A 57,671-nucleotide genomic window follows, 5' to 3' on the forward strand; every position below is an offset into this window, starting at 1 on the left:
AAGGCAATACGGTTCTGATCATTGAGCACAACTTAGACTTGATAAAAGTAGCGGATCACATCATCGACATCGGGCCGGAAGGTGGCGATGCGGGTGGAACCGTGGTAGCGCAGGGTACGCCGGAAGAAGTTGCCAAAGTGAAGAAAGGGCATACGCCGCGGTTCATAAAAGAAGAATTGGCGGGTAGTATTTACCGGGAGAAAGAGGCTGCGAAATAGCAGATTCGTTTGCGAAGAAAAGTGCCCTTTGGAAGGGTAGAGGGTGGGTTTTTATATTTTTTGATCCGGGACTTTTGATCAGAAATGCGATGTCCTCCCCCAACCCCCTCCAAAGGGGGACTTTCGCAATGCTTTATTTTCAGCAATTCAACCATTCAACCATTTAGCAATTCAAAACGCTATCCTTTCAGCCTTAAAAACTCAACAGCCGTTCCGGAGTAATTCAGAGCGGCTGGTTCGTTTAAAAACGGTAGGGTTTTAGGCTTAAAAAGTCAATTGACCGCGTTAAAAACCTTCCTGAAAATAAGGGTTAATAAAAGATAAAATGTCTTTTCGGAAAGCAACAAAAAAAGCCTTCAGGTTGTCTGTTAGAAAACTTGTTAATTAAGCCGTATCTTAGAAACACGTATGAAAAAAATATTTACCCTCCTGAGTTTATTCATAGCCGGCAATGCGCTGGCACAAAACCAATACCTGGTCACTTTTAAGGATAAAGGTCCGGAAGCGGCTTATTTACGGCAGCACCCAGCCCAGATCCTGAGCGAAAAAGCCTTGGCGCGCCGGGCAAAGAGTCAGGTGAAATTAACGGCCGAAGACCTGCCGGTTAGTCATCAGTATCTGAGCCAGCTAAAGCAAAACGGTATCAAAATTCAGCAAAAAAGTAAGTGGCTGAATATGGCACTGATCGAAACTGATTGGAGCGAAACGGCTTTGCAGCGTAAATTTCCGGCTATAAGATCGGTAAAGAAAGTAGCTGCGCCGGTTAAAGGCGAAAAGAATAAATTTCCGGAAGTTAAACCGGCAAACAACCAGAACAGCCGGTTAAGTTATGGGGCTGCGGCCGACCAGATCGACCAGCTGAACCTGGATTGTCTGCACGATAAAGGCTGCCAGGGAAAAGGCGTGCTGGTGGCAATTTTCGATTCGGGTTTTCCGGGGGTGAATACGGGCACCGTGTATGACTCTTTGCGCCTGCAGAACCGCATTTTAGCTACCCGCAATTTTGTAAATAGAGCCAATACGGTTTATGGCACGCACGATCATGGCACAGCTGTATTCTCGATCATTGCAGCTAACAGCCCCGGCGATTATGTGGGCGGCGCGGCGCAGGCTACTTTTGCGTTGGCGCTTACCGAAAACACGGCTTCGGAAACGCACCAGGAAGAACTGAACTGGGCGGCCGCCGCCGAATGGGCCGATTCGCTGGGTGTTGATATTATTCAGACTTCGCTGGGTTACAAGAATTTCGATCCGGGCCAGGGCGATTATACCAATGCGATGATCGACGGTGATACGCCCATTATTACCAAAGCGGCCGATAAAGCGGCGCAGAAAGGCATGCTGGTAATTATTGCGGCAGGCAACGACGGCAATAATCCGGTAACAGGCACTATCACTTCGCGCGTAAACCCGCCCTGCGACGGCGATTCGGTACTTTGCGTGGGAAGTGTAACCAACCAGAACCAGTACAGCAGCTTTTCTTCGGTGGGGCCAACGGCCAAAAACCGCATCAAGCCCGATGTAGTGGCCCGCGGTAGCGCTACGGCTTTTGTAAATCCGGCCGACATGGTCAGTTATACGAATGGAACTTCGCTGGCTGCGCCTTTAATTACGGCTTTGGCGGCCTGTGTAATGCAAGCCAACCCGAACGCGAGCAACATGCAGGTTTACCAGGCCATCATCCAGAGCGCCGACAAATATGTGAACCCAGATAATTTTTACGGTTACGGTTTGCCGGATGCCTGCAAAGCCGATTCCCTGCTGCGTACAATTGCCGGTTTTTCTGAAAATGTTGCTCGGACGCCTTTTAAAGTGTACCCAACCGTTTTTCAGGATCAGATCACGATCGAGGCGCCGGTGACAATGGAAGTTTTAGAAATTTCGCTTTATTCGGTAACGGGGCAAAAAGTACAAATCAGGCAAACGCAGCACGCCGGAAAGCAGGTTTTGCGCGTTGAAAGCAGTTTGCCTGCAGGTTTGTATTTGTTGCAGCTAAACCAGAAGAACAGCCACCGGTTTCAGTATAAAGTTGTGAAACAGTAAATAGGCTAAACAAAAAGTAAAAAAGCCGTTCCGGGATTTCCGGAGCGGCTTTTTGTATTACAAACGGTATGGTTTTAAGCTGAAAAACTACATTGTGAACAACTACATTCTGCTTACGCTGGAATTGATGGTCCGGGCTCTGTCGAGATGCGCGCGCAGGGTAGGTAGGGTTTTGCTGGTCCAGGCTTTCAGGTCGGGGTCGGTGGCTTTTTGGGTGGCCTGTTCAAACATGGCTACGTCGGTTTCGTGGTCCAGCACCATTTCTGCCATATAATCGCGGTCGAAATCTTTGCCGCTCAGTTTGGAAAGGCGGTCGTAGGTTTTCTGGTGATCCGGTAACATGCTGGCCGGCCTTACCCAGCCTTTTTTAGAAGCCAGGGTTTTCAGTTCGTCGTTGGCTTTGCTATGGTCGGAAGACATCATCTGGCCGAATTTTTTCACTTCGGCATTGGTGGCTTTCTGCGCGGCTATTTTTCCCAATTCTACTTCCAGCATGCCACCACTGGCGGCCATGGCTACAAATTCAGCATCAGAATTGTAAAGCGGAACGCCGGGTTTGCCGGTTACAATACTGGTGGTGTCCTGCGGCATCTCCATACCCACGTTTTCGTCGGCCATTCCGTCGTTCATTTCATTGTCGGTAGTTGTGGTGGTGGTAGTTTCTTCGGTGGTTTCGCGTTTGCTTTCGCAAGCCGAAAGCAGGCAAACAAAGAGGGCCAATACTACATTCAGGGTAATTTTTCTCATAGTGAATAAGGGTTAAAATGGCTAATAAATAAAAGAAACAGAGCTGTTTATACGGCGGGTTTGGGTTGAAGTTGAACCGGGGAGGATCTGCACGTGGCAGCTTTAAAAATAAAAGCTTCGCCAACCGGAAAAATATAATTATTTTGCTTAAACTTTTACGAGCCGGCAGCATCAAAGCACAAAATTCTTTTCTCCACCCGCATCTTAACCTTAACCAAATCATGAAAAATCTGCGCGTACCTAAATTGAGTTTACTGGCGCTGGCCGGTTTGCTGGCGTTTGCTTCCTGCAAAAAAGACGACGATATGAAACCGGAAGAAGCCATGGTTTCGGCGGAAGATCATGCGCGCCTGGAAACGGAAATGGAATCTGTGCAGGATTTTGTGGATGCCGAAGCGGCCGACCCGGATCTGAGAACAGGCAACCCGAGCAAAAGCGGCAATTTAGCCAACTGTGCTACCCGCACCTGGAATGCGGCTACCAATACGCTTACCATCGATTTTGGCTCAACCAACTGCCTGTGTAAAGATGGCAAATACCGTCGCGGACAAATTGTTGCGGTGTTTAGCGGTACCTGGCGCAAGGCGGGTTCTACGGTGGTGATCAGCCTGAACAACTATTTTGTGAACGATAACCAGCACCTGGGCACCAAAGTTATTACGAGTCTGGGCAACGAAGATGGTACGGTTAACTATAAATATACGGTGCACGTGCAGAACGCCAGCATTGTGTTTACTGATGGCACCACCCGTAACTGGAATGCACACCGTCAGTTAGAACGCATTGCCGGCCAGGGCACTTTAACGCTTCAGGACGATGAATACCTGGTAACCGGAACCTCTTCGGGCACAAACCGGCGGGGCAAAAATTACTCCAGCACCATTGGAACGCCGCTTAAAAAAGTATTCCGGCTGGGGTGCGCCCGTACGTTTATTGCCGGCACGGTAACCATTACCAACAGCCGCAAAAACAGCCTGGAACTCAACTACGACCCCACCGGCACCGAAGCCTGCGATAAAACGGCATCGGTAACCTACAACGGCAAAACCCGCCTGATCACGTTGCGCTAAGCTTTTCAGGCGTTACCGAAATCATAAAAAAAATCCGCTGTCGGTTTACGGCAGCGGATTTTTTTATGAATGATAGAATGATTGATTTAGTGAATGAGAGAATTAGTGCATTAGTGCATTAGTGCATGAAAAGATAAAAACAGTATAAAAGCGCGCGGTAAAATTTCATGATTAATTAAATATTGATCCTACAACCACATTCAATCGTTCACTAATTCATTCAATCAACAATCAGCAATCAGCAATTCAATTACTCGCCGGTAAAAGCGGGTTTGCGTTTTTCGTTGAAAGCAGTTACGCCTTCTTTATAATCTTTGGAGTTGCCGGCAATCTTCTGGCAGTGCGCTTCGTAATCGAGCATTTCGTCTAAAGAAGAATTAAAGCTTTTGTTCAGCATTTTCTTCATTAAACCAATGGCTTTGGTTGGCGCCACAGCGTAGCGCTGGGCCAGTTCGTTTACAGCAGCATCTAATTCTTCCGGGGCAACAACTTTGTTAACCATGCCTAAAGCAAGTGCTTCTTCGGCTTTTACTTTGCTGCCCAGCGTGCTCAGTTCAAAGGCTTTCATGGAACCTACAATGCGCGGCAAAAAGTAAGACGAACCGGAATCGAGCACCAGTCCTACGTTCACAAAAACTTCAATTAAACTGGCTTCGGTAGAGGCTACAATAAGATCAGATGCTAAAGCCAGAGAGCAGCCAGCGCCGGCGGCAACCCCGTTCAGTTTGCAGATAATAGGCTTTGGTAAATTGCGCATGGCCCGGATGATCGGATTGTAGCGTTTTTCCAGGCTTTCGGAAAGGTCACGTTTGTCAGCACTGGCAATGGCTTTCAGATCCTGACCGGAGCAGAAGGCTTTGCCGGCGCCGGTTAAAATTACCACGCGCACATTGGCATCGCGGGTTACCTGCTTTAAAGCATCCTGCAGCTCGTAGCTTTGCTTGTCGTTAAAGGCGTTGAATACATCAGGGCGGTTCAGCGTGATGGTGGCAATTCCGTTTTCGACGGTATATAAGAGGCATTCGTACATGGTTTCAGATTTAAGAGTTCAGCTTCAAAAATAGAAGTTTAAGCCCGGTTGCACAAATCGACTTTTGCGGGCCTAAACCATAGCGTTTTGCCGTAAAAAAATAACCCGGCCAGGAAAGCTCCGGGCCGGGTTAAGAGAAAAAGATGAATGTTTAAGCTTAGTTGCAGTTGTATGATATAGTAGTGATATCCGGAGAAGAACCGGTATAGTTCACTGTAATTTTGGTTGGAAAACCTTCGGCATTGTATTCATAAGAATAGGTATAGATGCTTGGGGTACCTGTGCCGCTTGGATCTGTATAAACTTCTCTGGTTACATTATGCTCCGAAATAAATTCATCGTCGAAAGCTACGCCCAGTAAAAGTTGTGGACTCTTTTTGTCGTCGAAGGTGTAATCAGCGGTGGATGCATGCTCTACTGTGCCGTCTCCGTCCCTGTCGTAATAAGACATTTCGCGGGCAGTGTTAGCAGAAGGGTAAGAGTAAGTGGAATATTCCTCAATCACTGAAAGAGAAGCGTCTCCGTAATAATTTTTTTTGATCAAGCGCTTATTGGAATCGTATTCATAAGTAATAATATCATCCAGCACTACACTTGTGCCATTATTGTAAAAACTTTCACGTTTGGTCAGGCGGCCATCATTGTTATAGGTGTAAAGGCTATACTCTTCCATCTTGGTGCCTTCCCACTCTATGCTTTTAGAAATGTAACCGGCCGCATTGTATTCATAAGTGTCGTAATAAGTATCGAGCACGCCATTATCTTTGTAAGATTGTTTAATAAGCCGGCGCTGGCTGTCGTATTCGAAAATAGTTTCATCTCCGTCGTCTTCCATTGCATTGGTAATGCGGCACTTCTGATTAGAAGGGTTTCCCGGATTGTTTGGGTTGTTCGGGGTGGCCGTTTTGTCGTCGTCTTTGCCGCAGGAGAAAAGCACGAGGGCGCTAAGGGCAAGCGCAAGGAAGTTTTTAGTAGTAAATCTGGTCATTTGGCGTAGTTAAAATTATATCCGGTGGCAAAACTACCATTCCGTAACAACTTTGCCAATACCCAGAAACCGGTATTTGGCGAACGCCGGAAAATCTAAGGTAAAAGATTAACAAGGGGTTTGGGTTCGGGTTATATGTCCGGAAGCCTGGCATTTTTTTGGGAAGATTTCCTAAAACTGATAACCGGCCGAGACCTGGATATTGCGGTTCCGTAAAACGGCAGCGCTGTTTTTGGTGAAGTTGTTGTTGATATTCTGCAAGCCCAGATTAAAGCGCAGCCCGATAAAAGTTTTGTCTAAGGGCCGGAATCTGAGCCCGACCAGTAAGCCGTAATCGGTGGTCTGAAAATTATCGGTAATGTCTTTTTTATCCTGTCCCATTTTTGCCGTAGCCATGAACAGCAAGGCCCCGTAACCACCTCCCTGGAAAGTGACTTTGCCGTGGTACAGGTTCAGGAAAACCGGAACGCTCAGGTAATTTAAGCTGAAATCGAGGTTGCTGGCTGTTACGCCCTGTTTCGAAAACATTACTTCGCCACCGTAGCCAAAGGCTTCGCGGGGCCGTATTTCGCCAAAAAAACCGCCATGCAGGCCCAGGAAAGCGCTGGAATTAGCCAGGTTAGAAACAGAAGCCACGTTTACGCCGCCTTTTACGCCTGCTTTTTGCACAGGAACCCAGGTTTCTGCTATCGCTTTTGAAGTTTGCGCAATTGTATGTTGCAGGCTGAAAGACGCCAGGAAAAGGAGGGTGAAAAGTGCTTTCACGGGAAGAAGAGTTTTATTTGGATTCTGCTGCAAAGACGTGTTAAAACGTTTAAACGCTGCTTCGGAAATCAGATTATTTGAAAAAAGCCGAAAGCACTTGAACAATTTTTCAGCTTTTCAGCATAGCGTTTTAAAAAGTATAGCCGGCTGTAACCTGCAAAGTGCTGTTCCGAAGTCTTTCACGGGTATCGGGGACGCTTTTATTTAAATTTTGCAGGCCCTGGTAATACCGTAAGCCGCAAACGGTATTGCCCCAGAAGTGATAAGCCAGCCCCAGGCATAAACCGCTTTCATACGGGGCAAAATGTTCGGTAATGTCTTCGGTTATTTTACCGTTCCGGGCCTTTGCTTTTAAAAGTACCGCGCCGTAAGCGCCGGCCTATACCATAAAGTTATTGTCGTGCAGGCTGATCAATAGCGGGAGGGCGAGGTAGTTCAAACCGTATTCAATATCCTTAAGGGCGCTGCTTATGCCATTACCATAATCAGTATGCTGCAGGGTTGCGCCGTGCTGCGAATAATTCAGTTCGGCCGCAATTCCCCAGGAGCTGCTGAAGCGGTATTCGCCGGTAAAACCTGCCAGGAGGCCGATTTTAATATCGCGGTTGAAATTGTTTAGAGAAGAGATGTTAACCCCGCATTTTACGCCGGCCGTAGAAAATGCCTTGAATTTTGGAGCTTGGAGCGAATCTGTTGCCTGCGAAAAAGCAGAGGTTCCGCTAAAAAACGCTATGCAAATAAGACTGAAAAGTGCTTTCAAAAAGAGGTAGTTTAAAAGAAATTTATGAACAAAACAGAAACCTCATCCGGCATGTAAAGTTAATAAAAACCGAAAATATTTTGCAGTTTTTCCGGCTTCTAGCATAGCGTTTTGTGTGCTTCGGGCGTTACAGGTTTAAGCGCAACGATAATTCGAGTTTGTGGTTAACCACTTTACTGCCGGAGCCCGCTACGTTTTGCAAACCCTGGTAATAGCGTAACCCGACCCCTACGGTTCCTAAAGCCCTTTTCACGCCAACGGCCAAGCCCAGATCCATGTTGTTGATGTTGCCGGTGCTATTATAATAACCATCCTGCGCGTTTTGAGCGCTGAGTAAAGGGGCTGCGTAGGCGCCGGCTTGCAAGGCCACTTCACTCACGTACAGATTGAATAGCACCGGAAAAACGATGTAATCCATTTTAATGGGCGTACCCTGAAACGTTCCGCCTTGTCTGGCATAATTGAGCTCCACGCTAAAGCCGTATTTTTTGCTGAAAGGCATATCGGTGAAAAAGCCGGCGTGGTAACCCAGGTACAGATCGTTGCCCGAAATGCTGGAAAGGTTACCGCCCGCCCGAAAGCCGAAGATCTGTTTAGTTGGTTCTTCGGCAGTTGGTTCAGGGCTTTGCGCGAAGGCGATAGCGCCCACATAAAACGTCAGGAAAAGGAAGGTGAAAAGTGCTTTCAAAAATGTAAGATCTGGTTTATAACAAAAATCCCGGCGAAGGTAGAGAACCTGTCCGGGATTTACAATTTATGTTGTGTAATTTGCTGACAGTAGTTTTTCAGGCTTTAAGGATAGCGTTTTTTACTGGCAGTTGTAGGTCCAGTAATAATAGGAAGGGAAATTATTCCCTTGACTGACAAAAGTTACTTTCACCGGGAAATCATCTTCATTATATTCATAGGAATATGTGTAATTATATTTTCTGCCGGTATTATGATTGGTTTCATAATGAGCGATTACATTATTCTTTGAAAGTGACGTTATCCCCTGATAGAAATTTAGTAGCATATAAGGATTTTTCTTATTGTCAAATTGCTTTACAGTAGTACTGATAAGTCGCATATTACCAGTCATATCACAAGAATACACTTCTTCTTTAATCTGACCAGCTGCCGGATAGGAGTACTGGGTAACACTACAAGCAACAGGGTGGTTTGGCCCTAATAAGCTTTTCTTTACAAGTTGCTTTGCAGTATTATATTCATATAACCAATATGAATGGTTAACTACCGTGCCGTTGGCAGATAGTGTGAATTCATTAATAATTTCGGGCAATTTATCAGTATTATAAGTATATGTATTTAACCTGGTTTGAACATTATCAAGATCATAACTTCTAAATTCAGAAATATTCCCATCAGAATTATAACTTAACTTTTGATAGTAGCCTTGAATAGGAGAACCCGGATTAATGGAACATTGTAATTTATGCGAATGATTTTTCCGGTAGAGTCACTAACATACGTATTATAAAAGCCTCCACCCTGATTTTGCCCGGTTAACTGGCATGTTCTCCTTACCGGATTTTGCACTTGCTCAGGTTCCGGATCTTCTTTTTTGCTTTCTTTCCCACAACTAACAGCCAGCAAAACTGCCAAACTCAACAGTACGGTATTCAGTTTTTTTAGAAAATCCATAGCGTTTCATTTTAAGGTTAAAGGAAATAACAACAAAAAATCCCGGTTAAGCTACTAAACTCAGCCGGGATTTGCAAAATTTGTTATAAGAAAAAAGCCGAAAGAACTTCGCGGTTTTTTCATGCTTTAAGGATAGCGTTTCTATTGGCAGTCGTAGGTCCAGGTGTTAGTTGAGCCTGAACTTCTATTTTCCACAGTAGTCTGTTGAACCGGATAGCCTTGGGAGTTATAGACGTAAGTAAATGCTACTTCCGACATGGTGCCGGTTCTGTATTCAAAATTCTTTTTAAGTACATTATTAGCCGAAACCAGTCTTGGATAATAGTAATAACCTAATGCTAAATACGGATGTTTATTATTGTCATACTGGGTTGTAACGGTTTGAGCTAAATAGAAACTGCCGGAGGCATCTCTTTGGTATTGCTTTTCCACAACCAGGTTTGGGCTTGAGTAGGAATACACCTTGTAGAAATTAAGTACTGTATCCGGAACAGAAAAGTAATTGATTTTTATAACCTGCTTGGACGCATTATATTTATATTCACGAAACCCATTAACAACCGGATCGCCATTCATTACCAGATAATTTTTTATTTTATCCGGCAAATTATCGGCATTATAGGAATATAAATTACCGCTTTCGTATTCATTTTTATCTTTGATTGTTTTTTCTTCCGCAATATTCCCTGCAGTATTATAGGATATTTCAACATGATAGCTGGTATTGGGTGCAGGTAGCAAATAATTGATCCGGGAAATTTTGCCGTCGCTGTTATAAACAAACGTATTCTTTGAACCATTTGCATTCACCTGTTCTATTACACGACAGTTTTTTTGTGGTAAGGTTTCAGGTGTTGGATCTTCTTTTTTCTTTTCATCGCCACCACAACCAAAAGCCAGCAAAACCGCCAAACCTAAAATCAACCCATTTACTTTTTTCATCGAAATCTATAACGTTTTATAACAAAAATCCCGGACAAGCTACAAAACCTGACTGGGATTTACAATTTATGTTGTGTAAAAAGCTAAAAGCAGTTTTTCCGGCTTAAAAGATAGCGTTTTCTATTGGCAGTCATATTCATACTTAAAAACACTAACTCCTTGTCCTGTGTTGTATATGCTTTCAATAGGGTAACCAGATGCATTATAAGTATGAGTCATGGTATTAATACTTGCAGAAGTAACCACACCTGCAGAGTATTCTGTTCTGGCAATAGAAACTACGTTATGATTTAATACATCACCAAAAATTCCATTATAGTTATAATTAGGTCTTTTTTGATTATCATAGGTAGTTTCATTTTCAGAACTTAAATCCCAGGAATTAGTTTGTGTATTATAAATAAATCCGGTGATTCTGACTTTATTACCTGTCAGATAAGTATAATTACTCTTAGTATCATAGGCATTCACCTGACCAAAAGTCTGTGTTGAATCTCGGATACGCCTTTTTTGAGAATCATAAACAATATTCAAAATATTTGAAATAGAAAAAGAGTCAGTAGGATTTAAGCGATACTTGCTAATAACTTTAGTCACTAGCGAATCGGCATTATATTTAAATGTATTAATGGCACTTGTATCAGTTCCTGATCTTAAAATGATATGTCGTGAAACTTTACCTAAATTATTGTACTCATAAGTTTCTGTTAAGCTTCCGGCAACATATGTAGCAACCAAATGTCCCTGACTATTATAGGTATGGTTGAATTCTGTACTGCCATTATAAGTCATTTTTTTCACTCTGCAACTTTTAAAAATTTGTTCGTCAGGATTTTGGGTATTATCAGGTTCCGGCTCATCGCCACCACAACCAAAAGCCAATAAAACCACCAGCCCTAAAACCGAAGCATTTACTTTTTTCAAAAAATCCATAGCGTTTTAAAACAAAAATCCCGACCAAGCTACAAAACCTGACCGGGATTTACAATTTATGTTGTGAAAAAAAAATCTAGAGTCTAATATCTAACGTCTGAAAAATTAAAACTCCGCGCTCTTCGGGAAACGTGGGAAAGGAATTACGTCTCTGATATTTCCCATACCGGTTACGAACAGCATTAAACGCTCGAAGCCCAGGCCGAAACCGGCGTGCGGCGCGGTACCGAATTTGCGTAGCTCCAGATACCACCAAACCTGCTCTTCGTGAATGCCCATTTCGCGTACGCGGGTCATCAGTTTTTCGTAGCTTTCTTCGCGTTCCGAACCACCAATTATTTCGCCGATGCCCGGGAATAAAACGTCCATGGCACGCACGGTTTTGCCATCGTCGTTCAGCTTCATATAGAATGCCTTGATGTCCTTCGGGTAGTTGATCAGGATAACCGGTTTGTTGAAGTGCTTTTCTACCAGGTAACGTTCGTGTTCAGATTGTAAATCTGTGCCCCACTCTACCGGATATTCGAATTTCGCTTTTTTGGCGTTTTTCAGAATTTCAACGGCATCGGTGTAGGTTACGCGCTCAAATTTATTGTTTACCACAAAGTTCAGGCGGTTCAGCAGTTCCTTGTCGTACATATCGTTCAGGAATTGCAGGTCGTCGGCGCAGTTTTCCAGGGCGTAGCTTACCAGGTATTGCAGGAAATCTTCTGCCAGATCCATGTTGTCGGTCAGCTCGTTGAAAGCAACTTCCGGCTCGATCATCCAGAACTCGGCCAGGTGGCGCGAGGTGTTCGAATTTTCCGCGCGGAACGTTGGTCCGAAGGTGTAAATTTGCCCCAAAGCCATGGCGGCAACTTCGCCTTCCAGCTGCCCGGAAACGGTTAGGTTGGTGTTCTTGCCAAAGAAATCCTGGCTGTAATCTACTTCGCCGGTTTCGGTTTTGGGCGGGTTGATCGGGTCTAAGGTCGTTACGCGGAACATCTGGCCGGCACCTTCGGCATCGGAACCGGTAATGATCGGCGTGTGCACGTTAAAGAAACCGCGGTCGTTGAAGAATTTATGCACCGCAAAGGTCATGGCGTGGCGCATTCTCAGAACGGCACCAAAGGTATTCGTACGCGGACGTAAGTGGGCAATTTCGCGCAGGAATTCCAGCGAGTGGCCTTTTTTCTGCAGCGGGTAGGTTTCTACATCGGCGGTGCCTAAAACCTCGACTTTTTCGGCCTGGATCTCTACCGTTTGGCCTTTGCCCTGGCTTTCTACCAGTTTTCCGGTTACGGCAATACAAGCGCCGGTAGTAACTTCCTTCAGGCTTTCCTCCGGAAATTTCTCGGCATCGGCCACCACCTGGATATTATTTATCGTAGAACCGTCGTTAACGGCTATAAAGCTTACAAATTTATTGCCGCGCTTGGTGCGTACCCAGCCTTTCACCAGCACATCCTGGCCTACCAGGTCGGTAGCGGTTAACAGTTTTTTTACGTTCGTCCGTGACATATCTCGTCTAAATTAGAAATTCAAAATTAGAAATTAGAAATTCAGAAAGAAAATCAATCCGGGCAATATTTGTGAAGTTGCCAATAATAAAAGTAAAGCTTGTTCCGGAAACCTTTCCCGGCTTTGAATTTTAAACCTGAACGCGCATTTTTAATTTCTAATTTTTAATTTCTGATTAGTTGCGCCCTGCGCAATCTATTATTTAACCTTTTATTTCAAACAAGAGTAAAAAAAGCTAAATTTGAACAGCTAAGCCGCTTTTCTGGCCCAATAATTATGCAGCGACTCGACCTTAAACAATTACTTTCGCAGAAACTTTCTCCGCAGCAGATCCAGTTTATTAAGCTGTTACAGATCCCTACGGCCGAATTGGAAACCCGCATCAAGGAAGAAATGGAGATGAATCCGGCGCTGGAAGAAGGCGAAGACGATGAACCGGAACGCTCCGACGACGAAGACCTTTTGAACGACGACGATGCCGACTTCGACGAAAACGAAGGCCTGGACGATGATTTTGAAGGCGAAATAACTTCCGAAGCCACCGATGACCTCCGTCAGGAAGAAGAAGTACGCGCCGAAGAAAACAATGATCTTGACTTAGACGATTACCTGCAGGACGACGACATTGCCGGCTACAAAATGCAGGGCGATACCGGGGGCGACACCGAAGATGACCGCGAAATGCCTTTGGCCGGTTCTTCTACCTTGATCGATGCCTTAATTGATCAGCTCGGTTTTTTAGACCTCGATGAAAAACAGCAAGCCATCGGCATGCAACTCATCGGCTCGATCGATACGGATGGCTACATTCGCCGCGATCTTTCCGCTATTTCCAACGATCTGGCTTTCTCACAAAACATCGAAGCCTCCGAAGCCGAGATTGAGCAGGTATTGCATTTAATTCAGCAGTTCGACCCGGCCGGTATTGCCGCCCGCGATCTGCAGGAATGTTTGCTTTTGCAACTCGAGCGCCGCGAGCAGGACGACGCCACCGAAATTGCCGAAAACATTATCCGGGATTTTTACGAAGAATTCACCAAGAAGCATTATTCGAAGATCGAAGCCAAGCTGAACATCGACGAAGATGATCTGAAGGAAGCCATAAACGTAATTGTAAAGCTTAACCCTAAACCGGGTGGTTCCGGCGCAACTTCCGGCCGCGCGCAATACATCATCCCGGATTTCATCCTAACGAACGATAACGGCAACTTAAACCTGAGCCTGAATTCGCGCAACGCGCCCGATCTGCGGATCAGCCGTTCCTACGCCGAAATGTTCGATGCGTATGAAAAGAGCTCCAAAACCGATAAGAAACTCAAGGAAACGGTAACCTTTGTAAAGCAAAAACTCGACGCCGCCAAATGGTTCATCGATGCCATCAAGCAGCGCCAGAATACGCTTTTGCGCACCATGGAAGCCATTATTAAATACCAGCGCGAGTTCTTCCTGGAAGGCGACGAAAGCAAACTCCGCCCGATGATCCTGAAAGACATTGCCGAAGAAATCGGTATGGATATTTCCACGGTTTCGCGCGTGGCTAACTCTAAATCCATCCAGACCGAATTCGGCATTTACCCGCTCAAATATTTCTTCTCCGAAGGCATCGCCACCGATTCCGGCGAAGACGCCAGCTCGCGTGAGGTGAAGCATATTCTGAAAGAGATCATCGACAAGGAAAGCAAGAAAAAACCTTTATCGGATGAGAAGATCGAGCAAATGCTGAACGAGAAAGGCTACAATATTGCCCGCCGCACGGTGGCGAAGTATCGGGAACAGTTGAATATTCCGGTAGCGCGGTTGCGGAAAGAGTTGTAATCCAAGCCCTCCCCTAAAGCCGGGGAGGGAGGGTTTGCATTTGAAAAACCATTTTTATTCCCTTCCGGAAACCAGGGTAATTCAAAGTCCTATTATCCGGCCAGCTGTTTTTCAATGGCCGGCGATACAATCGAAAGTAAATTGTCGATCAGGGCCGGGTTTTCGATGGTTTTGTCGTGCATAAGAACGATGAGCCCAATAGATTCCCCGCTATAATCTTTAAGGGCAGCCCCCATGTAACTGGTTGCGCCTAAAACCACCAGGTCAAAATCCTCCGGGAATTCTTCCTGCACGCCAAAAGGGTAGTAACAAACCTGTTGCTGATAAACCCCGTAGCAAGGCGTATTTTTCAGATCATAGGTCATATTAGCCAGCTGTTGCCCCCCGTTCAAAAAGCAGACGGTCTGTACTTTATCGTTTTCAGGGGGCACAAACCGGCCAATCAGCAGGTATTTTACGCCCGTAACTTTTGAAAGGTACTGGCCAATGGTGCAAATAGGGTCGCCTTCCGGCAAGTTTGCCATAAATTCGAACGCATCGTGGATCACTTTCGATTCTTCGAAACTCCAATCCTTATTTTCTCTTTGCGCAAATTCGTACCGCATGATGCTTGTAAACTAAAAGCAGGCAGTTGTTTTCAGCACAGCGGCATTTACAACTCTGCATTAATGTTGTTGATTATTAATGGTTTACGGGGTTTTGCCAAACCAGGAATAACCAAAACCCTGCAAGATTGGCTGCCGAAAAAATTTCCTTGCCAGACGATTAAATTACCGGGGTTAACAGCAAAAAACAGAAGGCAAACCACTGGAAAAAGTTTTCACTAAATCTATACCTCAGAACCCTGCGTATTAGCATTCCAAAAGAGAACCTTTATACCAATCAAAATTTACCATGAAAAACCTGAACGCAATAGGCCTTGATAAGAGCAAATCGGAAGAACTTGCCGGTAAACTAAACGACCTGTTGGCCAATTATTCTACTTTTTACCAGAATGTGCGCGGCTACCACTGGAACATAAAAGGCGAAAAATTCTTTGAGCTGCACGCCAAATTCGAAGAGCTTTACAACGACCTGTTTCTGAAAATAGACGAACTGGCCGAACGGATTTTAACGCTGGGCTTTTCGCCGAATTATAAGTTCTCCGATTATATGCAGACCTCCCAGATCAAAGAAAGTGCGCAAAGCCGGGATGGGTTGAAAGCTGTGGAAGATATCCTGAATTCGTTTAAAACCATAATCCTGCTGCAGCGCGAGATCCTGAGCCTGGCCCAGGAAACCGAAGACGAAGGAACGCTTGCCCTGATGAGCGACTACATTCGCGAACAGGAAAAATCGGTCTGGATGTATACGGCGTTTCTGAACAGGTAAATCTTGCAACCTCTCAGCTTTTTCAAAAGTCCTTCTCTAACCGGGAAGGACTTTTCTGATTAAAAACGCTGGCTTTTAGGAATGAAAAACTATAAATAACCTTTTCGGGCTTCAGATTTTCAGGAACCGGCGGCATTGCCTATTTTTGAGAAATAATTTAGCTACAGCAAGTTTCGTGAATTCAGCACTGGCCCGGTTCCTTTCGGTTTTCTTTCATCCGCTGCTGGTGCCTACCTACCTTTTCGGCCTGATCCTGTACTTTTTGCCCGAATCGCTGATTACTTTTCCGATGGATAAGCGCTGGGTGTTGCTGGCGGCGGTTTTCTTTCTTACGTTTATTATTCCGGCTATAGGGGCGTATTTTATGGTGCGGGCCGGCGTGGTAGAAAGCCTGCATATGCAGGAACGCTCGCAACGCCGCCTGCCGTTTCTGTTTACTACGCTTTGCTACGCAAGTACCACCTATATTTTCGGCCGCGAGACTCTTTTCGGCGATCTGTTTTACTACATCATGCTGCTGATCACGGTATCGGTTTTTGCGGCTTACGTGGTTTCGCTTTTCTGGAAGATCAGCGCACATGGTCTGGGTATGGGCGGAGCGCTCGGGATCCTGGTTTTTCTGTATTCATTAATGCCCGATACGGCGCTTTTTTACCTCATCATCGTTTTTATGCTGCTCACCAGCGCGGTATTGTCGGCAAGGCTGGCTTTAAATGCCCATTCACCCGCGCAGGTTTACGCCGGCTTACTTACCGGTTTTACTATTGGCGCCGGGCTGATCTTTTTCCTTTAAGCACTTTTCAGCCTGAAAAACATAGCGTTTGAACACGATTTTAAGGATTGAAAGGAAGGACAGGATTTTTGTCTGAAACGTAGTTCGGCGAAGCCAATTATGATTTATGTGATTTCTTTGATTTGCAGGATTTCTTTCTCCTGAAACTTAAATCGAACACGAGAGCGGAGTGCGATCAACGAAAAGCGAAGAACTACCAGCATAATTTGCCCTTGCTCCCGAAATGTTACGGGACATGCCGCCTGATTTTCGTTGGTTCTTTTTGCGTCAAGGGTAACATCCCAAACCCTTTCGGGGACAAAAAGAACAGAGAAGGGAGTTAGAAGCTACTTAAGCCAATTGATCAAAGATTTGAACCTCACTATGAAAAACGGTATCATTTTGAGCTTCAAAAGTCAATAGCAAACGGAACTGCCAACCTAAAGAGATTCCTCCTGTAGTCGGGATGACCCAAAAAAAACGGTATGCTATACAGCCAGAAAATTACCAAAAGCCCGCATTCCCTTTTCTTTCTGAATACTTTTTCCTTTCAAAACCATAGCGTTTTTTTCGTCAGATTTGGCACTTCCGGCGGAAACCTGTATTTTCAACGGTTCGAAAACGCTTTACTACTCTTTATTACCCTTTATGGCTACTACGCAAACTGAAAAAAAATCCAAACACCCGAAAGGGCTTTACTACCTGTTCTTCTCCGAAATGTGGGAGCGTTTCGGGTTTTACCTCATGCTCGCCATTTTCTTTCTGTACATGATCGATGCGCAGAAAGGCGGCCTGGCTTTGTCTAAAGCCGAAGCTTCTGATATTTTCGGGACTTTTATTGCCCTGGTTTACTTAACGCCTTTTTTGGGTGGTTTGCTGGCCGACCGGGTGATGGGTTACCGCAAAGCGATTACTTTCGGCGGTATTTTAATGGGCCTGGGTTACTGCTTAATGGCCATGAAAGGCGACCTGGCCTTGTTTTCGGCGCTGGGTCTGGTAATTATTGGTAACGGCTTTTTTAAACCGAATATTTCCACGCTTCTAGGCAATCTTTATTCCGAACCGCAATACGCCGAAAACAAAGATTCCGGCTACAATATTTTTTACATGGGCATTAACATCGGGGCTTTTGCAGCGCCGTTTGTAGCCTCTTACATGCGGAACACTTTTGGCTGGGGTTATGCGTTTGCGGCGGCCGGCATCGGGATGTTTATTGGCGTGCTTATTTTCCTGCTGGGCAACAAACACTACAAACACGTGGATGTATTGAAGCCGGTAGAGTCTAATGATATGAGTATCAGCCGGATCGTGGGCATTGTGATTCTGCCCGCTTTGCTTACCGGTATTGCTGCCTGGTTCTTTATTCCGGGCAATATTTTCGGCTCCGATTCTACCGATGCCTTCCTGTTCGGTTCCCTGCCGATCGTGTTTTTCTACGTGAGTTTATGGGCCAAAGCTTCGGATAAAGATAAAAAACCGATTGCGGCCATGCTCGCTATTTTCGGGGTTGTCATTATTTTCTGGGCTATTTTCAAACAAAACGGCACCGCTTTAACTACCTGGGCGCAGTATTATACGAACCGGAATTTACCCGATGCTTTAGAAAAACCGGCCCAGGCGCTGGGCATGGTGCAGTACGTAAACACGTCGCCGCGCACGGTAGAAGCCTACGACCAGAACTTCCGGACCACCACCGATGCCGATGGTAAAGTAGTTACCAGAGAAGGCGTGGACCCGTACCTGAACAACCTGCCCAAAGAGCAATGGCCGGCCGAGGGCGAAGACCGGCCGCTGATCTCGCCGGAATTATTCCAGAGCATCAACCCGTTCTTTGTAGTACTTTTAACGCCGGTAGTGGTAGCTTTTTTTGCCTATCTGCGCCGAAATAAAAAAGAACCTTCTACGCCGGCAAAAATTGGCCTCGGCTTGTTAATTACGGCCGCTTCTACGCTGGTGATGGTAGGTGCCGTTTTTGCCTCCGACAATGGCCTGGAGAAAAGCTCGGCCATGTGGCTGGTAGGTTCTTACGCCATTATTACCGTTGGGGAATTATGCCTCAGCCCGATGGGTTTGTCGCTGGTTTCCAAGCTGAGTCCGCCGCGTTTAACGGCTTTAATGATGGGCGGCTGGTTCCTTTCCACTTCCATTGGTAACAAACTTTCGGGCGTACTGGCCAGCCTCTGGGATATTTATGATCACAAGCAATACTTCTTCCTGGTAAACTGCGCGGGTGCTTTAATTGCCGCCCTCATGATCTTTGCCATGCTGAAATGGCTGCGCACCATCATTCAGACGCACACCGGCAAAAACTAATTTATCGGAAAGATAAAAGACGAAGGACAAAAGACTTTTTAAGCCTGAAACCCTACCGTTTTGAAATAAAGAAAGCCCCGCAGATTTGCGGGGCTTTTTTGTTAGCTTTACTTTTACCGAACCTGAAATTTCCCTTATGACTTTATTGAACACCGAAGCCGAACTAAGCGCTTTTTTTGAACAAAACGAGCAGGCTGTAATTACCTATTACCTCGAAACCGATTGCGAAGGCTGCGAAGAATTGTTACCCGTTTTGGAAGAAATTGCCGAAGAAGCGGATCAGGAAAAGATCAGCTTTGGATTAATGCTGGCGCAGCCCGGTTCCATTGCCGAAAACCTGGTAAAGCAGAAAGAAATCCCCTTCGTAGCCATTTACAAAAACGGCGAAATGATCAAATGCGGTTCGGTAAATTCGGAGAAGGAATTCCGGAAAATGCTGCGGAAGTTTTAAGAAATTGGTTCTATAACTGGATCTGCCAGATCGTGCCGTCTTTCTGCGCGTACTGCACCAAACCGTAGGTTTTATCGATGTAAAAGTCAGTGATGCTGAAGGCGTTGCCTTCTTTTTGAAGGTACGGGTTGGATATTTTATAAACCTGCCGGTAAACACTGTTGCCGGTAACTAAACTGTCCACTATAGTAACCTCCGGAAACGCGTTGGTCAGGATATCTTCAGAAGTGGAAGTGCTTTTAGAGAACCGGGAAAACGTTACCGGAAATTGTTTCGCATTGCTGAAGTCGTAAAACATCTCAGAATGATCCTGAAAACCGGTAGACTGTGCATAAACGTTGATCCTTAAAACCGGCACTTCGCCATCTTTTTGCTGGGCTAGCGTAACGCCGATGTTATTGCCATACAAGGAGGAGTAATAACCCAGATTTACGGTTTTGCCGGAAACATAGGTGCAGGCATCTGGTTGTTTCAGAACGGGCATCTGGTTGTTACCTTTGCTAAGCGTAAGTGTTTCCTGCAAGCCGGCATTGGTTCGGGCTATTTTCTGCGTGTTCGTATTATCGGCGCCGGTGCCACTGAACCAGCCTGCATAACTACTATGCATGGGCACGAGCAGATACCTTTCTTCGCATGCATCCCGCTCAAAACAGCTTGTAAGCAAAAAGCAAAGCATTACCGGAAGGCCGCCTTTTAAGATCGTGGTTTTTATAGCCTGTACCATAGTTCGTTATTGGTGAAATAGTAAGCAACCAAACCCTGCTGCCGGGTATAATAAATGCCTTTCGGGCGAATCGTAGCAGGGTCCAGGTACGGCTCGTACACTTCAATCACCTGGCGGAAAACCTGGTTGCCAACCGCTAAGGAATCGTGCAATTTTACTTGCTTAAATGCCTGAATCTTTACCGCAGCATTGCTGACCGGAACGGCAAACCTGGTTTCGCCCAGCGTGATAAGCAGTGCGTCGTCTAGCGAAGTGGTGTTTATATTTTGCGCCTCATAAGGGTCTTCCGACATGTTTTTTACGCGCTGATACGTAATATCGAAGTTCAGATTCTGGCCGGTAAATAACAGGGAGCTTTGTTGTTTCAGGTAATAATCGGAGCAGCCGCACGGATCGAAACTGGTGAAAAGGCGTTCGGTGGGCTCCGTTTTATATCCTTGCGCCTTATAAATTGCCTGAAAGCCCTGCGGATTTACAAACGTAACCGTTTCGTTGCCCTGAAAAGGAATGGCGGGTTCAGAGGCCGGATCAAGTTTTATAACCCCCAGTTCCCTGGCTTCGCATTTAGGCGCGTCATCGCACAGATCACCTCCTCCAAAACAACCTTTCGAGCTCATGCAAACCATGGCTACGAGTAAAAGGCTCAGCATATTTCTCATAAGTGCATTTCGTTACTGGTAAACCTTAAACAACTTTCCGGGTAAAAATGCTGCTTTATAATAAGTTAAATTTACAACTTTTGTTTAGAAATGCAGCCTGCAAAAATTTTCCTTTGCTTCCAGAAATTCCTGCCACATTTCCCTTACAATTTCCCCGGCCGGCTGAATCTTTTTAATGGCTGCCGCCACCTGGCCGATTTCCAGCTCGCCTTCTTCCAGATCGCCTTCAAACATGCCGCGTTTGCTGCGCCTCGAACCTAAAAGCTGGGTTAATTCTTCGGCCGAAGCCCCGCGCATTTCGGCCGCTTTTACTTCTTCGTAGAATTTATTTTTGAGCAAACGCACCGGCGTTAATTGTTTCAAACTCAGTTCCGTGTCACCTTCCTTGGCTTCCACTACTTTGGCTTTAAAATGTTCGTGTGCCGAAGATTCTTCGCTGGCTACAAAGCGGCTGCCAACCTGTACGCCATCGGCACCCAGAGCCAACGCTCCGAAAATTCCTTTTCCCGTTCCAATGCCGCCGGCCGCAATCAAGGGCAGTTTTACGGCTTCGCGCACCAGCGGAATGAGGCAGAACGTGGTGGTTTCTTCCCGGCCGTTATGCCCGCCGGCTTCAAAACCTTCGGCTACGATCGCATCTACGCCGGCTTCTTCGCATTTCAGGGCAAATTTTACGTTGCTAACCACGTGCACTACCGTAATACCGGCAGCCTTCAGGGTTTTAGTCCAGGTTTTAGGGTTGCCGGCCGAAGTAAAAACGACCGGCACTTTTTCTTCCAGAATGATCTGCATGAGCTGGTCGATATCCGGGTACAGCAGCGGCACGTTCACGCCGAAAGGTTTGCTGGTTGCCGCTTTGCATTTCTGAATGTGGATGCGCAACACATCCGGGTACATGGATCCGGCCCCAATTAAACCTAAGCCGCCGGCATTGCTCACCGCACTGGCCAGTTCCCAGCCGCTGCACCAGATCATGCCAGCCTGAATAATGGGTAATTCTATCTTGAAAAGTTCGGTAATGCGGTTCATTTGTTTAATGTGCTGATTTTTTAATGTGTTAATGTGTTGTTTTGGCATTCAAAACGCTATGGTTTTCAGCTGAAAAAGTGCGTTTTTGTCCCCTTTGGAGGGGGGAGGGGGAGGATTTTTACACTATTCGGTTTTTATCAGGAATGTGTGGTCCTCCCCTAACCCTTCGGTTATTGTAAATTGGGAACGCTATGCTTTCGGCCACCAAAAGTCTTCAATCTTGTGTCTGTTTCATGACTACCTCAAAACTTTCATGGTCACGTAGATCGGTTTTATCGGGCGGTCTTCGGGATTTACGGGGTAGTTGGCAATTTTATCGAGCACTTCCAGGCCTTCGGTTACTTCGCCAAAAACGGTGTATTGTTCATCTAAGGTAGGTGCGCCGCCAATTTCGGGGTAGAGTTTTTTCTGTTCCGGAGTTAAAGTCAGTTTCTTTTCGGCGGCAATGTCTTCCAGCTCTGGAAGGCTCACCGGCGTGCCTTGCACCAGGTAAAAATTATGGCCGGAAGATTCGCGTCTGGGGTTTACGTTGTCGTCGTAACGGGCCATGGCCAAGGCACCTTTTTTATGAAAATGATGGCGGTGAATTTCGGCGGGTACCGTGTATTGGTCGGGCGTATTTTCGAGTTCGTTGGCGTGGCCGCCTTGGATCATGAAGCCGCGCAGAATGCGGTAAAAAACGGTATTATCGTAATAACCGCCTTTTACCAGGCGAATGAAATTGGCGCGGTGTAAGGGCGTGTCTTCGTAGAGTTTCACTTTCATTTTGCCCAGGCTGGTAGAAATAAGCACCTCGGTTTCGGGGTTTTCCTGGCCATATTCCGTTAAAAATTCGCGCACCTTAGCCTTCGGAACTTCGGCTTCCAGTTCGTGGCGCAGCTTTTTCTGATCTTCGGGCGTACGTTTTTCCCGGCAACCAGTAAGCGCAAGCAGCAGCAAAAAGCCGTAAAATATTCGGTTCATGTCCAAAGATAAAAAATTGCCGTTACAGCGTTCTTTTAAATTCAGACGTATACTTTATTTTCGTAAAAAACCGTATCCTTTTTCGTATGAAAACCCTGAAATTCAAGACCAATATCAATTGCGGCAATTGCCTGGCTACCGCTAAACCGTTTCTGGATAAAATTAAAAATGTGCAGGGCTGGAACGTAGATACCACCGATCCGGAAAAGATCCTGACGGTGGAAGGCGACCACGTGGAAGCGGAAAACGTAGTGGAAATGGTGCAGATGGCCGGTTACAAAGCCGAACAAAAGAAAGGTCTGATGGATAAACTGTTCGGATAACTGTTCCGGGTTTTTCTGACAAAAATCATAGCATTTCCCGGGTTTATGCCCGAACTTTACCGCATTCTTAAAAGATTGCTTACATCAATCCCCCGAAAAACTTATGGAAAACCCAGGTTTTAAAATACACCAGTTCGAAGACAAAGGGCTGGCCCATTATTCCTACGCCATTTTAAGCGAAGGCGAAATTGCGCTCGTAGACCCGGCCCGCGATCCGCAGCCGTATTACGAATTTGCCACGCTCTACGACGCCCGCATTGTGGCCGTAATAGAAACCCATCCGCACGCCGATTTTGTGAGCAGCCACCTGGAAATTGCCACCGGCAAAGATGCTAAGATTTACGCCAGCAAACTGTTGGGTGCAGCTTACAAACACGAACCCTTCGACGACGGCGATTTCTTTCAGTTAGGAAAAATTACGCTGCACGCCATAAACACGCCCGGCCATTCGCCCGACAGCATTACCGTTTTGCTCAAAGACGAGCATGGCAAGGAAGTAGCCGCTTTTACCGGCGACACGCTCTTTATTGGCGACGTGGGCCGCCCCGATCTGCGCGAAAACGTGGGTAATGTAACCGCCAAACGCGACGACCTGGCCCGCCAGATGTACCACAGTACCCGTCAGAAGCTCATGCTCCTGCCCGAAAATGTATTGGTTTACCCGAGCCATGGCGCGGGCTCGCTTTGTGGCAAAGGCCTGAGTAATGCCAACGTAAGCACCATTGGGGCCGAGAAAATGAGCAACACCGCCTTGCAGGAAATGACCGAGGCACAATTTGTGAAATTCCTGACTTCCGACCAGCCTTTTGTGCCGAAATACTTTGGCTACGACGTAGAACTAAACAAAAGCGGTGCGCCCGATTATAACCCGAGCGTGAAAAAAGTGCCGCGCTACGAAGCCGGTTACAGCTTTGAAAAGCATGCCCTGATCGTGGATGCCCGGCCGCAAACCGCTTTCCGGAAGGGGCATTTGCCGGGCGCTATTAATCTGATGGACGGCCTGAAATTTGAAACCTGGCTCGGCTCTATTATTGCGCCCGAAGAAAAGTATTACCTGCTGGCCGAAACCGAAGAAGCGCTGGAAAAACTGATCCGGAAAACCGCGAAAATCGGCTACGAACTGAACCTGGCAGGTGCGGTGGTTGCCAATCAGCTAGGCGAAGAAACGTCTCCGGAAACTGATCTAGGCTCTTTCGAACAAAATCCGGACAGCTTTACCATCGTGGATATCCGCAATACCGGTGAGGTGAAAACCCGCCAGATCTTCCCGAACGCCATTTCCATTCCTTTACCCGAACTTCGCGAACGCCTTCGCGAGATCCCGACGGATAAACCGGTTATGGTGCATTGTGCGGGCGGTTACCGTTCGGCGGCCGGCGCCAGCATTATTCGCCAGGAAGTGAAAGACCAGCCGGTTTACGATCTGAGCGAGGCCATTACGAAGTTTTAGTTTTCAGCCTGAAAACGCTACCGTTTTTAAGGTAAAAAGTAAAAGCCGCTCCGGAAATTAAAGGAGCGGCTTTTTACTTTTTATATAATTGCTTTGCAGGCAAGGTCAGTTATAAATTGATCAATTGTTTACCCACAAGTTACGACTGCACCTAAACCCTCAGGATGAAAAGACAGAGGGGATTTTAAATTAACTGTTGATCCCCGTATTTCTTCCTTTATCTCCATGCAGGCCGGGCTTTGCTCCTGATCGCGCCTGCTTTGCAATTTAATTAACTTCACTCAAGCAACCTTCTGCACTTTAAACCGGTATCTTTCTTTCTGAAGTTCCGGATTTTCTGCAATTTCCCGATTCTAAAAAAACGCTATTAAAAACCCCTGAAAAACTATGATACCAGCCAAAGGATACGCCGCGCCCAGCGCCACCGAAGACTTGAAACCGTTCCGTTTTGAGCGCCGCGAAGTAGGCGAACACGACGTACTCATCGATATTTTATACTGCGGCGTTTGCCATTCCGATATTCACCAGGCCCGAAACGAGTGGGGCGGATCGATCTACCCGATGGTGCCCGGCCACGAAATTGTGGGCCGCATCAGCAAAGTGGGCAGTGCGGTTTCTAAATTCAAGGTCGGCGATCTGGCAGGGGTGGGTTGCTTTGTAGATTCTTGCCGCACCTGCGAAAGCTGCCAAGAAAACCTGGAACAATACTGCGAAGTGCATAACGTGGGTACCTACAACAGCCTGGAAATGGATAACAAAACGGTTACGTACGGCGGCTATTCTTCACAAATTGTAGTAGATGAAAATTATACTTTAAAAGTTTCGGAAAAGCTCGATCTGAAACGCGTGGCTCCTTTGCTCTGCGCCGGTATTACCACGTATTCGCCCATCATGCACTGGAAAATGGGCAAAGGCCATAAAGTTGCCATTGTTGGCTTGGGTGGTTTGGGCCACATGGCTGTAAAGCTCGCCGCTTCTATGGGCGCCGACGTAACGGTTTTAAGCACCTCGCCTAATAAAGAGAAAGATGCTTTTGATCTGGGGGCGCATAATTTTGCCGTTACCAAAGATCCGGAGCAGGTTAAAAAACTGAAGAATACTTTTCACTTCATAATTGATACCGTTTCGGCGCCGCACGATTATAACCTGTATTTAAGCATGCTGAAACGCGACGGCACCATGGTGTTACTTGGCGCACCGCCAGAGCCAACCCCGGTAGCTGCTTTCAACCTGATCGCGAAACGCAAGCGTTTGGTAGGTTCTATGATCGGCGGCATAAAAGAAACCCAGGAAATGCTGGATTACTGCGCCGAACACAATATTATGAGCGACGTGGAAATGATCCCGATCCAGAAAATAAATGAGGCTTACGAACGGACGCTGAAGAGTGATGTGCGCTATAGATTTGTGATTGATATGGCGAGTCTGGAGAAGGAATAGTTTTTAATGATTTATGATTAATGATTTATGGGGAAGCTGGTCTGAAAGGGCTGGCTTTTTCTTTTTAGGGTTGGTTTTTGGGGTTTTTAAGGTTGAAAGTATTGCGTTTTTCTTTTGTAATCTCGACGTCAGGAGAGATCTCATCATAATGGTAGTTTGGATAGCTGTGACTTTTGAAGCTTGAAAGGATACCGTTTTTATAGCTTGCTTCTTTTTTTAACTAATTCCCTTTTGCTTTCAAGCAAGCTTTTTCCCTCAAGCCGGGTGGCTTCGTTTCTGCGTTCGCGGCTGCAACCCTTCCTGCCCTTGCGGGCTGCCTGTGGCACCGGAAGTCTTGGAGGCCGCTCTCACAGAAACTGGTGTCGTGCTTCTTCGTAGTGAGCTTCTTTTTAGTCTACTTTTCTTCAGTCCTTGATTTCAGGTTACGCTGCGCTGGCGATAGGCGTGAGATCTGACAATGTGAAAGGGCAACTATAAGATGGTCCTCTAAATATTAGATCCTGCTCATCCTTTAATCCCTAAAATCGTGTTCAGACAAAAATCCCCATAATCAAATAAATCACAGTTCAGACTTCATAGCTGTCTGCTTTAGCTGACGGAACTCTTGCCGATCAAAGTCCTCTCCTGAATCAGGGGAGGATTTAGGTGGGGTACATTCAGTAAATTCTGATTCAAATAATATTCAATCATTCTCGCATTCATTAATGCAATGATTTGCCTAAAAAGGAGCGCTTTCCAGGAATTCGCGGTTTTCAGTTACGGTTTCGGCGGAAATAACTTCGAGTTTGGGGCTTGGTTTGGAGAGGTTGAGGAGGTATCCTGGCATAAAATGCAGGTTGTGCAGATCGTGGGTAATGCAGAGTACAGTTTTCTGGTTTTCCTGTACCCAGCTGGCCAGGAGCTTAAATACTTTCTTTTTGTGGTACACATCCAGCTGCTGCGTGGGTTCGTCCAGCAAACAAAGCTGGGCATCCTGGAGCATGAGCTGGGCGAGCCACACCATTTGCTGTTCGCCGCCGCTCAGGTCCGGGAAATTGCGCTCGGCAAGGTGACTGATCTGGAGTTTTTCGAGCAAAAAGGCTACCGTTTCGTAATCTTCGGGGGCATAGTTTTCGAAGAAGCTTTTTTTGCGGTAAGCACCCATTACTACCAGGTCTTTTACTTTCACCGGAAAGCTTACTACGTTTTTTTGCGGCAAATGCGCCAGTATTCCCTGCGCGGCCGGGTTGGATATTTTCTTCAGATCGCGGCCCATAATGGAAATAGAGCCGGAATAACCGATCTGGTGAATAAAGGTTTTGAAGAGCGTGCTTTTGCCGCAGCCGTTATGCCCGATTATGGCTACAAAAGCAGGTTCGGGAATAGAAAAAAAAAGGTTGCGGATAAGCATTTGCTCATAACCCGCAACCAGATCTTTTACTTCTAAAATCAATTTTCTTTAATTAGAAATTCAAAATTAAAAATTAGAAATGAAACTGCTCAGAGAAAACAATTTCTAATTTCTAATTCATAATTTCTAATTGAAAAGTTTAGTATTCGTCTTCGTTGAACATGAAGTCTTCTTTGGTAGGATAATCCGGCCAGATCTCTTCGATGTTCTCATACGGCTGACCATCGTCTTCCAGGGCCTGCAGGTTTTCTACCACTTCCATCGGGGCGCCGGAGCGGATTGAGTAATCGATCAGCTCGTCTTTTGTGGCCGGCCAAGGCGCATCTTCCAGGTAGGAGGCAAGTTCCAGTGTCCAATACATAGTAAATTCGGGTTAAATGAATATCGGGGTTTTAAAATGGTTTGCAAAAATAAAATTTTCTGTGAAAAAACCAAGCTATTGGGGTAAATAAGCCACCGGCTGATTTTTTAACTCCCAACGGAGAAAGGTTTATAAATGTTAGGCTGCGGCCAAAAAAAAACGCATTTTTTATAAGAACCAGTGGATGCCAGCGTGCAGGCCACCGGTTACGTTGTAGCGGAGCGTAAATTTATCGAGGTCGTAAGGGCTGGCTTGTACTTCTTCGGCGCGAATATCTTTAAAGCCATAAGCCAGGCGCAGGCCCAGCGAAAAATAAGAACTTTCTGAAAGGTCGTGCTCCAGGCCAATATCGGCTACTACGTTAAAATCCTTTTTGTTGAATTTGCCGGTTTCCGGGGTTTCTTTGTCGGCATCGGTGGTGGCCAGTAAATACGTGCCCTGGGTGTACGCGCGCGGCCCGCCGGAGTAGCTGTTTTCTATGGTGCCGCTCTGATCGAAGGTGTTTTCTTCTTCACCGCTGAGCAGGAAAGCCATCTGCCCGCCGATCTGGAATGCAAAACGGGTTTCGCCAACGCCGGTATATTTTATGAGTAAAGGAACAACTAAATAATCGAGTTTAATATTTTTTTCGCCGATCTTTTTACCGCCGTCGTTATCGTCGGTCAGCTCGAATTTAGCGCCCTGGCGGGAATAAAAGCCTTCGAGCATGAGGCTGGCATTGTCGGTAAATTTCAGGCCGATAGAAGCACCGCCCAAAGGCTTTATCATGAACTGGTGGTTGTGGTGCTCATTATTCGTCAGTTCGTTGTCTATTACGATCCAGGTATTATTAATGCCGGCCTTCAGCCCTACTTCAAAACGGTTGGTAGTGCTTGGGGTATAATCTCCCTGCGCAAAGCCGAAAGTACTGCCGCAAAGTGCGCCCAATAAAAGTAAATATTTTTTCATAGTTGTACGCAATAAGGTTTTGGAAATGAATTATTCTATGGTACTGCTATTGCGTAAAATGGTTTGCTCAGGCCTGGTTTTTTAGCCCCGAACGCTATGGTTTTGAACTCAGAAACTACAGCATAAAAAAAGTCCGGCAGCGGGGCCGGACTTTTTAAGCTTAAAACCTTAGCGTTTTACTCCTGTTCGAAACGGTAATGTATTCCAAGTTGCAGACCGCCGGTTATATTATTACGGGAGTCGTCGTAGTAATTCCAGTTTTTGGCTTCAGCTATTGCCTCGTCGCTCCGGATATCTTTAAACCCGCTATAGAACCTTATGTTTGCACTGAAAAACAGGCTATTAGTAATATCGGCTTCCATTCCGAAACCAAAGGCAAGACCAAAATCAGTTTTTTTGAAGTCTTCTTTGGTAGCCAGGGTATAAGTCCCCGCAGGGTAAGTTAAGGTAGGTACACTAAGATCAGTATGCAGATCGGTGCCTGGACCTACGTGCAACTCAGCCGTTTCATTCATTTTATTAACTTCCGAACCCTTGCTTAAGAAAGAGAACTGTGGGCCTAAGTGCATGTTGAAACGTACTGTACCGCCGGTAGTATATTTATAAAGTATCGGCAACGACCAGTACTCAAGTTTTATCTCCTTTTTTCCTACCGTTTCCTCCTGGTTTACATTGGGTTTTCTACCAATAATATCGAATTCCGCACCCATATTTTTTTTAAAAAACTCTACCTGCACGCTAGAAATCGGGTTAAACTTGTAGCCCAGCGCTACACCATACGGTGCCCAATTCCATGTGCGGTTGTATTCGTAGTTCGGGTCATCGAAAAGTTTCTGGTCTAAAACCCACGTACTGTTAATACCGGAAATAAAACCGATGTACGGGCCGCTTTGTGCGCTTGCTGACAGAAAATCCAAACTTAACAGCGTTCCGATCAGTAGAGATTTCAATTTCATAGAAGTTCAGAATTGGGGTAAGAGCCTTTTTGAGTATTGTTTATGCAACAGCATTCAGGTAACCATTCCCGATTTCAGCGCTTCCGGTTTGCCGGTTCATGCCGTTCTTTCAGAGAACTATTTAGTTCGGTATTAGTTGTGCGTTTCTAATAAAAATTTAAGGCTCTTACCGTACGGTAAGAGCCTTAAATTTTCTATCTGGCTTTAAACTCAGCGTATCTGAGTTGTTTTCCGGACCGTAAATAGCGTTTTTTACAGATCGAAACGGTAATGGATACCAAGCTGCGCGCCGCCGGTAACGTTGTTGCGCGAATCGTAATAGCCACGGCTTTCTTCCATTTCTACCCATTTATCGCTGCGAATATCTTTGAAACCGTAATAGAAACGCAGGTTAGCGCTGAAGTAGAGATTGTTGGTAATATCGGCTTCTAGGCCAAAACCAAGGGCGGCGCCAATATCCGTTGAATTGAAATTGTCCTTATCGCTGGCTACATAGGTGTTTTTATCCGGGCGGTTATATGTTCCGGCATCCAGCACGATGCTTTTATTCGGAATTTCAACATCTATTGCCGTACCAGGAGCACTGCCATAAAAAGCGATATCGGCGGCTGTAAGATCGGTGCTGTTCAGATTAGCGTTCAGTGTAGTGCGTTGGTTTATCTGGTTTACTTCTGAACCTTCGCTTAAGAAATTGAACTGCGGGCCGAAATGGAAATTGAAACGTACTTTTTCGCCGGACGTGAACTTATACAGGATCGGCACCGAAGTGTATTTTAGTTCTATCCGCTTTTCACCTACCGTTTTCTTTTCCCCGGCAAAAATATCGCTGCCTTTAATATCAAATTCCGCGCCCATGTTGTTTTTAAAGACCTCGATCTGGAAGCTGGAGCTAGGGTTCAGCTTGTAGCCGATAACCGCACCAAAAGGAGCAGAATTCCAGGTGGAGCGGTTTTCATAGTTAGGATCATCAAAAAGTTTCTGATCCAGCACCCAGGTAGAATTATAGCCTGAAATAATGCCAAGGTACGGGCCGCTTTGTGCCTGGGCCTGCAGAAAGCCAGCGCTTAGAAGGGCGGCGGCCAAAAGAGATTTCAATTTCATAAAAGAGTAATCGGAGAAAGACTTATTTTTAGATTTAGAATTATTCGGAAGCACTGGCCGCGTTCTGAGATGCATTTTCCGTTTTCGGGGCTTCGGTTTTAGCCGGCGGAGCCTCGTGGTTCAGACGTTGCTTCAGAAAATCGATCAGCTCGGTTTTGGTAGTTATTTTGCGGTTGAAATTGCGGATCTTACCCTGCAGCATGGTCCGGAACGTTTCGTTGTTCGGAATCGGGCTCAGTTTCCCCAGGTTGCCTTCCAGCACTTCAATTTCCTGTTTGTCGTATTTTATGAAATCTTTCAGGGCATTTATGCGGGCATGCGTCTGGTCGGCAAGAGTGTTTTTCTCGGCCGGCAGCGGTTTTTTGCGCATGTAATGTTCCAGGCTGCTCATTTCAAAAACCTTGTCGCAGGCAATCATGAAGCGTTCCCAAACGTAATCGCTTTCGGCGCCTTTGGCCGGACCTACCTTTTTCCAGGCGGCCTGCAGTTCTTTGGCTTTGGTGGTGGCTTCCTGCATGTTCTGCAGTTTGAGCAAAGCTTCGGCTTCCACCACCAGTTGCTTTTTCTTGTTCAGGTTTTCTTCCATGAACTTGTCTTTGCTTTCTACCTTGGTTTCGGTAATGCGGTTTTTCAGACGTTCAAAGAAATAGTTATGCGCGGCGCGGAATTTAGACCAGAGTTCGTTCGACATTTTGCGCGGCAGATCGCCGCCCACTTCTTTCCACTGGTTCTGAAGTTCTTTCAGTTTCTTGGTAGTGCCTTCAAAATCCTCGGAATTCTTCAGGGCTTCCGACTGCTCGATCAGGGCTTTATACTTATCCAGCGTGCGGTTGAGCATGGCATGCTTATCTTCGAAGAACTCTTTTTTGCGGTTAAAAAAGTGCTCTACTGCCGTGCGGAAACGTTCCTCAATTTCGTCGTTCAGGGCTTTTTCTACCGGACCGGTCTTGATCCAGTTCTGGCGCAGCTCTTTCAGGCGTTCGGCGGTCGGTTTCCAGTCAATGCTTTCCCGCAGGTCTTCGGCCTCGGTGATCATGGCAATTTTGGTGCTCAGGTTTTTGTCGCGGTTGCGGCTGATGGCGGCCTTGATCTCGTTCTCGGCGTTGGTCAGGTTTTTATGCAGCGCTTCGAAATCGCCGAGGGCATCGTACTTGCCGATCTGTTCTTTCAGGTGCAGTACTTTCATCAGGAACGAGCCTTTGTTTTCCGACTCATTGATCTTACTGATCAGGCCTTCCACTTTTTCGCGGAACTGGCTGAAGCGGTGCGCAAAATACTGCAGCGACTCGTCTTCCACCTCTTTTACCTCGCCCACTTGTCTTTCCGGATAATCCATGAAAGCCTTGAGCCACACCTGGTTGTCCCGGACGAAGCCGAATTTTTTCGCTTCTTCCAACAGATCGTTGTTTTCCATTTACTGGATAGCTATAAGTTTAGAATAAAATTTTTACAAGATTATTATTTTCCGGATATTTTCATAACCAAATGCCTATTATAATTTCCGATATTTGCCTTTGATAGTGCCGGAGAAAAAAAGTACATACGGTTTTTGCATACGCAAGCTATTACATTTAGATACTTTTGCCTGCTATTCCGCGGCAATCGGGTTTTTGGGCCCAGAATCATAGCGTTTTTTTTAGTGATTAATGAATAGTGATCAATGATTAATTGAAAAAAAAATGCGGGTTTTCAGGGCTGAAACCATAGCGTTTCTGATCGCGGATAAAACGGCTTATGGGATCGCGCGGACTTTTGGAGCTGAAATGGCTGCCGTTTTCTTTCGGGTTGTTTCAACCGCTAGTTGCTTGCTGGAGTTTTAAACCTGTTCCGGAGATGTTTTCACGTTTTCAAATCAGGAAAGCATAACCTTAAAAAAACGATCCGAAGGTTTTTTGAAAAACTGGAAACAGGATTAGCGGCTGCGCTTTGGTTTGTGCGCCAAAAATCAGGGTAAGGCAATGCCACCTTTTTTTCTTCGCCCGAAATAGCCGTATCTTTGAAGGAAGACAATTGGATTCGAAAAACGAACAACGATAAACGAAATATGAGCAACGAAACCATTATTTTCTCGATGGCCGGGGTAAGCAAAATTTACCCGCCTCAGAAACAAGTACTCAAGAATATTTACCTTTCTTTCTTCTACGGCGCCAAGATCGGCGTTCTGGGTCTGAACGGTTCGGGTAAATCTTCTTTGCTGAAAATTATTGCCGGCGTAGATAAGCAATTCCAGGGCGAAGTAGCTTTCTCGAAGGAATACAGCGTGGGTTATTTAGAGCAGGAACCGCAATTAGACCCGACCAAAACCGTAAAAGATATTATTGAAGAAGGCGTAGCCGAAACGGTTGCTTTGCTGAAAGAATTCGACCAGATAAACGAAGCGTTTGGCGATGAAAATGCTGATTTCGATAAGTTACTGGCACGCCAGGGCGAAGTGCAGGAAAAACTCGACCACCTCGGTGCCTGGGAACTGGACAACAAGCTGGAGCGGGCCATGGATGCCCTGCGCACGCCGCCAAGTGAAGCGATTATCGGCAACCTTTCCGGCGGTGAAAAACGCCGCGTAGCTTTGTGTAGATTGTTGCTTCAGGAGCCGGACGTTTTGCTTTTAGATGAGCCTACCAACCACTTAGATGCGGAAAGCGTGTTGTGGCTGGAGCAGCATTTGCAGCAGTATAAAGGAACCGTAATTGCCGTAACCCACGACCGTTATTTCCTGGATAACGTAGCCGGCTGGATCTTAGAACTGGACCGCGGCGAAGGCATTCCGTGGAAAGGCAACTACTCGAGCTGGTTAGACCAGAAAGCTACGCGTTTGTCGCAGGAAGAGAAAACCGAAAGCAAGCGTCAGAAGACCTTACAGCGTGAATTAGAGTGGAGCCGGATGAGCCCGAAAGCGCGCCAGGCCAAGTCGAAAGCGCGTTTGGGCAGCTACGAGAAAATGATGAACGAGGACGTGAAGGAAAAAGAGCAGAAGTTAGAGCTCTTCATTCCGGATGGTCCGCGTTTGGGTAACCAGGTTATTGAAGTAGAAAACTTAACCAAGGCTTTCGGCGATAAATTACTGTTCGAAAACTTAACCTTCAGCTTGCCGCCGGCGGGTATTGTGGGGATTATCGGGCCGAACGGCGCGGGTAAATCTACGTTGTTCCGTTTAATTACCGGCCGCGAAAAACCGGATGCCGGTACTATTACCGTGGGCCCAACCGTAGAAGTTGCCTACGTAGACCAGCAGCACGAAAGCCTCGATCCGAATAAAACCGTTTTTGATACCATTTCGGGCGGCACGGAAAACATGCTGCTTGCCGGCCGGCCAATCAACTCCCGCGCCTACGTAAGTAAATTCAACTTTACCGGCGGCGATCAGGAGAAAAAAGTGGGCGTACTATCGGGCGGGGAACGCAACCGCGTGCACCTGGCCATGACCTTAAAACAAGGCGCCAACTTACTTTTACTCGATGAGCCAACCAACGACCTGGACGTGAACGCGATCCGCGCCCTGGAAGATGCCCTCGAAAACTTTGCCGGTTGCGCCGTAATCATTTCCCACGACCGCTGGTTCCTGGACCGTATTGCTACGCACATCTTAGCCTTCGAAGGCGACAGCCAGGTAGTGTGGTTTGAAGGTAACTTCTCCGATTACGAAGAAGCCAAAAAGAAACGCCTCGGCGATGTGGAACCGAAACGCATCCGGTATAAGAAACTGGTTTAGTTTTTTAGGTGAAAACGATAGCGTTTTGAAGAAAAAAAAGGCAGTTCCAGGAATGGAGCTGCCTTTTTTGTTAATACCTTGTTTTGCTAACTCCAAAGCGGTTCTTTGTTCCAATTGTTTAGAAACCCTAACTTATAAACAGGAATTTCCGGATTTAAATTAATCAGAGCTAAAATTTCCTCTTTTATATGATGGCCAGGTGTTACAATATTTGACAAATAAATCAGACAGGAAATGATTAAAAATGGTTTCTTGATTTGAACATCAGTAATAGGTTTGACAAACCATTGACCGATTGGGTTTTCTAGCTCATGCTTAGGCCTTTTAACCATCGTTCTGCTCCACAGTCTGGAATGATGCGCTACAATATTTCTAACGTACGTAATTGCCTCTAGCCAACTCGATAATTCACTATGTAAATTCAACCCCATTTCACGGGCAATAATGGCCTTTTCAGGCAATTGATGCTTAAGATTTTTGTATAACTTAGATAGGGTGCCCAAGGAGGCTACTTCCAACATCTTCCATGCATCTGGTTCGATATTATTATATCGTTGCCGATGGTCTTTTATAAAAATTTCCTGACTACGGGCAAACTCTTTTTTTAATTCATCTATTGTGTTTTGGTGGTAGGTCTTGAAGGTTCCATTGGGCAAAGTAAAACCAGTATTTTCAAAAATGGAAGAATTTAAATACCATAAGCCCCCATATTGTAAAGCCAAATGATAAATCATTTTGGTACGCAACCCTATTTCAATCCTTTCGATTGCATCGAATAGAATAAGTCTGAGTTTGCGGTCAAAGTTATACCGGTCTATGATTTCCTCAAAATAGGTGTTTGGTTTTAACTGATGAGTGCCAAAATCTTCCTGCATATCCCACCAATAACCCTTAAGGCGATAATAGCTGATATTTTTAAGAAAATGCTCGGCCTGTGCTTCATTGTGAAACAACATACCTCGTTTCTTTAGCAAGACAATTTGTTCAGGTATGGTAAATGCCGGTTTATTTGCCATAGCTATAAAAAAAAATGACCCGCCTGCAGTTCTGATGGTATGCAAGCGGGTACTGTTGGTGCAAATATACGAGTTTTCTTTAAAACAGATTCTTTCCTGTTAGAGTTTCTTTATGCAGGCAATATTGTTTTCAAACTTCTATCGCAAAGGATCTTGTTACTCGATAAAAATTGCGAGATTTTGCAATAACCTCGCAATTTCAAACAGGCGCATCTAAGCTGAGCTAATTCTTCCTGCATTTTCAAACCCGAATCCATACTTCACTCAGCAAACTGCCCGTACCGTTCGGACGCGGACAGGTAATAAAACCGTACTGTTCGGAAGCGAACATCTTAGAAAAACTGGCTTTTTGTAATTCATTTAAATTCAGGATTTTAAAAACGGTATCCTTTTCTGGCATAAAAGTAGAATACCGGCTGGCGAAATAATGTATCTGCTAAATTCTTCTTTATGAAAAACTGCTATCTGCTGATTTTCGCTTTTATATGTTGCGCGCTTTCGCCAGCCTTTGCCCAGGAAACCGGTTTGCTGAAAGGAACTTTAAAAGACGGCAAAGGCAACCCGGTAGGCTTTGCAAACGTGGCTTTGGTGCTGCAGGAAACCGGCGCCGTTAAAACCGGTACCATGACCGATGAAAAAGGAAACTTTCAGTTGAAAACGCCGGCGCCGGGTACGTACTTTTTGCGCTGCACTTTTCTGGGTTTTCAGCCTGTCGAATCGGAAAGCTTTGTGGTTTCGGGTGAGAATTTCAGCAGGGATTTTGGGGTACTGGTGCTGAAAGAAGATGCTCAAACGTTGAAAGAAGTAACCGTGCAAACCATGCGGCCCACCATAACCACTCATCCCGATAAAATGGTGATGAGCGTGGAAGGAACTGCCATGGCAGCCGGCAGCAGCGCCTACGATATTCTGACCAAAGCGCCCGGCGTTTGGCTGGACCAGGACGGCAACATTCAGCTGAACGGAAAAGCCGGCGTGCAAGTAATGATCGACGGCAAACTGACGTATTTGAGCGGGAAAGAATTGCAGACGTTCCTGGAAGGCATGTCGGCGGATAATATCAAAGACCTGGAAATTATTACGAATCCTTCGGCCAAATACGACGCGGAAGGCTCAGCCGGAATCATTAACCTGAACCTGAAAAAGAACAGTTTGTCGGGCTTTAACGGTAGCGTTTACGCAGGTTACCAGAACAATACCATGCACGGATATACTTATGGCGGCAACCTGAATTACAAGAAAGGCAAGTGGAGTTCTGCGGCCATGCTCGATGTTTCGCGCCGGACCCGTGTGCGCACCAATACCATGCACCGGGCTTTTAACGAGGAAGGCAACATTACAACGTTAATGCAGAAAGGCAAAGAAGGCGGCGCTACGTTTATACCTAATCTGCGCCTGAGCACCGATTATGAAATTTCGCCAAAACACAGCCTCGGCGTTATGGCTAACCTCACGTACCAGGACCAGGAAACCGACTTCGATACGGATTCTTACCTGCGCACCGGCTCTCCGGAAAATGACCTGTTCATCCAGGCCCGAAACCATACGCAGAAGAAATTCGGCAACGGCACGTTTAACCTGCATTACAGCGGCAAATTAGATACCCTGGGAAGTACGCTTTCGGCGGATCTCGATTACGCCAACCTGCTCTTCAAAGGCAGCGGCGATTTCCGGAATTACTACCAGCCGGCCGATCTTTCTGGACCCGCTTTTTTAGATCAGTTGGGTAGCAATAATCCTTCGGGTTACCAGATATGGTCGGCGAAAACCGATTACGCGCGTCCGGTATGGAAGAATGGCAAACTGGAATTAGGCGCCAAGGCCAGCCACGTAGTTTCGGACAATGATCTGCAGTTTTACCTGGTAAAAGACGGCCGGAAAACGCCGGATCCGCTGCGCAGCAATCACTTTATTTACACCGAAAATATTTATGCCGCTTACACGAACTTCCAGAAAACGCTGTCGGACAAAATTCAGGTGCAGGCGGGCTTGCGCGCCGAACAAACCGTGGCGGAAGGGCATTCGGTAACGCTTAACGATACCAAAGACCGGAAGTATTTCGGGTTGTTTCCGAGCGTTTTTTTGCAGCATAAAGTCAGCGACAAGTATCAGCTGAACTACAACTTCAGCCGCCGCCTGGACCGCCCCGGTTACAACAGCCTGAACCCGTTTATTTTTTACCTCGATCCCTATAGCTGGGCCAAAGGCAACCCGGATCTGAAACCGCAGTACACCAACTCGTTCCAGATTACGCAAACCTATAAAGATGCGTATTCTCTGATCTTGGGTTACGCCAACACGGCCGGTTTTATGGCGGAGATCCCGTTGCAGAACAATGAAAATAAAACCACGGAATTTCAAACCCGCAACGTCGATAATTTCGAAAACGCGAATGCTACGCTGGTCTTGCCGGTAAAAATTTCGCCGAAATGGGAGGTGAGCAATAACCTGAACCTGGAGTACCAGAACTACACGATCTTCCTGGCCGAAAAGCACCGCCAGAATGAACAGGTATTTTTCTTTGCCCAGTCGAACCACAGTTTGCAACTGCCGAAAGATATCCGGCTGGAAGTGAATGGCGGTTACCAGGGACCTTCGGCTTACGGTTTGTATAAAATTGAACAGAACTGGTGGGTAGATGCCGGTCTGAAACGTTCTTTTATGAAAAACCAGCTGGACCTATCGGTAAACGTAACCGACATTTTCAAAACCCGTTGGGTAGTTGGCGCAGCCAATTTCGACGGCAACATCAACGCCTTCGATCAGTATTTCGGCATGCAAAGCTTTCGGGTAAACCTGCGCTACCGCTTCAGCCGCGGCGAAAAGTTTGAACTGAAACGCAGAAATAACAGCCTGGAAGAATTGCGCCGGACGGGGAATTGAGTTTTTTAGGGCAAAGCGGTAGCGTTTTGGGGTGAAAAAGTAAAAGGCGGCTTTAGGAATGGAGCTGCTTTTTTTATTGAGAAATGATTTGTTAGAATATATTATTGAGTTAAACTTGAATTCTATCTAAATGATTTAGTTATACATGAAGAATATTGCTGTTGCTTTGTGCTTTCTTTTTATAATTGGCTGTAATTCAAAAGAAGGAATTACTGAGACACGAAAAAATGATGAGATTCAAAATGAATCGTCAAATCAAAAGCAAAAAGTTGATTCCACAATTAAACATTTTTTGATTTGGTACAGAGATAACTATAAAGAGTTGTCGCAAATTGATTTTGCTACCAAGGAAAAGAATGATAGATATTATGTAGTTAATTTCGACAATGTGAATCTCTTTATTGAGAAACTTAGAGCTAGTGGTTACCTTTCAGATGCTTACTTAGCCAACTTAAAACAATATTTTAATGATTGTAATAAGAGCTTACTGGAAGAAAAAATCGAAGAAGGTGAAATTGATTGTTTAGGATTTGATTTAATTTTAAATACCCATGAAATTGACGAAAGCCTTTCAAAAGTGGAAACTGCAAAAATTCGTAATACAATTCTGAAATCTGATAGCGCAACTGCAAATATTGAATTAGTCTACAAATTAAAGTTTGCCTTATCAGAAAATTCCAGCTTTTGGAAAATAGATAAAATTGAAGCGTTACCTGATGACGCTTTTTAGTGCTAAAATATTTATCTCCGCTGTTTGTAGTCTTCCGCAGGAGGACTGCAAACTTTAAATGAAAAAGGAAGTCTCTGACTTCCCCGCGCTATCACCAACTTTCCAGAAATGTTTGTCCGCGTGGAGCAGCGCCGTCAGAGACGGCTTGTTTGATTAATGCTTTGCAGTCGTCCTGCGGAAGACCCTGCTGGCGCGAGCTTGTAGCTCGTGCCTTTTTTATTTGCAGAAGTTTAAATGATCACGAGCTACAAGCTCGCGCCAGCAAATAAGCAAGCAAAAAGAATAGCAGACTTTTTGCCAGTTTAAGCGTAATTTTGCATTCCCAAGATTATGCTTTCTCCAACCCCAAACTACTTCCAAACCAAACGCAGCCTTTCCGAAATAAAAACGGAACTGCTGCCGGCGTATTTCAGGGTTTGGGCGGAAACACAGACTTCAGAAGCATTGCTTTTAGCTGATCTGAATATCGGAAGCGGTTTCGAAACGAACGGTGAAAAAGCAGCAGCTTTGCAAATTCAGGAAACTTACAAGCAAGCCGAAAACGCTACGGAAAATGAAGCAAAAACTGTAAAGCTGTTTCTAAGCGATGCGCCTAAAACCAACCTCGAAAAGCTGAAGCAAAATCTGGAAATTCCGGCGGAAGAAGAAGGTGAAGAAGAACCAAGATTGCCGGGAAATATTACGCTTTTAACTGAACCGGAAGCCTGCGAAACGCTAGGAAAAACACTTGAAAAAGTCGCAGGTTTAGTGGTGGCCGATCCGTTCAGTTATGCGTCGGCGCAGGAAATTATTGTGGAAGCGATTGCCAAAACCAATGCCGACTTGTTCCTGCTTTTCGATTTTAAGAAGCTGGAGAAGAGTTTTTCAGCCCCAAACCCTAGCGTTTTTACAGAAATGCTTTTCGGCGAAGCACTTCCGGCAATCAAAACGAAACTTCAGCTTCAGAAAAGCCCGAAACTGAAAGAACAATTTTTAATGGAAGAACTGGGAAAAGCTTTCCGGAAACAGGCATTTCATCCGCTTACTTTTAAAATAAACGCACCGGGGAAAGGCGGAAATACGGCATATTTGGTGCTGGCCGGCAAAACCGCAGCAACTTATTTTCAGGCGAAGGCATTTTTGCAAACCTATTCCGAATTTCAGGAAGATGGCGTGCCTTTGTTCGGGGTAAATTTAAATTACCAGCCCAGCAGCATTCCCGGCTTTTCGGATTTTTTGAACCCGTTCAGTCTTACCAATTTAACGCAGGAACTGGCGCAACGGAAAAGCGATTTTCATTACCAGGCCATCCGGGAAGTGTATGAAGCGCACAGCATTGCTACAAACTATATTCTGGCGAATTACCTCACGGCTTTCCGGAATTTGCAGAAACAGGAAAAGGTAAACCTGGTAGATGCCAGCAACAAGAAATTAACTAAGATTACGCCGGAAGCGGTCGTTTTTTACCGCCTGCATAGCAAATAGAATGATGATTCCGATAGGGCTTTTTAGTTCCGTACAAGTTTAGGGCATTCTGAGCTTGTAGAAGAAACTAACGGGTACTGCTATGGAATTTGAGCGAAACAAGAAATTCCTATCGCTCAAGGTCTGAGATTAGTTTTCGTGCGGGTTCGGTACGCGTTAGCTCCCTCGGCAAGCTCGGGATGACCGGATAATATATAGTCCTCCCCCCAACCCCTCCAAAGGGGGCAACCCGATCCTAATTTAGCAGCAACTTTTCCAAAACCGCTTGCTTAAGCCAACCCATTTCGGCCGGATACGTGTATGCAAAGCAAGCTTTTCGGGATGAAATATTCTTTACTTTTTCTGCTGTTTTTCCTACCGTTTTTCGTGGCCGGCCAACACGTGCGCGGCAAGGTGTACGATGCGCAAACCCGGCAACCGTTGTCCGGTGCCGCCATTGCGATTATCGGTTCTGCCAGCGGTACCCTTACCGATGAAAGCGGAATTTTTACCCTTACTTTTTCGGGCGAAAATGATACCGTTTTGGTGCAACTAGTGGGCTACAGCTCGCTGCGTATCCCGGTTTCCGGAACGTTTCTCGAGATCGGGTTGCAGCCGGTAGCAAAAACGGTTGGAGAAGTAATCGTGCGCGGTTATGAGACGAATCAACCTTTACTGAGAACGGCGGGCGCTATTGGTTTGCTCACGCCCCGCGAACTGCAACGCTTCAACCAGAATTCTTTGGTGCCTGCGCTGAATACTATACCCGGCGTGCGCATGGAAGAACGCGCTACGGCTAGCTACAGAATTTCTATAAGAGGCTCCAGTTTGCGGGCGCCGTTCGGGGTGCGGAACGTGAAAATGTACCTGAACGGAATTCCGCTGGTAGAAGCGAACGGTACCTTGCCTTTGAATCTGCTCGATGCCGCCACAATTAACCGGGTAGAAGTGCTGAAAGGTCCGGCGGGCAGCGTGTACGGGGCGGGAACCGGCGGCACCATTTTGCTGCACACCATGCAACCGGAAGCCGGCGAAAGCAGCGTGGCGGTGCAAGGGATGGCGGGTTCTTTTGGGTTGCAGAAATACGCGGTTACAGCCACGACCGGTGGCGAAAGATCGGGCCTATTGGTGCGCTACGATAAGCAGAAACAAGATGGCTACCGCGAACACAGCGCCATGAACCGCGATGTGGTTTTACTGGCGGGCAATTTCCGCCCTTCGGAAAAACAAACCTTCAACTTTCACACGTATTATTCCAAACTTTTTTACGAACTGCCCGGTGCCTTAACCAAAGAGCAATTCGACGAAAACCCGAGGCAGGCACGGCAGCTGAACAAAGACCAGCACGCTTCGCTGAACCTGAACGGCCTGAATATTGGCCTGAATCAGGATTATGCTTTGGATGAAAACTGGAGCAATTCAACCTCCGTCTTTGGCGTGTTCAGTTTTCTCGACCATCCGTTTACCAACGATTATGAACGCAACACGAACCAGGCATTTGGCGCAAGGACCAAAACTACTCTTCAAACCAATCTGGGCAACGTATGGTCGCGGTTCAGTCTGGGGGCCGAAGCGCAACGCAGCTTTGTGAATTCGCGGCATTACCAGAATAATAAAGGCATGGCTGGAATTCTGTCTTTCGACGATGAAGTGACCGCACAGCAGGGTTTTATTTTTGCCCAAGCCGAAGCCGATCTGCCCGGGAATATTACGGCTACGCTGGGCGGCAGTGTTTCGGCGTTGCAATATGAACTGAACCGCGTTTCGGATATCACCCAAACCAACGTTGGCCAGCATAAGCGCAGTTTTGAGCCGCAATTTTCCCCGCGGCTGGCGCTGGTTAAATTATTGACTGAAAAAATAGCCCTGCACGGCAGCATCAGCCAGGGTTTTTCGGCGCCCACAGAAGCGGAGATCCGGCCTTCGGACGGGAGTTTTAATTCTTCTTTACAACCCGAGCGCGGCACGAATTACGAACTTGGTTTCCGGGGAAGTATTCTGAAAGAAAAGCTGCATTTCGATGTGGTGGGCTTCTGGTTCAGGCTGCAGGAAACGATCGTGAGCCGGAGTACTGAAAACGGCGTGGTGGTTTTTCAGAATGCCGGGCAAACCAGACAGCAGGGCCTGGAAACCAGTCTGACTTATGAAATTCTGAACGATACAAAACGCTATGTTTCCGGGCTTAAAATCTGGAGCAGCCACGCGCTGAACCATTTCCGCTTTCAGAATTACCGGCAAAACGAGCAGGATTTTTCGGGCAATAAACTTACCGGCTCACCTGGGCAAACCTTAACCTCGGGCCTGGATCTGGAAACCCGCAGCGGCTTTTACCTGAACATCACCTCGTATTATTCCTCCGAAATTCCGCTCAACGATGCCAATACGGTTTTTGCCGATAGCTATTTGGTGGCGGGCGCCCGAATAGGTTTCCGGCGGCAGTTTTTCAGGAACTTTCAGGCTGAAATTTACGGCGGAGTGGAAAACGCAACCGATGAAAAATACAGTTTGGGCAACGATCTGAACGGTTTCGGCAACCGGTATTTTAACGCTGCGCCGGGCCGGTATTTTTACGCCGGGCTGCAGCTTAAATGGAATTACGCCGGCAAATAACCGAGTTTTCCTTGTTTCCGGCCCGTTTTAAATAGCTTTGCGTATCTTCGCTTTTTCAGTTAAAATCAATAGCGTTTTTTACCGTTTATGCGCCTTAGTCCCAATTTTCGTCAGAGATACGATGCACTGAAACGCTTGCGCAAAAAGCTGTTGAACATTGCCGGTTACGCGTTCTTTTTCCTGAGTCTGCTGTCGTTTCTGCTCATGATCTACGATCTGGGCTTTAAATACGACGCCGAAACCGAAGCCGCCATTCACCACCTGAATTCTTATTTGCTGGTCATTTTCTTTGTGGCTTTGCTCAACCGGTTCCTGGCCATTGTGGTCTGGAAAGCCCGGGAAAGCAAAAGCCGCCTGACCGAAACCGCCGTGCTGCTGTTTTTTGTGGTGGCGCTTTGCATGCGGTTTTTCATGCGGAGCGAACAGTTGGCGGCCATTCCCTGGATCAGTTTTTTCAACGGCTCGGTGTTTACCTACATGGTTTTTTTGTACGTATTTGTGCTGGAAATTTCGCGGCGCACGTTCAAGATCTACCATTCGCGTTATAGCCCGGCTTTGCTTTTTATTTACTCGTTCCTGATCCTGATCTTTGCCGGGGCCGGTTTGCTTTTGTTGCCGCGGGCCACGCACAACGGCATTGGGGTAGAAGATGCGCTTTTTACCGCTACCAGCGCCGTGTGCATTACCGGGCTTGCGGTGGTAGATACGGCCACTTATTTTACGCCTTTCGGGAAGAAAATATTGCTGATGCTCATTCAGCTGGGCGGTTTGGGGGTAATGACTTTTACCAGTTTTTTTGCCTTGCTTTTTCAGCGCACCTCTTCTTTTCAGAACCAGCTTTTTATGCAGAACCTGGTAAACGAAGACAAGATCGGGCAAACCTTTCGCACCCTGATCAAGATCGTAACGCTTACGTTTATAGTAGAAGCCGTGGGCGTGCTGCTGATCTATTCGAGCCTGGAACACCAGCATTTCCAGGGCAGCGAAGTTGATAAGTGGTGGTTTGCTATTTTTCACGCCATTTCGGCTTTCTGCAACGCCGGTTTCAGTTTGTTTTCCGAAGGGCTTTACGACGTCCGGCTGCGCTATAATTACAATTTGCAGCTTTCCATTGCAGGCCTCGTGATTTTGGGCGGCCTGGGTTTCCCGGTTATGTTCAACCTTTATAAGTATTTTAAAGATCGGTTGCTGAACATTTATTTCCGGCTTTTCAGTAAAAATCAGTACCAGTACCGGCCACGCCTGCTGGTGCTCAATTCCAAAATTGTGCTGGCTACTTCGGCTTTTTTGCTCGTAACGGGTACCGTTTTATTTGCCCTGACGGAGTTTAATAATGCCTTGCAGGAACACTCGGTTTATGGCAAAATGGTTACGGCTTTTTTTGGGTCGGTTACGCCGCGTTCGGCTGGTTTCAATACCGTAAATATGGCTGCGCTGGCCCCGCCTACCATTCTGGTTTACCTGCTTTTAATGTGGATCGGGGCTTCGCCGGCTTCTATGGGCGGGGGCATTAAAGTTACTACGTTTGCGGTGGCTTTCCTCAATATCGTAAGCATTGGCAAGGGCCGCGACAGCCTCGAAATTATGAACCGCGAAGTGCCGAATGAATCGTTAAAGCGGGCTTTCGGGGTTATTTTTCTTTCCTTTATGATCATCGGGCTGAACATTTTTCTCATCATGCTTTTTGATCCCGGGCATGATCTGATAAGAGTTGCGTTCGAAGTTTTTTCGGCTTTTGGCACCGTAGGGCTGAGTCTGAACTTCACGCCCGAATTAAATTCTTTCAGCAAAGCCGTAATTATGCTTACCATGTTCCTGGGTCGGGTGGGGATCATTACGTTTATCATCGGGTTTATGACCAGCCAGAAAACCAAACGCTACCATTATCCGGCCGAAAACATCATCATCAGTTAAACTAAAAACGCAATGCAATACATCATCATCGGGTTAGGAAATTTCGGTTCTACGCTGGGCATGCAGCTTACCGCCATGGGCCACGAAGTAATTGCCGTAGATGCCAGTATGGAAAAAGTAGACGCGTTCAAAAACGAGATCACCCATACGATCTGCCTGGATGCCACCGAATTGCCCGCCCTGCGCACGCTGCCGCTCGCCGATACCGATATTGTGGTGATCGGCATCGGCGAAGATTTCGGGGCTTCGGTCATGACTACGGCTTTGTTTAAGCAGCTGAGCGTGAAACGCATCATTGCCCGCGCCATTTCGCCTATTCACCAGAAAGTGCTCGAAGCCCTGGGGGTAGACCAGATCGTAAGACCCGAACAGGAAAGCGCCGAACGCCTGGCCAAAAAACTGGAACTGAAAGGCGTGATCGATTCCTTCGGCCTTTCGGAAGATTACAACATTGTGGAAGCGCTGGCGCCAACCCGTTACGTGGGCAAAAGTATCCGGGAAGCCAATATTCGCAGCGATTTTAATGTAAACATTCTCACTATTTTACGCCCGAACCAAAGCCGAAAATTCTGGAGCAATACTTCGCCGAGCAAAACGGTAATTGGCGTGGTTTCGGCCGAAACGGTGATTGAAGCGGGCGACGTGCTGGTGCTTTATGGCCTCATCAAAGATATTGAGCGTATGCTGCACAGTGAGTAAAGAATTGCTGATTGTTAATTGCTGGTTGTTAATTGCTTTTTCTGTCATGCTGCCTGGAGCATTTCGGGAAGCGCAGGCGAAGGACCTTGTCATAGGTCAGCAGTTTTTTAGCTAAAAATGATACCGTTTTCAGTTCGTCATCCCGACGTTAAGAGAAACGTAAGTTCGGCGGAGCCAAATCTCTTCGGGTTGGCAGTTTCGTTTGCTGTTGACTTTTTCACTCCACAAGCATAGCGTTTTTCTTCAGCGTTTACTTCCCGGGTTTTCTGGGAAGACGCCACCGGGCAAATCCGGCTGACTTTTTTGTGCCCCAATCCTAGCTTTTTCTGGCAGCGCACTTAGCCTCTTTCCGGCTAGCCTGTTTCTTTTTCTATTCCAACCCAATCTTTCTTTATTCCGGTATTTTCCACGCTTCAATGCGGGCGAAATAAATCTGTTATTTTTTGAAATGCCGGGCAACCGTAACAGGAAAACTGTTGTCTATTGCCAAAATAACACCTATTGCTGAATGGATTTCCATGGAATTGATTTCCGCAGAAACGGCCATTTTAAGTCCTTTCTGAACTGCACAAAAAGAACCAAAAACTGCTGTATTATGAAGAATAACCTGCTACTGCTTTTTGCAACGCTTGCCTGGTGGCTTTTCCCTGGTCAGGCTTTTTCCCAGAATTGCCAGGTAAATGTTACGGCTTCGGCCACCACCATTCACCTGGGCGAAACAGTTTCCTTAACGGCCAGCGGCGCAGTGCGCTACGTTTGGGCGCCCTCGCAGGAGCTGAGCAGCAGCAAAAATGCTACGGTAACAACTTCGCCTTCGGCCACCACCACTTTTGTGGTAATTGGTACCTGCGCCGATAGCACTACTTCCAGCCAGGCGGTTACCATTACCGTTTTACCTCCTAAATTGCCTTATTTTCAGAGTTTTGAGCAGAATATTATTGGCTGGACCACGGGCGGTACGAATTCCAGTTGGGCTTGGGGCACGCCGGCTAAAAACGTGATCAGCGGCGCGGCTTCGGGCACCAAAGCCTGGATGAACGGCGGTTTAACGGGGCAGTATAACGCCAACGAAAATTCCTGGCTGCAAAGCCCGCCTTTCGATTTTACGCATCTCTATGACCCGGAATTACAAATGAGAGTCTGGTGGGATGCCGAAACTGATATGGATGGGGCTATTTTGCAAAGTTCGGTAGCTGGCGGCCCCTGGCAACTGGTAGGGGCTCTAGGCCCGGATTGGTACAACAGCAGCAACGTGAACAGCCGCCCGGCCAACCAGACCACCGGCTGGAGCGGCAGCGGCACCAGCGGCAGTAATGGCTGGGATACGGTAAGAGTCAGTATTCCGGGTTTGGCGGGCATGAATAACGTGCGTTTTCGCATTCTTTTCAGAGCGAACGGTTCTGCCCAGCACGATGGTTTTGCCATCGATGATTTTACGATAAAAGGCCAGCCCGATATTTCTGTTGCCGGTTTAAGCAATCCCTTGCAAGGCTGTAATCCGGTAAATTCTATTTCGGTAAAGATCCAGAACCGCAGCATAGAAGATGTAGACCTGAGCAAAACCCCGATCACGGTACAAATTGCCTTAAGCGGCCCCAAAACTGGAAACTATACTACCATTTTAAACTCTGGTATTCTGAAAGGCAATGCCTTTATTATAGCCACGCTTCCTTCGGGCGGGCTGAAAATGGATGTGACCGGAGCTTATGCCTTTAACATTTCTGCCACCATGGCCGGCGATGTGCGCTTGTCTAACAATACGCTGGTGCAAACGGTAAACGTTTCGGGTACGCCGCCGCCGGCGCCTTTGGCCATTCCTTATTTCCAGGATTTTAATAATGCTATATCGGGGCAGGACCCATTAGCAGCTATTGGCTGGGGACCTAATCCTTTGGCTTCAACCGGAGTGCCTTATTATGGCTCAAACCGGGCAGCAAGAATTGGCGGTGCCCTGGGTGCGGGCGTCAACTATTTTTCCACCCAATCTCCAAAAATTAGCGGCATCACTTCCAACACGTATGTGGTATTCGATTACCGGCTCGATAACGGCAACCGGACCTTTACCAGCATAGGAGGAGCTAAAGTTTATGTACAGCTACAGCTCGATTGCGATACCGCTTACCGCACCCTTATGCAGCTGGATAGTTCCACTACCAAATTCTTTACCAATGATGGCGCCTCGCCGGATTTCTACAAATCGGTTTTTCTGCCGTTAAGCCAGTACCAGGGGCACGACGTAAAAGTGCGGTTCATGATAAGAAGCGTTGGCGCGCCTGCGGTAACTTTATTTATAGATAATTTCGGGGTAAGGGAAGTACGCCCGGTAGACATTGCCATAACTGGCGCAGGCCCAGGCAATACCAATTACAGATGCGGCGGTAACCAGGGGGTTAGCGTGAAGCTCAGCAACGCGGGGCTGGAAGTGCTGAACCTGGCGGTGAATAAAGTCCAGGTTACCGTTAAAACCACCGATCCGAACGGCAACAAGCAAACTTTTACCAGACTGATCAGCAAAGGCGTTATCCCGATAAACGGCGATTCGGTTTTTGTAATTGACCCTGCTAATTTCAATATGCACGCGCAGGGCATTTACCACTACGAAGCTTACGGAAAACTGCTCATAGCCGGTATCGATTCAAAACCGGGCAACGATACCATTCGGTCAACTTCAGAAGTGAAAAGTATCGCGCCTACGCCTTTTTATATTAAAGCCCAGGATATTACAGATAGTCGTAGTATCTGGGATACCGATTTCAGAAGCATCTGGCTCCGGTTTACCGGTCAGTTCAGAGTAAATTATCTCTACCAACATCAAGATGCTGCCCTTCGGGCGCAACTACACCGCGATAAGAATTCAGCTTATATCATTTCCCAGCCTATAGGCCCGGTAAAACCGACCGACCATCTGTTCTTCGATTATTATTTCCAGAACCCGGATAGTACCCGAGCCAATCTTGCGCAGACCCAGGCTTATATAGAGGCCTTTGCTTCCGTAGACTGCGGGGTAACATATACTTCGCTGGGCCGCCTGGATGCTTCGAATCACGTTGCAGTATCCGGTTTCAGAAAGCTGTTCTTTAGTCTTTCCGCCTTTGCCGGCAAAAATGTAGTGATCAAGATCGTGGCCGGCAGTCAGAATAACAGCAGCCTGATGGTGAATATTAACAATTTTGAAATAAAACCGCAGGGGGCAGATATAGATGTTAAGGAAATTATTGTGCCCACCGCTCTATGTGCCGGGTTTAACGGTGCCTCGGTGCTGGCTGTAAAGCTTCATAATAAAGGCACGCAGCCCCTGAATTTCAGTGCAACGCCGGTTACTGTAACCCTAAAGGAAGCGCTGTTAACGTTTGGCTCCTACAATACTGTGGTAAATACCGGAACGCTGGCGGTAGATTCGACAATAATAGTAACGGTAACCAACAATTATAATTTTAATCAGGGTGGCATGCACCACTTCAAGGCATTTACTACCATGCCCGGCAATGTTGTCCATGCCCGCGATACGGTAAGAACTTTTAAGTGGTCCGACCCTGCGCAAACAGTGCCTTATTTTGAAGACTTTTCCACTAATATGACGGCCGTTTGGCTGGAAGAACCAGGCGAAAGCAATATGGATCAGCATTCGTACAGCCTCAGGCCGGACACCCGGTATTTCGATCAACATCAGGCGTACAAAAAAAATAAAAGCCGGCAAACCATCCTTACGCCCCCTATTCAGGGAATAACTCCCAATACGCGGTTGATCTTCGACTTATATGATTTTCTCAACAATACCTTATGGGGTGACCCGGTGCCGCAATTTTCCGGTTTGCCTTCGCCACCGCACCCTTTTGCCGGCTCCAGGCACAAACTGGAAATACAGGCTTTAGTAAATTGCGGGCAGTCTACGGTTTCTTTGTGGACCCTGGACAGTGCTAATTACCGCCCGATAGGAAATGCCTACAAAGCTTATATAGACCTGACCCCGGTGGCCGGGCATCAGAATGTAAAGTTCCGGTTTATACTGCATATAGATACCCTGGCAACTTATTACCCTCATTTCATAATCGATAATATTGAAATTAAGAATACCGGTCCGGTAGATCTTGCCATGCAGGAACTGGTAGTGCCGGGAAGCGGTTGCGCCGGAAACAACCGGGTAAAGATGGTGGTGAAAAATGTTGGTATTGCACCGGTAACTTCCATTCCGGTTTCCTATACTTTAACCAACCAGCTTCCGGTTACCGAAACCATTCAGCGCATCCTGCAGCCCCACGATACCCTGCATTATTATTTCCAGACGGCCCCCAACCTGTATGCTAATTTTAAACACTATTTTACCGGCGCGGTAAATCACCCTCAGGATCAGAACGTGGTAAATAACGTAGAAACCCTGCCAAACTATGTAGAAAGGAAAGCACCATTTATTGCGCCTTATTCCAATAATTTTAATGGCATTATAGATCCGGAATTGGTTTTATCGGTGCACCATGGGCATGTGCTGAAAAATCAGCCTCCGTTTGCTGATGTTTATATTGCCAGTGGCGCCGTGAATTTTATTAACGACGGCCAGCGGCAATGGAATGGGTATGCTCCGCGCGTTGCCTGGAAGAAGACCGGCCCGGGCGGAACTGTTACGCCTTACGATGCCTGGGAGCTGAATAAAACCTACATCGTTTCGGCTTCTATGTGCATAGATGCTACGAACCTTAGCCGGCCGGAACTGCTTTTCAGCCTGAAACAAACCTACTGTAACCTGCCGGAAGACAGCTGGTTCCGGGTGTTGGTGAACGGCGTGCAGGTAAGCCCTAACTACAATCCGGTTACCGCTTCCAGCGACCCTTTTGCCAACCATACCCTGGATCTGTCGGCTTTTGGTGGTACGGTATTCACCATCACCTTTCAGTCTTCTACTGCCAACCGGACCTATAACAGCAGCGTAGCGGTTTGCGCCGGCGATAAAGCGCTTTTAGATAACCTGACGATCAGGCAAAAAGTGAATACGGCTCTGGATCTTGGTGTGCTGGCCGTGCGTTACTCCCCGGATACGTATTGCAACCAGAACAGTAAGGCTACTGCCGAGATCAAAAACCTGAATACGACCAACGTCGATTTTTCGGTGAATCCGCTTACCCTGGTCCTGGACGCTACCGGAGGAATAACCCGGAAAGACACGCTGGTTATTAACAGCGGCGTATTACTGGCCCAGGCTACCCAGGTATTCCGGTTTGCCAAACCACTGGATCTTTCGGCGCCGGGCACGTATAATTTTGCGGTAAATCTGCAGATGCCGGGCGATGCAATAGCTTCCAATAACCAGAAAACACAAAGCATTATTACCCCTAACGCGCTGGCTATTCCTTTCCTGGAAAACTTCAACAACTTTAACGCTACAGGATATACCAATTCTGCCGGATTTACAGTTTCGAACCAACACTCGCCGCTGGCCACCAATAAGTATGCGTCTTTCAAAAACCAGTACGACACCTGGAATATAGTAAACTACCTGACTACGCCTAAACTTGGCAATATAACGGCCAATACGGCTTTGCTTTTCGATTTCCGGCACTTCAGTGGCATTAGTGGTGGCAGCGCCGGGTTTCAATTACTGAACGGAGCTTTTAAAGACAGCGTTTACGTGCAGGTTTCCGACGATTGCGGTTACAGCTTTACGACCTTGTATGCTTTCGATAACGCTTCGGTGCTGCCTTCGCTGCCATTTCAGAAAATGCAGTTCAGCCTGGGTGCTTTTGCCGGAAAGAATATCCGGGTGCGCTTGCTGGTGAAAATGCTGCAGCAGGACCATTACGTAAATATTGATAACCTGGAAATAAAAGAACTGCCAAGCCCATTGGCCGTAACGGCTCTTTATGAACCGCAAACGGGATGCACTACGGCAGAAAAAGTTATTTTAACCCTGAAGAATAACGGAACGGCCACTTACAATCTGAGCCAGAACCCGCTCACGCTGCACGCAGTTGTTTCCGGCCCGAACCCGCAAAACTATAGTTTGCCTTTAACCACCGGTAGTATTGCCGCTTTTGCCGAAAAACGGTTTACGCTTGCCACTAATTTTGCTATGACCCAACAGGGAGCCTATACCTTTAAAACCTTCCTGAAACAAGGCAATACGGTGGTTTCCGATACGGCCCGCTTTATCAGGCAACGGAATACGCCGCTGGCGCTGCCTTATAAAGAAACGTTTAACGTGCCCGTTATAGATTCCCTGAAAACCTGGAAGTACAAAGGTTTCAAAATCTCGCACAGCAGCGTTTCCGGAGGCAGAATAAGCTTTTACGGAGAGGGGGTAGATACTGCCACCCTGCAATCGCCGGTCATACAGCTGCCAACCAATACCACCTTCCTGAAATTCAATTATAAGTTAACCGAATATTTGCATGGCATTGGACACTTTCCGTTCAACCCGGGAGGTTCTTCCAGCCGTCTGGAAGTGCAGGTTTCTACTGATTGCGGCAGCACTTTTACTACTATCCAGGTTCTGAATACCACCACGGCTATTTTCGGTGATCCCTGGCCAGATCCAACCTGGGTTTCGCTGTTGCCTTATGCGGGCCAGGCCATCAGTGTCCGTTTTGTAGCTTTCCGCGATAACCGGATGTTCTGGGCAGAAATGGATGACGTGGAAATTGTAGAAATGACTGGTCTGGACGCACAGGTTTTGGCTATTATGGAACCTGAAATAAATGCCTGTACCGATACGTTGCAGCCGGTAAAAGTAGTGGTGCGCAATAACGGTCCGCTGGCCTTTGCCAATATTCCCCTCAACATAGATGTGAACCAGGATACTACCTTAACCCAACTCATTTCGATCCCGGCCTTTACCACCGATACCATCTCTTTTACCGGTTTCAGTACCATGGCCGGCGGTAATTTCGATCTGACTGCAACGGCGGTTTTGACTGGCGATATGAAACCGAATGATAACAGCCGGAGTGCCCGGGTTCGGATCATGCAAAGGCCAACGGTAGACCTGGGCGGCGACGATTGCGTGGAACTGGGCGGCAGTAAAATTCTGGTAGCCGGAAAACCGAACATGATCTACTTATGGAATACCGGAGCTACTACCAATTCTATTACGGTAAGCACAACGGGCGTTTACAGCGTTACCGTCTGGGATCCGAATACCGGTTGCGATGCTTCCGATCAGGTTACCATACGGGTTGGTCAGAATCCGGCCGTAAACCTGGGGCCCGACCAAACCAGCTGCGGCCAGCCGGTAGTGCTGGATGCCGGACCAGGACTGAATTACCTGTGGTCTACCGGAGCAAAAACTCAAACCATCAGCGTTACAAAATCCGACACGATCATTGCCAGAGTTTTCAACCCGGTTACCGGCTGCAGTTCACAGGATACCGTAGTGGTGAAATTCAATCCGCTGCCAATTGTAGATCTGGGGGCACCGAAGAATATCTGCGCCGGCGATTCTATAATCCTGAATGCATATGACCAGCCCGGGTTTACTTATGAATGGAAAGACTTAAGCGGCACCTTGCTGAGTACCGATTCGGTATTGACCATGCGTACGGCCGGCATTTATAGCGTGAAGAAAACCAGTTTGTTTGGTTGCGTGAAATCTGATACAGTAGCGGTAAATGTGCATAATCTGCCAATTGCCAGTCTGGGTACCGACACTACTTTCTGCACCGGCAGCCAGGTAGTTTTAAATGCACAGCAGGGAACGGGTTATACCTACCGCTGGCTGAAAAACGGTATGGTTATTACCGGCGAAACTACCGATAGCCTTCCGGTAAATGCCATTGGTAATTACGCAGTTGAAATCACGAATGCAAACGGCTGTCTGACCACTTCGGCAGCCATTCAGATTGCGGAAGTGCCGCTGCCAACGCCGCTTATTTCCAGCGCGGCCGGTTATACCTTCTGCGCCGGCGATTCGGTAACTTTAAAAGTGCCGCGTAATAGTGGCAATACTTACCAGTGGCAGCTAAACGGTATGGATTTAGCTGGAAAAACGGATACCAGTCTGGTAGTAACTGCGGCCGGAAATTATACCTTGCGGGAAACCAATGCCGGTGGTTGCAGCCAGAGCTCAGTTGCCGCGCAGGTGCAGGTTACCGCACGTCCGGTTCCGGTGATAAATGCTTTGGGTGCTACCAATGTTTGCCAGGGACAGAGTGTTGCTTTGTTTACCACTACCTCGGGCACGTACCAGTGGCGCTACAACGGGGCCGATATTACCGGGGCCAACCAGCCAACGTTCATTGCCAGCCAGACCGGGAAGTACCAGCTGCGGGTAACCAATGCAGTCGGCTGTGCCGATACTTCGCAATCGCTGAACATTAACGTTTATGCGCTGCCGGTTGCCGGTATATCCCACACCGGTCCGGCCACTTTCTGCGCCGGCGATTCTGTGGCGTTAACGGCCGGAACGGGTTCGGGCTGGAATTACCAGTGGTCGCACAACGGTATTGCCATTCCGGGCGCTACGGCGGCTACTTTTATGGCCAAACAAGCGGGTAATTACCGGGTGGAAGTGAGCGTGAACGGCGTTTGCAACCAGGTTTCTGCGCCAACCGTGATCACGGTGCTGCCAAAGCCGGTAGCCACTATTACACAGACCGGAAACATGCTGATTGCTTCCAGCGGATCTACTTACAAATGGTTCCTGAACGGCAATATGATTCCAGGTGCTACTGCTCAAACCCACCAGCCAACCGCCAGCGGTTTGTATAAAGTAGAAGTTACGGATGGGGCCTGCAATGACGTTTCGCAGGAAGTGCAGGTAACTTTAACCGGCGTAAGTCCTGAATGGGTGGCTACCAGCATCAAGGTTTATCCGAACCCGGGCAGCGGCTTGTTCAACCTGGAAATTACCGACAGCAAAACCGGCGAGGTAAGCCTTATGGTTCGTGACCTGACAGGCAGATTGATCCGGAAGCAAACGCTGAAAAAATCTGGGAATGAGCTGCATTACAAGCTCGATCTGCAGCATTTGCCGGCGGGTATGTACGTGCTGGAAATGAACCGGAACGGAAGCCTGCGAATTAAAAAGCTGATCATAGAATAATAACCGGAATACCGCACTGCAGAGTTGCTTTAGGACGGAAACAGTTTTAAGGCCGCGCCGCAGATCCGGGTTTTATGTCCATACTTTTTCTGCCCGAAACCATAGCGTTTTCCTGATACGCGATCAGCAAAATGCTATGGTTTTTGGGTTGAAAAGTGTTTGTAAGGGATGAAAGAAATTTCGGGTTTTAATGGAAGGCGCAGCTTAAAAATAAACTGTCCGCGTGATCGTGTAGCGGCCTTGCGCGGGGAATAGCCGCTTCCGGCCGAACGGGTAAAACCGGCGGCTGGGGCTTGGCTTCTTCTTTCAGGTTTTGCAATTCTTTTTCGGAAATGCCGGCCATTTTATTCAGATCGGGCTGGCCGGCGTCTACCCAGCAGGTGTACCAGAAACTGCCGGTTAAGGCGATGGCGTAGCGCATTTGCCGCTCCACCTGGCCATTTAGTTTGCGGTGATAATCTTCGCAGAAATCGCGGGAATACACGCGGGTGTTTACACCGTTACGGTCTTCAAAACTGTATTTTCGGTCTTCGTCAAAACTTTCGGTAACTTCTTTTTCAAACCGCAAAACCGAATCCAAAGCCAGGTGCGCCCGCGTAACGGCATCCCAGGCGCGCAGCTGCGGATTTTCGAGGTACGTGGCGCGGCCAACGAAGAAATCGTAATTATGCGCCAGTAATTCCGGCAAACGGCTTTCCCAGAGAGCATGAATGCCGCGCTGATTCGTGAGCTGGCCGTTGTAATTCTGGGTGGTGTGAAGCGGCACGCAGGCATCGGCAATGTAGTGGCCCATTTCGCTGGAAAGCCTTAATATTTTATCGGTATCGCGGGCTTTGAAGGCTTCGGTTAACTGGAATTTCATCAGGTTGATGTGCCAGGGAACAATGCCGTACGCCATTAAGGTATCTTCGGTGTATTTCGCCACGGCATCTTTCCAGAAACGCGGTAATTTGTAAACCGCGCTGTCGCCGTACACGTCCAGATCGATGTAATGCTTCGGGGCTTCGTCGGGGACTAACGTGCGGCGGCTGTCGGGTTTGGTGCTGGTTTCGGTAATGTAAACGATGTGCTTTTTGTAGAACCCGATCATTTCCGGCGGCAAGGTAAAAACGGCCAGCCGGTCGATGCGGCGGTGCGCGTAAAACCCCCAGGCCATACTTTTTTGAGGCCAAAGCATAGCGTTTAGCAATAAGAAAAGCAGCAGACGTTTCATGTTGGCTGCTTACGGAGAATGGGTTGGTTTGGGTTGTGGTAGTTTAGTAGTTTTGGCTAACGTACTGGGTTAAAAGTGCTTTGGCAATTTTTAGCTGTGGTTATACTTAGGTTTTCTCCCAATTTTAACCGGATTTCTTATTTAACGAAATATCAGGAAAACTGCTCCAGTAATTATGCGCTGCATTAATCCAACATTTTTACAGGAGTTACTTCGTTAAGAAAGAAAATAGCATCATACAGTTCTGTATGTTTCCCTTTTACCACACCCACATTATATTGCATACCTTCAGCATTCGCTAATACTGCTTGATTTGCTGCCGTGAAGGGAATAAAGCACAGGTCAAATTTTTCTCCATCTAAGAGGCGGGCAATAGTATGCAATTCATGCGCAGTAACCGTTCGTGGTTTTTCTCTTGGGTGAGGATATATGTAGGTGCCCTGGTTGAAATCGAAACCAATAAAGTACGCCTGCTTACCGAAGGTATTGTTCAAAAAGGACCCCATTGAAATTTCCCGCATGCTACTATTATTTATCTTCTGGATGTGCGAATTATGCGCCCATACAAATACTTTACTATCCGCTTTCAGGCTAGCGTATATCCAGGCAACATTGGCGGCCATGCAACTGTCTCTATATGGGTCGCGGTAATTACTACGCGCTTTATATAACTCCAAGTTTTTCTTATGCATTTTCACCACTTCCAGACACCGGTTAAGGATCGGTTGCTTATCGGGGCTGGTCGTGTTTACCAGTTGGGAAAGCCTGGTAAAAATGGAATCGTCAATGGTATATTGCATTTCTTCCATTTGATTTTTGAACGTAGGAATAGCAAGAACCTCATGCCCCGCCGTTTTGGCTAATTCAGCCTGTAGTACTTTTAGTGCCGGATACGCCTGCTGCATATCCATTCCCCAGATGTTTATTTGCTTTTCGGCCTTTTTTTTTTTGTTGAACTCCCGCATCCAGGAAATAAGATCTGCGAATTCCTGGGTTCGGTAGGGCCACACATTAATTAACTTTATTAATTCTTCTGGATTCGCCTCCGTTTTCCAGGTAACGTAATCATTTATTATAAGGCAACTGCCAAAGTCTGCCTCAATTATCACGTCTTTTAACGCCAAGTCTTTAGCCAGATATTTTATAAATGACTCTTTCACTTTAAACATCTCATGCGAGCCATGGTTCGCTTCCCCAACAATAAATAGCTTTTTATCTTTTAAGTAAGGCTTTAGCTGCTTGTAGCTAGGGTTTGCTGGTGAAGAGGGTTGTTTTAGATAAACTTTTTCTCTTATAAGCTGACCTAAACCATCTTTGATGAAGAATACTGTTAATAATAAAAATAAAAGGTAGATCTTCATAATTTCTCATTCTTTAGTTTTAGCCCAACGGGCTGGGCTATGGCACGTTTTAATGTGCTTTAGGTTTTGTTGGGAGATATTGTTTTTAATTCCTTTCCTTTTCCCAAAAGTCAATCAAATCATCCCAAGCTTTTTTTGTAGTAGGTTTAAGCCATTTATCAAATCCAGAATAATAATTTAATTTTTCCCAACCTGCTTTATTTTGAATTCCCTCAATTAACCCAATTATCATCAATTCGCTTGTAAAAGAATCTCCATTATTAATTAAGTAATCTACTTCACTCCAAAATTGATCAAATCCCACCGTCTGATCATTTTTAAATTTTTCTATAATTATTGAGTTTATTTCACTTATATCT

Annotated in this window: 47 protein-coding genes (2 of these 47 cut by a window edge); 20 read left to right on the forward strand and 27 right to left on the reverse strand. The window is 46.7% G+C overall.

What is annotated here, in order from left to right:
- Positions 1 to 218, forward strand: partial view of an excinuclease ABC subunit UvrA gene (gene uvrA, locus I5M27_RS09380; RefSeq protein WP_200505954.1) — the end only. 2,659 nt of this gene lie to the left of the window's left edge; only the last 218 of its 2,877 coding nucleotides appear in the window; its start codon lies off the left edge, out of view; its stop codon occupies positions 216 to 218.
- 408 nt (positions 219 to 626) lie between these two features.
- On the forward strand, positions 627 to 2,261 hold the full coding sequence (locus tag I5M27_RS09385) for a S8 family peptidase (RefSeq protein WP_200505955.1): 1,635 nt from the start codon (positions 627 to 629) through the stop codon (positions 2,259 to 2,261).
- 102 nt (positions 2,262 to 2,363) lie between these two features.
- Here I5M27_RS09385 and I5M27_RS09390 read toward each other — a convergent pair whose 3' ends face one another.
- A complete protein-coding gene (locus tag I5M27_RS09390) occupies positions 2,364 to 3,008 on the reverse strand; it encodes a DUF4142 domain-containing protein (protein ID WP_200505956.1) in 645 nt (214 codons plus the stop codon).
- Positions 3,009 to 3,229: 221 nt separating this feature from the next.
- Here I5M27_RS09390 and I5M27_RS09395 point away from each other — a divergent pair, with 221 nt between their 5' ends.
- Complete coding sequence (locus I5M27_RS09395) at positions 3,230 to 4,078, forward strand: hypothetical protein (RefSeq protein WP_200505957.1); 849 nt, start codon at positions 3,230 to 3,232, stop codon at positions 4,076 to 4,078.
- A 250-nt stretch (positions 4,079 to 4,328) separates the two neighbouring features.
- Here the strand turns inward: I5M27_RS09395 and I5M27_RS09400 are convergent, their stop codons facing one another.
- From I5M27_RS09400 to asnS, 10 genes are all read right to left on the reverse strand, one after another.
- Positions 4,329 to 5,108 carry an enoyl-CoA hydratase-related protein gene (locus I5M27_RS09400; protein ID WP_200505958.1) on the reverse strand — a complete coding sequence of 260 codons (780 nt, stop codon included), beginning with the start codon at positions 5,106 to 5,108 and terminating at the stop codon, positions 4,329 to 4,331.
- Positions 5,109 to 5,265: 157 nt separating this feature from the next.
- A complete protein-coding gene (locus I5M27_RS09405) occupies positions 5,266 to 6,096 on the reverse strand; it encodes a hypothetical protein (protein ID WP_200505959.1) in 831 nt (276 codons plus the stop codon).
- Between the two features lie 171 nt (positions 6,097 to 6,267).
- On the reverse strand, positions 6,268 to 6,861 hold the full coding sequence (locus tag I5M27_RS09410) for a porin family protein (RefSeq protein ID WP_200505960.1): 594 nt from the start codon (positions 6,859 to 6,861) through the stop codon (positions 6,268 to 6,270).
- Between the two features lie 379 nt (positions 6,862 to 7,240).
- On the reverse strand, positions 7,241 to 7,621 hold the full coding sequence (locus I5M27_RS09415; protein ID WP_200505961.1) for an outer membrane beta-barrel protein: 381 nt from the start codon (positions 7,619 to 7,621) through the stop codon (positions 7,241 to 7,243).
- 127 nt (positions 7,622 to 7,748) lie between these two features.
- Positions 7,749 to 8,309 carry a porin family protein gene (locus I5M27_RS09420; RefSeq protein ID WP_200505962.1) on the reverse strand — a complete coding sequence of 187 codons (561 nt, stop codon included), beginning with the start codon at positions 8,307 to 8,309 and terminating at the stop codon, positions 7,749 to 7,751.
- Positions 8,310 to 8,429: 120 nt separating this feature from the next.
- Positions 8,430 to 8,903, reverse strand: coding sequence for a hypothetical protein (locus I5M27_RS09425; protein ID WP_200505963.1), 474 nt, complete (start codon positions 8,901 to 8,903; stop codon positions 8,430 to 8,432).
- A 95-nt stretch (positions 8,904 to 8,998) separates the two neighbouring features.
- Positions 8,999 to 9,265 (reverse strand): hypothetical protein, encoded by a 267-nt coding sequence (locus I5M27_RS09430; RefSeq protein WP_200505964.1) that lies wholly within the window; start codon positions 9,263 to 9,265, stop codon positions 8,999 to 9,001.
- A 141-nt stretch (positions 9,266 to 9,406) separates the two neighbouring features.
- Positions 9,407 to 10,207: a hypothetical protein gene (locus tag I5M27_RS09435; protein WP_200505965.1), complete on the reverse strand. Its 801-nt coding sequence runs from the start codon at positions 10,205 to 10,207 to the stop codon at positions 9,407 to 9,409.
- Between the two features lie 120 nt (positions 10,208 to 10,327).
- On the reverse strand, positions 10,328 to 11,140 hold the full coding sequence (locus tag I5M27_RS09440) for a hypothetical protein (protein WP_200505966.1): 813 nt from the start codon (positions 11,138 to 11,140) through the stop codon (positions 10,328 to 10,330).
- 105 nt (positions 11,141 to 11,245) lie between these two features.
- Entirely contained in the window at positions 11,246 to 12,640 is a 1,395-nt protein-coding gene (gene asnS, locus I5M27_RS09445) for an asparagine--tRNA ligase (RefSeq protein ID WP_200505967.1), read from the reverse strand.
- Positions 12,641 to 12,916: 276 nt separating this feature from the next.
- Between asnS and rpoN the strand changes: the two genes are divergently transcribed.
- The gene (gene rpoN / locus I5M27_RS09450) at positions 12,917 to 14,455 is read left to right on the forward strand and encodes an RNA polymerase factor sigma-54 (protein WP_200505968.1); all 1,539 of its coding nucleotides are present in this window, start codon (positions 12,917 to 12,919) and stop codon (positions 14,453 to 14,455) included.
- Positions 14,456 to 14,547: 92 nt separating this feature from the next.
- Here rpoN and I5M27_RS09455 read toward each other — a convergent pair whose 3' ends face one another.
- Complete coding sequence (locus I5M27_RS09455; protein ID WP_200505969.1) at positions 14,548 to 15,060, reverse strand: hypothetical protein; 513 nt, start codon at positions 15,058 to 15,060, stop codon at positions 14,548 to 14,550.
- Here I5M27_RS09455 and I5M27_RS09460 point away from each other — a divergent pair.
- The 5 genes from I5M27_RS09460 to I5M27_RS09480 all read left to right on the forward strand — a co-directional run bounded on the left by I5M27_RS09460 (position 15,040) and on the right by I5M27_RS09480 (position 19,362).
- Positions 15,040 to 15,282: a hypothetical protein gene (locus I5M27_RS09460; protein ID WP_200505970.1), complete on the forward strand. Its 243-nt coding sequence runs from the start codon at positions 15,040 to 15,042 to the stop codon at positions 15,280 to 15,282. The genes I5M27_RS09455 and I5M27_RS09460 overlap by 21 nt on opposite strands.
- Before the next feature lie 67 nt (positions 15,283 to 15,349).
- Complete coding sequence (locus I5M27_RS09465; RefSeq protein ID WP_200505971.1) at positions 15,350 to 15,826, forward strand: Dps family protein; 477 nt, start codon at positions 15,350 to 15,352, stop codon at positions 15,824 to 15,826.
- A gap of 175 nt (positions 15,827 to 16,001) precedes the next feature.
- Positions 16,002 to 16,619, forward strand: a complete 618-nt coding sequence (locus tag I5M27_RS09470) for a hypothetical protein (protein WP_200505972.1) — start codon at positions 16,002 to 16,004, stop codon at positions 16,617 to 16,619.
- 627 nt (positions 16,620 to 17,246) lie between these two features.
- Complete coding sequence (locus tag I5M27_RS09475) at positions 17,247 to 18,911, forward strand: peptide MFS transporter (RefSeq protein ID WP_200505973.1); 1,665 nt, start codon at positions 17,247 to 17,249, stop codon at positions 18,909 to 18,911.
- Positions 18,912 to 19,047: 136 nt separating this feature from the next.
- Positions 19,048 to 19,362, forward strand: a complete 315-nt coding sequence (locus I5M27_RS09480; RefSeq protein WP_200505974.1) for a YbbN family protein — start codon at positions 19,048 to 19,050, stop codon at positions 19,360 to 19,362.
- A gap of 10 nt (positions 19,363 to 19,372) precedes the next feature.
- Here I5M27_RS09480 and I5M27_RS09485 read toward each other — a convergent pair whose 3' ends face one another.
- The 4 genes from I5M27_RS09485 to I5M27_RS09500 all read right to left on the reverse strand — a co-directional run bounded on the left by I5M27_RS09485 (position 19,373) and on the right by I5M27_RS09500 (position 22,737).
- Positions 19,373 to 20,086 carry a hypothetical protein gene (locus I5M27_RS09485; protein WP_200505975.1) on the reverse strand — a complete coding sequence of 238 codons (714 nt, stop codon included), beginning with the start codon at positions 20,084 to 20,086 and terminating at the stop codon, positions 19,373 to 19,375.
- A complete protein-coding gene (locus tag I5M27_RS09490; RefSeq protein ID WP_200505976.1) occupies positions 20,071 to 20,745 on the reverse strand; it encodes a hypothetical protein in 675 nt (224 codons plus the stop codon). Before I5M27_RS09490 ends, I5M27_RS09485 begins: the two co-directional genes overlap by 16 nt.
- An 84-nt stretch (positions 20,746 to 20,829) precedes the next feature.
- The gene (locus tag I5M27_RS09495; protein WP_234462469.1) at positions 20,830 to 21,822 is read right to left on the reverse strand and encodes an NAD(P)H-dependent flavin oxidoreductase; all 993 of its coding nucleotides are present in this window, start codon (positions 21,820 to 21,822) and stop codon (positions 20,830 to 20,832) included.
- Between the two features lie 189 nt (positions 21,823 to 22,011).
- Entirely contained in the window at positions 22,012 to 22,737 is a 726-nt protein-coding gene (locus I5M27_RS09500) for a peptidylprolyl isomerase (RefSeq protein ID WP_200505977.1), read from the reverse strand.
- 86 nt (positions 22,738 to 22,823) lie between these two features.
- Between I5M27_RS09500 and I5M27_RS09505 the strand changes: the two genes are divergently transcribed.
- From I5M27_RS09505 to I5M27_RS09515, 3 genes are all read left to right on the forward strand, one after another.
- Positions 22,824 to 23,060, forward strand: a complete 237-nt coding sequence (locus I5M27_RS09505) for a heavy-metal-associated domain-containing protein (protein WP_200505978.1) — start codon at positions 22,824 to 22,826, stop codon at positions 23,058 to 23,060.
- Positions 23,061 to 23,163: 103 nt separating this feature from the next.
- Positions 23,164 to 24,510 (forward strand): MBL fold metallo-hydrolase, encoded by a 1,347-nt coding sequence (locus I5M27_RS09510; protein ID WP_200505979.1) that lies wholly within the window; start codon positions 23,164 to 23,166, stop codon positions 24,508 to 24,510.
- A gap of 387 nt (positions 24,511 to 24,897) precedes the next feature.
- Complete coding sequence (locus tag I5M27_RS09515) at positions 24,898 to 25,950, forward strand: NAD(P)-dependent alcohol dehydrogenase (RefSeq protein ID WP_200505980.1); 1,053 nt, start codon at positions 24,898 to 24,900, stop codon at positions 25,948 to 25,950.
- 718 nt (positions 25,951 to 26,668) lie between these two features.
- On the opposite strand, the gene I5M27_RS09520 is transcribed toward I5M27_RS09515, so the two are convergent.
- From I5M27_RS09520 to I5M27_RS09545, 6 genes are all read right to left on the reverse strand, one after another.
- Positions 26,669 to 27,382, reverse strand: coding sequence for an ABC transporter ATP-binding protein (locus tag I5M27_RS09520; RefSeq protein WP_234462470.1), 714 nt, complete (start codon positions 27,380 to 27,382; stop codon positions 26,669 to 26,671).
- 97 nt (positions 27,383 to 27,479) lie between these two features.
- Positions 27,480 to 27,701, reverse strand: coding sequence for a DUF2795 domain-containing protein (locus I5M27_RS09525; protein WP_007652164.1), 222 nt, complete (start codon positions 27,699 to 27,701; stop codon positions 27,480 to 27,482).
- A gap of 168 nt (positions 27,702 to 27,869) precedes the next feature.
- On the reverse strand, positions 27,870 to 28,649 hold the full coding sequence (locus tag I5M27_RS09530) for a porin family protein (protein ID WP_200505981.1): 780 nt from the start codon (positions 28,647 to 28,649) through the stop codon (positions 27,870 to 27,872).
- 176 nt (positions 28,650 to 28,825) lie between these two features.
- Positions 28,826 to 29,605 (reverse strand): outer membrane beta-barrel protein, encoded by a 780-nt coding sequence (locus tag I5M27_RS09535; RefSeq protein ID WP_200505982.1) that lies wholly within the window; start codon positions 29,603 to 29,605, stop codon positions 28,826 to 28,828.
- A gap of 252 nt (positions 29,606 to 29,857) precedes the next feature.
- Positions 29,858 to 30,706: an outer membrane beta-barrel protein gene (locus tag I5M27_RS09540; protein WP_200505983.1), complete on the reverse strand. Its 849-nt coding sequence runs from the start codon at positions 30,704 to 30,706 to the stop codon at positions 29,858 to 29,860.
- Positions 30,707 to 30,746: 40 nt separating this feature from the next.
- Positions 30,747 to 32,120 (reverse strand): DUF349 domain-containing protein, encoded by a 1,374-nt coding sequence (locus I5M27_RS09545; protein WP_200505984.1) that lies wholly within the window; start codon positions 32,118 to 32,120, stop codon positions 30,747 to 30,749.
- A gap of 630 nt (positions 32,121 to 32,750) precedes the next feature.
- Between I5M27_RS09545 and ettA the strand changes: the two genes are divergently transcribed.
- Positions 32,751 to 34,415, forward strand: a complete 1,665-nt coding sequence (gene ettA / locus I5M27_RS09550; RefSeq protein WP_200505985.1) for an energy-dependent translational throttle protein EttA — start codon at positions 32,751 to 32,753, stop codon at positions 34,413 to 34,415.
- A gap of 86 nt (positions 34,416 to 34,501) precedes the next feature.
- Here the strand turns inward: ettA and I5M27_RS09555 are convergent, their stop codons facing one another.
- Both I5M27_RS09555 and I5M27_RS09560 read right to left on the reverse strand, forming a co-directional pair.
- Positions 34,502 to 35,476 carry an Abi family protein gene (locus I5M27_RS09555; protein WP_234462471.1) on the reverse strand — a complete coding sequence of 325 codons (975 nt, stop codon included), beginning with the start codon at positions 35,474 to 35,476 and terminating at the stop codon, positions 34,502 to 34,504.
- A gap of 196 nt (positions 35,477 to 35,672) precedes the next feature.
- Entirely contained in the window at positions 35,673 to 35,831 is a 159-nt protein-coding gene (locus I5M27_RS09560) for a hypothetical protein (RefSeq protein WP_200505986.1), read from the reverse strand.
- Between the two features lie 50 nt (positions 35,832 to 35,881).
- Between I5M27_RS09560 and I5M27_RS09565 the strand changes: the two genes are divergently transcribed.
- The 7 genes from I5M27_RS09565 (at position 35,882) to I5M27_RS09595 (ending at position 54,738) form a co-directional block, all read left to right on the forward strand.
- Entirely contained in the window at positions 35,882 to 38,314 is a 2,433-nt protein-coding gene (locus I5M27_RS09565) for an outer membrane beta-barrel protein (RefSeq protein ID WP_200505987.1), read from the forward strand.
- Positions 38,315 to 38,459: 145 nt separating this feature from the next.
- Positions 38,460 to 39,044, forward strand: coding sequence for a hypothetical protein (locus I5M27_RS09570; RefSeq protein ID WP_200505988.1), 585 nt, complete (start codon positions 38,460 to 38,462; stop codon positions 39,042 to 39,044).
- 330 nt (positions 39,045 to 39,374) lie between these two features.
- Complete coding sequence (locus I5M27_RS09575) at positions 39,375 to 40,508, forward strand: class I SAM-dependent methyltransferase (protein ID WP_200505989.1); 1,134 nt, start codon at positions 39,375 to 39,377, stop codon at positions 40,506 to 40,508.
- A gap of 321 nt (positions 40,509 to 40,829) precedes the next feature.
- Positions 40,830 to 43,097: a TonB-dependent receptor gene (locus I5M27_RS09580; protein ID WP_200505990.1), complete on the forward strand. Its 2,268-nt coding sequence runs from the start codon at positions 40,830 to 40,832 to the stop codon at positions 43,095 to 43,097.
- A gap of 135 nt (positions 43,098 to 43,232) precedes the next feature.
- Positions 43,233 to 45,011, forward strand: coding sequence for a TrkH family potassium uptake protein (locus I5M27_RS09585; protein ID WP_200505991.1), 1,779 nt, complete (start codon positions 43,233 to 43,235; stop codon positions 45,009 to 45,011).
- Between the two features lie 12 nt (positions 45,012 to 45,023).
- Complete coding sequence (locus tag I5M27_RS09590) at positions 45,024 to 45,710, forward strand: potassium channel family protein (protein ID WP_200505992.1); 687 nt, start codon at positions 45,024 to 45,026, stop codon at positions 45,708 to 45,710.
- A 595-nt stretch (positions 45,711 to 46,305) separates the two neighbouring features.
- Positions 46,306 to 54,738 carry a T9SS type A sorting domain-containing protein gene (locus I5M27_RS09595; RefSeq protein ID WP_200505993.1) on the forward strand — a complete coding sequence of 2,811 codons (8,433 nt, stop codon included), beginning with the start codon at positions 46,306 to 46,308 and terminating at the stop codon, positions 54,736 to 54,738.
- Between the two features lie 187 nt (positions 54,739 to 54,925).
- Here the strand turns inward: I5M27_RS09595 and I5M27_RS09600 are convergent, their stop codons facing one another.
- The 3 genes from I5M27_RS09600 to I5M27_RS09610 form a co-directional block, all read right to left on the reverse strand.
- The gene (locus I5M27_RS09600) at positions 54,926 to 55,951 is read right to left on the reverse strand and encodes a zinc dependent phospholipase C family protein (protein ID WP_234462472.1); all 1,026 of its coding nucleotides are present in this window, start codon (positions 55,949 to 55,951) and stop codon (positions 54,926 to 54,928) included.
- Positions 55,952 to 56,136: 185 nt separating this feature from the next.
- Positions 56,137 to 57,312 carry an erythromycin esterase family protein gene (locus I5M27_RS09605; protein WP_200505994.1) on the reverse strand — a complete coding sequence of 392 codons (1,176 nt, stop codon included), beginning with the start codon at positions 57,310 to 57,312 and terminating at the stop codon, positions 56,137 to 56,139.
- Between the two features lie 85 nt (positions 57,313 to 57,397).
- Positions 57,398 to 57,671, reverse strand: partial view of a DUF7674 family protein gene (locus I5M27_RS09610; protein ID WP_200505995.1) — the 3' portion only. The gene runs 128 nt beyond the window's last position; the window shows 274 of its 402 coding nt (coding positions 129-402); its start codon lies off the right edge, out of view; its stop codon occupies positions 57,398 to 57,400.

The sequence above is a fragment of the Adhaeribacter terrigena genome (assembly GCF_016623615.1).
In the GTDB taxonomy this organism is placed as follows: Bacteria; Bacteroidota; Bacteroidia; order Cytophagales; family Hymenobacteraceae; genus Adhaeribacter_A; species Adhaeribacter_A terrigena.

What these genes read in the sequence shown, in the direction of transcription:
- I5M27_RS09385 (WP_200505955.1), top strand. Translation starts at nt 627, where the DNA reads ATGAAAAAAATATTTACCCTCCTGAGTTTATTCATAGCCGGCAATGCG.
- I5M27_RS09390 (WP_200505956.1), bottom strand. Translation starts at nt 3,008, where the DNA reads ATGAGAAAAATTACCCTGAATGTAGTATTGGCCCTCTTTGTTTGCCTG.
- I5M27_RS09395 (WP_200505957.1), top strand. Translation starts at nt 3,230, where the DNA reads ATGAAAAATCTGCGCGTACCTAAATTGAGTTTACTGGCGCTGGCCGGT.
- I5M27_RS09400 (WP_200505958.1), bottom strand. Translation starts at nt 5,108, where the DNA reads ATGTACGAATGCCTCTTATATACCGTCGAAAACGGAATTGCCACCATC.
- I5M27_RS09405 (WP_200505959.1), bottom strand. Translation starts at nt 6,096, where the DNA reads ATGACCAGATTTACTACTAAAAACTTCCTTGCGCTTGCCCTTAGCGCC.
- I5M27_RS09430 (WP_200505964.1), bottom strand. Translation starts at nt 9,265, where the DNA reads ATGGATTTTCTAAAAAAACTGAATACCGTACTGTTGAGTTTGGCAGTT.
- I5M27_RS09435 (WP_200505965.1), bottom strand. Translation starts at nt 10,207, where the DNA reads ATGAAAAAAGTAAATGGGTTGATTTTAGGTTTGGCGGTTTTGCTGGCT.
- I5M27_RS09440 (WP_200505966.1), bottom strand. Translation starts at nt 11,140, where the DNA reads ATGGATTTTTTGAAAAAAGTAAATGCTTCGGTTTTAGGGCTGGTGGTT.
- asnS (WP_200505967.1), bottom strand. Translation starts at nt 12,640, where the DNA reads ATGTCACGGACGAACGTAAAAAAACTGTTAACCGCTACCGACCTGGTA.
- rpoN (WP_200505968.1), top strand. Translation starts at nt 12,917, where the DNA reads ATGCAGCGACTCGACCTTAAACAATTACTTTCGCAGAAACTTTCTCCG.
- I5M27_RS09455 (WP_200505969.1), bottom strand. Translation starts at nt 15,060, where the DNA reads ATGCGGTACGAATTTGCGCAAAGAGAAAATAAGGATTGGAGTTTCGAA.
- I5M27_RS09465 (WP_200505971.1), top strand. Translation starts at nt 15,350, where the DNA reads ATGAAAAACCTGAACGCAATAGGCCTTGATAAGAGCAAATCGGAAGAA.
- I5M27_RS09475 (WP_200505973.1), top strand. Translation starts at nt 17,247, where the DNA reads ATGGCTACTACGCAAACTGAAAAAAAATCCAAACACCCGAAAGGGCTT.
- I5M27_RS09480 (WP_200505974.1), top strand. Translation starts at nt 19,048, where the DNA reads ATGACTTTATTGAACACCGAAGCCGAACTAAGCGCTTTTTTTGAACAA.
- I5M27_RS09485 (WP_200505975.1), bottom strand. Translation starts at nt 20,086, where the DNA reads ATGGTACAGGCTATAAAAACCACGATCTTAAAAGGCGGCCTTCCGGTA.
- I5M27_RS09490 (WP_200505976.1), bottom strand. Translation starts at nt 20,745, where the DNA reads ATGAGAAATATGCTGAGCCTTTTACTCGTAGCCATGGTTTGCATGAGC.
- I5M27_RS09495 (WP_234462469.1), bottom strand. Translation starts at nt 21,822, where the DNA reads ATGCCAAAACAACACATTAACACATTAAAAAATCAGCACATTAAACAA.
- I5M27_RS09500 (WP_200505977.1), bottom strand. Translation starts at nt 22,737, where the DNA reads ATGAACCGAATATTTTACGGCTTTTTGCTGCTGCTTGCGCTTACTGGT.
- I5M27_RS09505 (WP_200505978.1), top strand. Translation starts at nt 22,824, where the DNA reads ATGAAAACCCTGAAATTCAAGACCAATATCAATTGCGGCAATTGCCTG.
- I5M27_RS09510 (WP_200505979.1), top strand. Translation starts at nt 23,164, where the DNA reads ATGGAAAACCCAGGTTTTAAAATACACCAGTTCGAAGACAAAGGGCTG.
- I5M27_RS09515 (WP_200505980.1), top strand. Translation starts at nt 24,898, where the DNA reads ATGATACCAGCCAAAGGATACGCCGCGCCCAGCGCCACCGAAGACTTG.
- I5M27_RS09525 (WP_007652164.1), bottom strand. Translation starts at nt 27,701, where the DNA reads ATGTATTGGACACTGGAACTTGCCTCCTACCTGGAAGATGCGCCTTGG.
- I5M27_RS09530 (WP_200505981.1), bottom strand. Translation starts at nt 28,649, where the DNA reads ATGAAAAAATATTTACTTTTATTGGGCGCACTTTGCGGCAGTACTTTC.
- I5M27_RS09535 (WP_200505982.1), bottom strand. Translation starts at nt 29,605, where the DNA reads ATGAAATTGAAATCTCTACTGATCGGAACGCTGTTAAGTTTGGATTTT.
- I5M27_RS09540 (WP_200505983.1), bottom strand. Translation starts at nt 30,706, where the DNA reads ATGAAATTGAAATCTCTTTTGGCCGCCGCCCTTCTAAGCGCTGGCTTT.
- I5M27_RS09545 (WP_200505984.1), bottom strand. Translation starts at nt 32,120, where the DNA reads ATGGAAAACAACGATCTGTTGGAAGAAGCGAAAAAATTCGGCTTCGTC.
- ettA (WP_200505985.1), top strand. Translation starts at nt 32,751, where the DNA reads ATGAGCAACGAAACCATTATTTTCTCGATGGCCGGGGTAAGCAAAATT.
- I5M27_RS09560 (WP_200505986.1), bottom strand. Translation starts at nt 35,831, where the DNA reads ATGCCAGAAAAGGATACCGTTTTTAAAATCCTGAATTTAAATGAATTA.
- I5M27_RS09565 (WP_200505987.1), top strand. Translation starts at nt 35,882, where the DNA reads ATGAAAAACTGCTATCTGCTGATTTTCGCTTTTATATGTTGCGCGCTT.
- I5M27_RS09570 (WP_200505988.1), top strand. Translation starts at nt 38,460, where the DNA reads ATGAAGAATATTGCTGTTGCTTTGTGCTTTCTTTTTATAATTGGCTGT.
- I5M27_RS09575 (WP_200505989.1), top strand. Translation starts at nt 39,375, where the DNA reads ATGCTTTCTCCAACCCCAAACTACTTCCAAACCAAACGCAGCCTTTCC.
- I5M27_RS09580 (WP_200505990.1), top strand. Translation starts at nt 40,830, where the DNA reads ATGAAATATTCTTTACTTTTTCTGCTGTTTTTCCTACCGTTTTTCGTG.
- I5M27_RS09590 (WP_200505992.1), top strand. Translation starts at nt 45,024, where the DNA reads ATGCAATACATCATCATCGGGTTAGGAAATTTCGGTTCTACGCTGGGC.
- I5M27_RS09595 (WP_200505993.1), top strand. Translation starts at nt 46,306, where the DNA reads ATGAAGAATAACCTGCTACTGCTTTTTGCAACGCTTGCCTGGTGGCTT.
- I5M27_RS09600 (WP_234462472.1), bottom strand. Translation starts at nt 55,951, where the DNA reads ATGAAACGTCTGCTGCTTTTCTTATTGCTAAACGCTATGCTTTGGCCT.
- I5M27_RS09605 (WP_200505994.1), bottom strand. Translation starts at nt 57,312, where the DNA reads ATGAAGATCTACCTTTTATTTTTATTATTAACAGTATTCTTCATCAAA.